Here is a 54,615-nt window from a genome sequence, read left to right on the forward strand (position 1 = left end):
GGATCGGCACCGACAATGTCGACAAGGACGCAGCCAGCAAGAAAGGCGTGATCGTGATGAACACGCCATTTGGCAACATGATCACCACTGCCGAGCATGCGATTGCGATGATGTTCGCCGTGGCGCGGCAAATCCCCGAGGCCAGCACCTCGACCCATGCGGGTAAATGGGAAAAGTCCAAGTTCATGGGGATTGAGCTGACCAACAAGACCCTTGGCGTGATCGGCGCGGGCAACATTGGCGGTATCGTGTGCGAACGGGCGCTGGGCCTGAAGATGAAGGTTGTCGCCTATGATCCCTATTTGGGCGAAGAGAAAGCCGCCAAGATGGGCGTGGAAAAGGTTGAGCTGGATGAGCTGTTGGCCCGCGCGGATTTCATCACCCTGCATGTCCCGCTGACCGATCAGACCCGCAATGTTCTGAGCCGTGAGAACCTGTCCAAGACCAAACCCGGCGTGCGTATCGTCAACTGTGCCCGTGGTGGTCTGGTTGACGAAGAGGCGCTGGCCGAGATGTTGCAATCCGGCCATGTCGCCGGGGCCGCTTTTGACGTGTTCAGCGAAGAACCGGCCAAGGAAAACGCGCTGTTCAACCTGCCCAACGTGGTCTGCACGCCTCACTTAGGTGCAGCCACGACCGAAGCGCAGGAAAACGTGGCGCTGCAGGTGGCCGAGCAGATCTCGAACTACCTGCTGACCGGGGCTGTTGAGAACGCGCTGAACATGCCGTCCGTCACCGCCGAAGAAGCCAAGGTCATGGGGCCGTGGATCAAACTGGCCGGACATCTGGGCAGCTTCATCGGTCAAATGACGGATGAGCCGATCAAGGCGATCAACATTCTCTATGACGGTGTCGCAGCTGAGATGAACCTTGCTGCGTTGAACTGTTCGGCCGTGGCCGGGATCATGAAAAAGTTCAACCCGGAGGTGAATATGGTTTCAGCCCCGGTTGTGGCCAAGGAACGCGGGATCAAAATCTCGACCACCAATCAGGACAAATCGGGTGCCTTCGAGGGGTACATCAAGGTCACTGTCGTGACCGAAAAGCGCGAGCGTTCCATCGGTGGCACGGTGTTCAGCGACGGCAAGCCGCGCTTCATCCAGATCAAAGGTATCAATATCGACGCCGAGGTCGGCGCGCATATGCTCTACACCACCAACGAGGATGTCCCGGGTATCATCGGTGCGTTGGGCCAGACCATGGGTGCAAGCGATGTGAACATCGCCAACTTTACCCTTGGCCGGTCCGAAGCGGGCGGCGAAGCGATTGCGCTGCTGTATGTCGACGAACCGGTGCCAGCCGAAGCGCGCGCCAAATTGGCCGAGACTGGCCTGTTCACGCAGATCAAACCGCTGGAATTCGACGTCGCCTGATAGTCAGGCGTAGAAATCGTGACCTGTTCGATGCCCGCGCTGTTAAATGCGCGGGCATCGTCTTTTGTCGGCGGCCCAATTGAGGCACAAGACCTGTAACCAATTTGAAAGGGCTCCGGTTTGACAACTTCGATCTATGCCGTTGGTGACATCCACGGGCAGCTGGGCATGCTGCAAAACGCGCTGTCCCGGATTGAGGCGGATGGCGGACCGGATGCGCGCGTCGTGTTTCTGGGGGATTATGTCGACCGGGGACCGGACAGCCGCGCCGTGCTGGACCTGCTGATCGCCGGGCAACAGGCGGGGCGAAACTGGGTGATGGTCAAGGGCAACCACGACCGGATGATGGCTCGCTTCGTGCAGGAGCGAGAGATCGCGGACAAGCAGTTGCCGATCACTCTAAACTGGCTGAATCCCCGGCTTGGAGGCCGGAACACGCTGGCGTCTTACGGCGTCGAGGTCACGGATAACGACCGAATCTATCAGGTGCATGAACGCGCCTGTGCCGCCGTTCCACCCGCGCATCTGGATTTTATCAATGCCCTGCCGGCTTATCATCAAGAGGGTGACCTGCTGTTCGTTCATGCGGGCATTCGGCCCGGTATCCCCTTGGCGCAGCAATCCGAGGACGATCTGGTTTGGATCCGGCAGGAATTTCTGGCCGAATCCGACCCGCATCCCTGGCTGATCGTGCATGGCCACACCCCTGTTGATGCGGCGGAACATTGCGGCAACCGGATCAATCTGGATGCGGGCGCGGGCTATGGCCGTCCCTTGGCCGCAGCTGTGTTCGAGGGCCGTCAGTGTTGGTTGCTGACCGAACGGGGACGGAAGCCGCTAAAGCCTATTTTTGCGTAAACAGGTCCTTGTAGCTGTCGCGCAGCACGTTTTTCTGCACCTTGCCCATGGTATTGCGCTGCAGCGCGTCCACCACGAACAGCTTGCGCGGATGTTTGAACCGGGCCAATTGGCTTTGCACGTTGGCCAGAATAACCTCGGGGTCGGGTGACTGGCCTGGTTCGGCCACCAGTATGCCCACAACCGCCTCACCGTAATCCGGGTGTGGCACGCCAATCACCGCGCTTTCCAACACACCGGGCTGGTCGTCCAGAACAAGCTCGATCTCTTTGGGATAGATGTTGTAGCCGCCCGAGATGATCAGATCCTTGCCGCGCCCGACGATGTGGACATAGCCATCTGCGTCCACGCGCCCCAGATCGCCGGTGATAAAGAACCCATCCTCGCGCAGTTCGGCGGCGGTTTTCTCGGGCATCTGCCAATAGCCGTCGAACACGTTGGGTCCGCGCACCTCGATGATGCCGATCTTGCCCTGCGGCAGGGTTTCGCCCGTGTCAGGGTCGGTGACTTTTAGTTCGACATCCGGCAGGGGGAACCCGACCGTCCCGGCGCGGCGTTCGCCATCATAGGGGTTCGAAGTGTTCATGTTGGTCTCGGTCATGCCATAGCGTTCCAGGATGCGGTGACCGGTGCGGCCCTGAAACCGTTCATGGGTTTCCGCCAGCAATGGGGCTGAGCCCGAGATAAACAGCCGCATATGCCGCGCCAGATCGCCAGTGAACCGATCATCGCCCAACAGGCGGGTGTAGAAGGTCGGAACCCCCATCATCGATGTCACCTGAGGCATCAACCGCAGAATGTCATCCAGATCGAACTTCGGCAGGAAGACCATCGATCCGCCCGAGGCCAGAATTACATTCGTGGCCACAAACAGACCGTGTGTGTGAAAGATCGGCAAGGCATGCAGCAGCACGTCGTCTTGTGTAAAGCGCCACTGCTGCACCAGAGTTTCGGCGTTCGACAGCAGGTTGTTCTGCGTCAGCATTGCGCCTTTTGACCGCCCCGTCGTGCCCGACGTGTAGAGGAACGCGGCCAGATCGCCCGACCCGCGCTGAACCGGCGCAAAGGCGGGCAACATTCCCAGCGCGCGGCGCATCAGGCTGCCCGATCCATCACCATTCAGCGTCTCTAACTGGGCATTGTTTGCCTGTGCAATAGGGGTCAGCCCGGCTTCTGTGGCGCAGTCGCAGACCACCAGCGCCGCGCCGCTGTTTTCAACGAAATAGCGAAGCTCGGCCGTGGTGTAGGCGGTGTTCAACGGCAGAAAGATCAGTCCGGTCTGCGCGCATGCAGCATACAGCGCCAGCGCCTCGGGCGATTTCTCGACCTGCACGGCCACACGGTCTCCGGGCTCCAGCTCATACCCGTTGAGCGCATTGGCGATCCGCGAAGCCATGTCCAGAAAGGCAGCGTGGGTCAGGGTTTGGCCGTTGGGCAGATGCAGAAACGGCGTGTCTTTGCCCGCGTGAATGCCAAACAAACGGTCATAAAGCGGATTGCCCATGTCGTCTTCCTTTTGCACCGGGTGGATTCAATGCGAATCTGTCTTGGATTGGAAAGAGGGTAAAGCCCCCGCGGTCAGAAATCAGGCCGCCAGTCAGAATTCCGTGGTCATGCGATACCCGGCCGCAAAGAACATCTTGGCAAAGGTCACGGGCTGTCCCTGCAACCAGGTGATCCGCTCGCCGGTGAAAACAGGATCACCAACGGGCATATCCAAAAACCCCGCAAGCGTCGCATCGGCACGGCTGGCCATGAAGCTCAGCTCAACATTGGTGAAAGGCACGGTCTGGATCAGCCATTCATTTGGTCCGATCTGCGAGAAATCAGCCTGTTCCACTTGCGGGACCGAGGCGGTGACAATCCAGCGATCCTCGTATTGGAACGGGGTATTGCCGTTGAAATGCATACACCGCACATGCATCATGCCTTGGTTCGGACTTAACGCCAGGCGCGCGTTCAACCACTCGGGCGCGGGTTCCGATCCGGCAGAGACCAACGCATAGCGATAGGTGCCGCCCAAGGCCTCAACCTCATCCCGGACCATGGGGATGGTGAACCGCGCTTGTCGCTGCGGCGCGCTTAGAACGCGGGTTCCGGCCTTGCGGCGGCGTTCCAGATAGCCCTCGTCCGCCAGTTCCCGCAGCGCACGATTGACCGTGGTGCGGGTGCAGGAGAACTCAACCGCAAGCGCCTCTTCGTTTGGAAGCAGCGAGTCCGGTTGCCATTGCCCCGACCGAATACGTTCAAGCACGGTGAGTTTGATGTCTTTATAACTGGTTGTGTCGCTGGTCTGGGCCATGGTGCCTTACCCTTAGACCGAGGCCAGCAGACCCGCAATCGCGGATCGGTATGCTGGGATGATCTGATCCCGCGCGATGTGGCGACCCTGTTGCACCGTATGGCGTCCGGCGCTCCACAGATCGGTCACCAACCGGTCAGGTGCGGCAAAACACAGCCCGTCCAGCAGTTGATCGTCGCGCAGCGCGCAAAGCGTAGGGTGAGAGCGGTCAATGGCCACCAGATCTGCCAGTTTTCCTGTGGCGATCTCACCCGAGTCGCGACCAAGGGCCTGCGCGCCGCCCCGCGCGGCCCCTGTATAAAGTGCATGACCAACCGAACCTTCGTCTTTGACCATGACCGCACGCTCATGATCCCGCAGCCGTTGCGAGTATTCCAGCGTGCGCAGCTCCTCGGGTAAGGAAATTCGCACATTAGAGTCGGATCCAATACCAAACCGACCCTCTTCGGCAATGTACCGCGCGCCGTTGAAGGTGCCGTCGCCTAGATTGGCCTCGGTGATCGGGCACAGCCCTGCCACGGCCCCCGACCGGGCCAGCCCGTGTGTTTCGTCATCTGTCATGTGCGTCGCGTGGATCAGGCACCACCGGGCGTCAACATCGGCGTTGTCCAGTAACCATGCCACCGGGCGCTGGCCCAACGTGGCCTGAACATCGTCAATCTCTTTCAGCTGTTCGGCGATATGGATGTGGACTGGTCCGTCAGGTTGCGCCTGCAGAACCCTGCGCAAATCGGCTGGGGACACCGCCCGTAGCGAATGCGGGGCGATGCCAATTTCAGAATCTGAGTGGGGCAGGCCAGCGCGGCATCCTTCGACCAGAGTCAGAAACCGGTCTACGTCATTACCAAACCGCAGCTGACCACCCGTAAGAGGGGCCTGTGTGACGTTGCCATATGTATAGAGCACTGGCAGATGAGTCAGGCCAATACCGGTGTGATCCGCCGCCGCAAAGATACGCTGGCTTAGTTCCGACAGCTGATCGTAAGGCGCGCCGCCGGGCTGATGATGGACATAGTGGAACTCTCCGACTGCGGCGTAACCGGCCTCCTGCATCTCCAAGAACACCAGCGCGGCAATGGCTTCGATCTGCTCGGGCGTGAGGCGATCCAGAAACCGGTACATCAGGTTGCGCCAGGTCCAAAAGCTCTCGCGCCCTGCCGCGCGCATTTCGGTCATGCCAGCCATGGCGCGCTGAAAGGCGTGGCTGTGCAGGTTTCCCAGCGCCGGCAGCAAAACACCCACCTGGGTGTCTTCAGGTGCAGCACGAACGTCCGTTTGCACGCCGACAATGCGCCCATCGCCGATTTCGACCCGAACATCGTTGAACCAGTCAGGACCTAACAAGGCAGATTTGGCATACACCGACATGATGTTTCCATTTTGTGTAGACTTTATAAAGTTACACGTATACGAAATGATTTGCCAAGAGGGGAGGTCAAAAAGAAACGCCATGACAGGAAAAACAGTCCTTACCAGTGCTCGGATCGCCACGATGACAAACAGCGCCACGCCTTATGGCCTGCTCCAGGATGCGGCCATCGCCTCGGACGGAACAGATATCGTCTGGGTTGGTGCGCGACAGGGCTTGCCCACGGAATACGCGGAATGGCCAGTTGAGGATTTTGGCGACCGGTTGATCACACCCGCCCTGATCGATGCGCACACCCATGTCGTCTTTGGCGGTAACCGCGCGCAAGAGTTTGAGATGCGCCTGAACGGTGCCTCTTATGAAGAGATCGCGCGCGCCGGGGGCGGTATCCTGTCCACCGTCAACGCCACACGGTCAGCCAGCGAAGAGACGTTGTTGTCAGATGCGCTGACGCGGGTGGATGCGTTGATCGCCGAAGGTGTCAGCACCATTGAAATCAAGTCCGGCTATGGGTTGGACGCCGAGACCGAGCTAAAGATGCTGCGCGTCGCCCGACGCATTGGTGACGCCCACCCGGTTCGGATCAGAACCAGCTTTTTGGGAGCGCATGCCGTGCCACCCGAATTTGCCGCCCAACCGGATGAATACATCCGCGAGGTTTGCATCCCCACGCTGCGCGAGGCCCATGCACAGGGTCTGGTGGATGCGGTAGACGGGTTTTGCGAAGGGATCGCGTTCACCCCCTCTCAGATCGCGCAGGTCTTTGATGTGGCGCAGGAACTTGGCCTGCCGGTTAAATTGCATGCAGAACAGCTGTCAAATCTTGGCGGCGCACAGTTGGCGGCCTCTTACGGGGCGCTGTCTGCGGACCATATCGAGTATCTGGAGGCTGATGGTGTGTTGGCGATGGCGCAAGCAGGGACTGCAGCCACGCTGTTGCCGGGCGCGTTCTACACGCTGCGCGAAACACAATTGCCACCGGTGGATCTGTTGCGTCAGCAAGGAGTCCCGATAGTCCTGGCGACAGATTGCAACCCCGGATCGTCGCCTTTGACCTCACTGTTGCTGACGATGAATATGGGCTGCACCCTGTTCCGGCTGACACCGGAGGAGGCGCTGTTGGGGGTCACCCGAAACGCTGCCCGCGCGCTGGGGTTGGCGGAACAGGGCACCGTCGCACCCGGGCAGCGCGCCGATCTGGCGGTATGGGATATCGAACACCCGGCCGAACTGGCGTATCGCGTCGGCTTCAACCCCCTATACAAACGTATCTTCGGAGGCCTGGCATGACGCCCCTGATGCTGGTGCCTGGGCAGGTTACCCTGTCGCAATTGGCGGAAATCTATTGGCAAGAGGCCACGGTATCACTGGATGTGAGCTGTAAACCTAAGGTCGAAGATGCGTCGCGGCGCATACAGATAGCCGCCGCTGGTAAAGAGCCTGTCTATGGGGTCAATACCGGCTTTGGAAAACTGGCTAGCCTGAAGATTGCCGCCAAAGACACCTCGACCCTTCAGCGCAATCTGATCCTTAGCCATTGCTGCGGTGTGGGCCCGGCTGTGTCACGGCGTGTGACCCGGCTGATGATGACGCTCAAACTATTGTCCTTTGGGCGCGGCGCCTCGGGTGTCCGATGGGAGCTGATTGAGCTGCTTCAGCAGATGCTGGCCCATGGGGTCACACCGGTTATCCCGGCGCAAGGTTCGGTTGGGGCCTCGGGCGATCTTGCCCCGCTGGCTCATATGACAGCCGTGATCATCGGCGCAGGTGAGGCTGAGGTGAACGGCGAAACCCTGCCTGGTGATCAAGCCCTGAGATCCGTTGGGTTAGAGCCTGTTGAACTGGGTCCCAAAGAGGGGCTGGCTTTCATTAACGGCACACAGTTTTCAACCGCTTTCGCCCTGGCTGGTCTGTATGAGGGCTGGCGGGCGGCACAGAGCGCCCTGGTTATTTCGGCCCTGTCCACCGATGCGATCATGGGGTCGACCGCACCGCTGCAGCCTGAAATCCACACGCTGCGCGGGCATCGTGGCCAGACCGAGGCCGCCAGTGCCATGCGGGCTGTGCTAGACGGGTCGGAGATCCGCGAAAGCCACCGCGATGGCGACACGCGTGTTCAAGACCCGTATTGCATCCGGTGCCAGCCGCAGGTCACGGGTGCTGCGATGGACGTGCTGCGGCAGGCCGCTGCCACGCTTGAGATCGAGGCCAATGCTGCCACCGATAATCCGCTGGTTCTGACCGAGGCGGGTACTATCGTTTCGGGCGGGAACTTTCATGCTGAACCCGTGGGATTTGCCGCCGATATGATCGCGCTGGCCGTGTCCGAGATCGGAGCGATCGCGCAGCGGCGGATCGCTTTGATGGTGGATCCGACTCTCAGCTTTGATCTACCGCCGTTTTTGACGCCGGAACCGGGGCTGAATTCCGGTCTGATGATCGCTGAAGTGACCACCGCCGCGTTGATGAGCGAAAACAAGCACCTCGCCAACCCCTGCGTAACCGACAGCACGCCAACCTCGGCCAATCAGGAGGATCACGTGTCCATGGCCGCCCACGGTGCACGGCGTCTGACCCGAATGGTCGAGAACCTAAGTTACATTCTAGGCGTCGAACTGCTCTGTGCCGCGCAAGGGGTGGAGTTTCGCGCACCCTTAGCCACCAGTACACCGTTGCAGCAAGTCATCACCCGGTTGCGCGTCGATATCCCACCGCTGGTCGAGGATCGCTATATGGCACCTGATCTGGAGAGCTCCAAAAAGCTGGTGGCGGACGGCGCAATCCTTCAGGCCGTCGGCACTGTCATGCCTGGGCTGGTGTGATGCAGGAGGTCAGCATACATAAGGGGCGGGGCCCAATAGTCTTGGGACAGCCTCATGGTGGAACCTTTGTTCCAGACGAGATCTTCGCGCGCCTGAACCAAACCGGGCAGGCGTTGGCAGACACGGATTGGCACATAAACAGGCTCTATCAAGGGATTATCGGTGATGCGACTGTGGTTCAGTCCCATGTTCACCGCTACGTAATCGACGCCAACCGTGATCCCGAAGGGGCTTCGCTGTATCCGGGTCAGAACACAACGACCCTTGTGCCGCTCACGGATTTTGAGGGGGATCCAATTTGGCAAGGCGGGCAGGAACCGTCAGCCGATGAGGTCGAGGATCGGCGACGAAGATACCACTTGCCCTACCACAGTGCGTTGCAACAGGAATTACAGCGCGTGCGCGACCAGAATGGGGTGGCGGTTTTGTTCGACTGTCATTCGATCCGCAGCCACATTCCCTTTCTATTCGAGGGTACTTTGCCGGACGTGAATATTGGAACTGACGGTGGCGTGACCTGTGCGTCGGAAATCGAGTCTATCACACATGAATTTGCGGCTTCGTCACCCTATAGCGCTGTCCTGAACGGGCGTTTCCGGGGCGGATGGACGACCCGGCACTACGGCCGTCCGGCTGACGGGGTACATGCCATTCAGATGGAACTGGCGCAGTCCACCTACCTGACCGCCGAAGCCGCCCCTTGGGACTATGACCCTGTCAAAGCCGATCGCCTGCGCCGATGGCTGCGCGACATCCTGGACGCCATCCAAGACACAGCATTGGAGCTTACGCCATGACCGATCCCCGCAAAAACACCCGCGACATTTATCCGCCAACCGGGCCCGAGCTGAATGCCAAAAGCTGGCTGACCGAGGCACCGCTGCGGATGCTGATGAACAACCTGCACCCGGATGTGGCCGAAAACCCGCATGAGTTGGTGGTCTATGGCGGCATTGGCCGCGCCGCCCGCACATGGAAGGATTTCGACACTATCGTGGCCGGTTTGAAGGATCTGGAAGAGGATGAGACGCTGATCGTCCAGTCCGGCAAGCCGGTGGCAATCATCCGTACTCATACGGACGCGCCGCGAGTGTTGATTGCCAATTCCAACTTGGTGCCGCATTGGGCGACTTGGGATCACTTCAATGAGCTCGATAAAAAGGGCCTGATGATGTACGGCCAGATGACCGCAGGTTCGTGGATCTATATCGGCACGCAAGGCATCGTTCAGGGCACCTATGAGACATTCGCAGAGGCCGGACGGCAGCATTACGACGGCGACCTGACAGGCAAGTGGATTCTGACCGGAGGCTTGGGCGGCATGGGCGGTGCGCAACCACTGGCTGCTGTCTTTGCCGGGGCCTGCTGTCTTGCGGTCGAGTGCAACCCGGACAGCATCGATTTCCGCCTGCGCACCAAATACCTCGACGACAAGGCCGAAACGCTGGACGAAGCGCTGGAGATGATCGACCGCTGGACCAAGGCGGGTGAGGCAAAATCCGTGGGCCTGCTGGGCAACGCGGCTGAAGTTTTTCCCGAAATCTTTCAGCGTATGGTCGCCGGTGGGATGCGCCCGGACATCGTCACGGACCAGACCAGCGCGCATGACCCGATCAATGGTTATCTGCCTTTGGGCTGGTCCATGGCGCAGTGGCGTGAAAAGCGGGAAACAGAGCCTAAAGCGGTGGAAAAGGCTGCGCGTGCCTCGATGAAGCAGCATGTTGCGGCGATGGTGGACTTCTGGAATGCGGGTGTGCCAACCTTGGACTATGGCAATAACATCCGACAGGTGGCGCAGGATGAGGGGCTAGAAAACGCCTTTGCCTTCCCCGGCTTTGTCCCCGCCTATATCCGCCCGCTGTTCTGCCGGGGCGTTGGCCCGTTCCGCTGGTGTGCCCTGTCAGGCGACCCCGAGGATATCTATAAGACCGATGCCAAGATGAAGGAGCTGTTCCCCGAGAATGACCACCTGCATCGGTGGTTGGATATGGTTCGGGACCGGATCGCCTTTCAGGGACTTCCGGCTCGCATCTGTTGGATAGGGTTGGGGGACCGCCACCGTGCCGGGCTGGCGTTCAACGAAATGGTGGCCAATGGCGAACTGAGCGCGCCGGTGGTCATCGGCCGCGACCATCTGGACAGCGGCTCGGTCGCCAGCCCTAATCGTGAGACTGAGGCGATGCTGGATGGTTCGGACGCCGTGTCCGACTGGCCTCTGCTGAATGCGCTGATCAATACGGCCAGCGGGGCAACCTGGGTGTCACTGCATCACGGCGGTGGTGTCGGTATGGGCTTTAGCCAGCACTCAGGGGTGGTGATCTGTGCTGACGGCACCGACGACGCCGCGCGGCGGTTGGAACGCGTGTTGTGGAACGATCCTGCCTCGGGCGTGTGGCGGCATGCGGATGCGGGCTATGACATTGCAAAAGACTGTGCCCGGGAACACGGGCTGCGTTTGCCTGGCATTTTGGGATAGCTCTGTGCGAACAGGCTCTGGCGAATTTGCGGCACCTGCGCTATGCGCATGTGACCTTTCCGGAGACTGACTATGTACGTTGCCACCCTGTTGACCAATCCAACCGCACCATCGCTTGAACAGGCACTGGTCGAGGCGCTGTGCAATGCCTGGGGTGGCAGCAATCCCGTATGGCTGAGCCCGGACGAGGCGGCGGAGTTCAAGTTTGCCGAGAAGCCCGAAAACCAATGGGACGTATGGGCCGAGCTGCAGCTGTTGGGCGTTGATCTGATCGCGCAGCCGGTGTTCAAACGGCGCAAGCTGATGTTGCTGGCCGATATGGACAGCACCATGATCCAGCAGGAATGTATTGACGAACTGGCCGACGAGGCCGGTGTCGGGGATCGGGTCAAAGATATCACAGCCCGTGCCATGAATGGTGAGTTGGATTTTGAGGGCGCGCTGATCGAGCGGGTCGGCCTATTGAAAGGTCTGGATGAGGCCGTGATCGGCAAGGTTCTGGCCGAACGCATCTCATTAATGCCAGGCGGTAGAGAACTGGTCGCAACCATGCGACTAAACGGCGGCTACGCGGCGCTTGTATCGGGGGGCTTTACGGCGTTCACGGCCAAGGTGGCTGATGAGCTGGGGTTTGACGAAAACCGCGCCAATACCTTACTGGCCGAAAATGGCAAGCTGACCGGCGACGTGCAGCGCCCCATTCTGGGGCGGCAGGCCAAGGTCGATGCGCTGGAACAGATCACAGCGCGGCTGCGCCTGTCGGAATCGGATGTCATTGCTGTGGGCGACGGGGCCAATGATCTGGGTATGCTGGAGCGCGCCGGCACGGGCGTAGCGCTGCATGCGAAGCCTTCGGTCGCAGCGCAATGTGATATCCGGATCAATCACGGGGATCTGACCGCCCTGCTTTACCTGCAGGGTTATGCGCGCACGGCGTTTTCGGACCTCTGACAAACTGGGGCTTCCCTTTATTTAGCGAAACCGTTAAATAAAGATCATGAACACGCTTCTGACCAGTTTTTCGGCGCTGTCCGACGCCACCCGGTTCTCGATCGTTGAGCAATTGATGCAGGACGGAGAATTGTCCGCAGGTGACCTGATCAATGGGCGCGGCATGTCCGGGGCGGCGATCTCGCGCCATTTGAAGGTTTTGCGCGAGGCCGGGCTGGTCCAGCAGCGCGTGCAGGGCACACAACGGATGTATTCGATCCAGCCAGATGGGCTGCGGGCGATTGCCGAGTGGACCATATCGAAACGACAATTCTGGGAGAGCAGCCTCGACCGTTTGAACGATTTGATTGAAAGGGAAGACTCATGGCCGACCTGAAACTGGAACGTGAGTTCCCAACCAGCCCCGAAACCCTGTTTGCCTGGATCAGCGATGGTGCGAAACTGTTGCAGTGGTGGGGGCCCGAGGGGATGCATGTGCCCGAGCATGATCTGGATTTTTCGCGCCTCGGGCCGTGGTACTCGGTCATGGTGAACGCGGACGGCCAGCGATACAAAGTGTCGGGTCAGGTCACACATACCAACCCGCCCAAGTCGGTGGGGTTCACCTGGGGCTGGCATGATGATCAGGACCAGCGCGGGGCGGAAAGCCACGTAACCCTCAGCGTCGAAGCAGCTGGCGACGGCGCGCGTCTTGTTCTGGATCACCGCGATCTGGGTGATGACGAGATCGCCGCAAACCACAATACCGGCTGGACCTCATCGCTGCGCAAGCTTGAGGCCCAATTGGGATAGATTTCATTTAGGGAGGAAAGAAATGCCACAGTATTTATTTGTCTATCACGGCGGTCACACCCCAACCGACCCTGCCAAGGTTGAGGCGACCATGGCCGCGTGGGGTGCATGGTTTCAGAACATAGGCGCCGCACTGGATATTCCCGGTAACCCGGTGGGCCAGTCCTGTACTGTCAGCGCCGATGGCGTTGCCGACAATGGCGGTGCCAACCCGGCCTCGGGCTTTACTGTCGTCAAGGCCGACAGCATGGATGCTGCGACCGAGATGGCCAAAGGCTGTCCAATGGTCGTGAACGGATCAGGCTCGGTCGAAGTGGCCGAGGTGCATGAAATTGAAATGTAAGGGCCTTAGCCGGGGAACCCCGGCGCAGGTCTGATCACGCCACATTCCAGCCCACGACGGCTGTATTGCGTGGCATTCATAAAGGTGCGGGTGGCCGGGTGATCGGCCTCTAGCACGCCGAGGCTGACCAGAATGGCGGCGATGGCGCATTCGCTGGCGCGGGTTGTGCCATCGGCGATTTTCAGCGCCACCCCCATACGTTTTTCCGGGATGATTGCGACAAACACCGCCTCGGCCCCTGTCTTGATCGCGGCACGACCCTGCATGGCACGCATCAGTTCCGTACAAGCCCGGTTTTCCCCGGCAACCAGTTCCGGATGTTTGATCATCGCAGCAGTAAGTTGTTGCGCGGCGTCGCTGGCCCTGTCCGACCGGTCAGCCGCTGATGCAAACCACGCCATCGACCGGGCCAGGCCCGTCAGCGATGTGGCAAAGTTCGGGGCAGAGCAGCCATCGATGCCATAGGCCGGGCTGGTTTCACCGGTGGTTTCTTCGAGGGCCGACAGGCAGGCCTGTTGCACCGGGTGGTCGATCTCAAGGTATTCCGGTCCGGCGGCCATGTGCTGTGTTACGGTCAGGAACCCGCAATGTTTGCCGGAACAGTTGTTGTGAATCTGGCACGGTGTGTCATCGGCCAGAATAAGCCCATCACGCGCCGCCATATCCTGCGGTTCCTGCGGGCCGCAGCGCAGATCGGGTTCGGCCAGGCCCAGATGATCCAGCCAGGCTGAAACGCGGTCGGTATGGATGGCCGCCCCGTTATGCGAGGCACAGGCCAACGCCAGATGTTCAGAGTTCAGCCCGTATTTCGCGGCCGCGCCTGACGTAACCAGCGGCAAACCCTGGATCATTTTGGCTGAGGACCGGGGATAAATGATCGCATTCGGGTCACCCCAACTGCGTACGATTTGGCCAGTGTCGTCGCAAATCACGGCGTGCCCCAGATGCAGGCTTTCCAGCAAAGGGCCGCGCCATAGTTCGGTCATTGGTATGGGGTGCGTCATCGGGACCATCCTCTTTATGCGCAAAATTCTGCCAATCGCTCTTTCGCCTGTGGCGAAACCTGCGTTAGTGTGTGTATGTCGGCAATCATCGGAAGACGCAACTTACAGACGAACTGGCAGGGTTCGCAGGCATTTCCGGTGGGTATGAGGTATAGGTCGAGCTAGGAGGCTGGACAAATGGGATCAAAACTCGTCCGCGTGATCGCGGGCCTGTGCGTGGCAGGGATGGCCACCACCGCAATCGCTCAGCAGGCGACAAGCACCAATCGGGTGGCAGCCAAAACTGATTGGAGCGTTTTCGTAGAAGATGATCCCACCGAATGCTGGAGCGTGTCTGCCCCCAAGGAAACCGTCAACACCCGCGGCGGGCGTGTGGTGTCGGTGCGCCGCAGCGATATCCTGTTATTCGTGTTCTACCGCCCCAACGCCGAGGTCAAAGGTCAGGTGACCTTTACCGGTGGTTATCCGTTTGCCCCCGGATCGACGGTCAACCTTGAGATCGACGGAACCGAATTCGAGCTGATCACCGAAGGCGAATGGGCGTGGCCCGCAACCGAGGGCGAAGACCTGAAGGTCGTCGCGGCCATGAAGCGCGGAACCGAGGCGGTTCTGACTGCCAGATCCGAGCGCGGCACGCAGACCAAGGATACGTTCTCGCTGTTGGGATTTACCGCGGCGATCGAAGACGCGGAAAAGCGCTGCACCAACTAGACGAACCTGTTATCGACACAAAGCCCCGTCTTTTGGCGGGGTTTTCTTTTGGGTGAAGTAAGCGCCGTCTTTACCCGGCGTCCCTTCCCGAACTTGATCCTTATCAATGTAAACGGCCTGCGGGTTTGCACTAATTGGTTCAGGATTTAGGAAGGAAATTGCAGATGTTGAACAAACCTTTTGCTGTGCTGATGATGGCTGCTGCCTTATTGTTGAGCGCGTGTGACAAGACCAGTGAAACCTATCCCGTCACCGGTGAGCAATGCGGGCCGGAAGACCCGGTGAAGACTCTGGACGCCACGGATTGTGACATTCTTCCTGCGGGCGTCTGACGACAGGATCCAGTTTTCCCGGAACTAGCACATGTTTTCGGCCGCATCGGGTTTGCCGCTGCGGCTGAACTTCAATTGGGGTCATGGGTGCCGGCGTGGTATAGAGGGGCCAAATGCAAAACCAGTCCGGGAACACATCATGCGCTACATTCTGCCCTTCCTGCTTTTTTCTTCGGCGGCCCTGGCTGACCCAAGTCTGGAATGCTCTGAGGCTAGCTCGCAGGTCGAAATCGGCACCTGTGTTCAGGCAATGGAGGACCAGGTGAACCGCGCTGTTGAGACAAGCTATGGCTTTGCCATGCAATCGGCCAAAGAGCTGGATGACGTGACCGGTCGGACCGTCGCTCAACCCGCGTTGGAGGCTGCCCAAACCGCTTGGACCACTTACCGGGATGCGCAGTGCGAGGCGATTGGTGCCTCATACGGGGGCGGCTCGGGCACGGGTATTGCCATCACCTCCTGCCGGGTCGATCTGGGCCGGGCGCGGGTGGATGCGTTGCTGAACTATGCAGAATGATCTGTACGATTCCTTTTGATCTTTGCGCAGCTTCCTATATAGAGGCGCATCCCAAGCCAGAATCCTTCGAGATATTCCCATGTCGCCCAAAGCGCCGATCACTCAAGACGTCCTGACCATCCCCCGCAACTTGCCCGAGGGGAAAGTGAACCTTGTCGGTCTGACCCGCGACCGCTTGCGCGAGGTTCTGATCGAACACGGCACGCCCGAGAAACAGGCCAAGATGCGCACTGGCCAGATCTGGCAGTGGATTTATCAATGGGGCGTGCGCGATTTTGCCGAGATGACCAATCTGGCCAAAGCCTATCGCGCGCAGTTGGCCGAGAATTTCGTCATCGAGATTCCTGAGGTTGTGACCCGTCAGGTGTCCGAGGACGGCACCCGCAAATATCTTGTCCGCATCGCGGGCGGGCATGAGGTAGAGGTTGTCTACATCCCCGAAGACGACCGCGGCACGCTTTGTATCTCGTCTCAGGTCGGGTGTACGCTGACCTGTTCGTTCTGCCACACCGGCACGCAGAAACTGGTGCGTAACCTGACGGCGGCGGAAATTGTCGGCCAGGTGATGATGGCGCGTGATGATTTGGATGAATGGCCGGTGCCCGGTGCGCCCAAGGACGAAACCCGCCTGCTGTCGAACATCGTTCTGATGGGCATGGGCGAGCCACTGTACAATTTCGACAACGTCCGCGACGCGATGAAAATCGCCATGGACCCCGAGGGGATTTCCCTGTCGCGCCGACGCATCACCCTGTCGACCTCGGGTGTGGTGCCTGAAATTGCACGTACCGCCGAAGAGATTGGCTGCCTGCTGGCGATCTCGTTCCACGCAACCACGGATGACATCCGCGATACGCTGGTGCCGATCAACAAGCGCTGGAACATCGAAGAGCTTTTGCAGGCGCTGGCCAGCTATCCCAAAGTTTCGAACTCCGAGCGGATCACGTTTGAATACGTGATGCTGGACGGCGTCAATGACAGTGACGCGGATGCGCACCGTCTGATCGACCACATCAAGCGCCACAATATTCCGGCCAAGATCAACTTGATCCCGTTCAACGAATGGCCCGGCGCGCCGTATAAGCGCAGCTCGAACAACCGCATCCGGGCATTTGCGAACATCATCTATCAAGCAGGTTACGCATCGCCGATCCGGAAAACCCGGGGCGAGGACATCATGGCCGCCTGCGGTCAGTTGAAATCCGCCACCGAACGCGCGCGCAAATCGCGCAAGCAGATCGAGGCCGAGGCCGGGCTGCAAAGCTGAACCTTCCCAGTCCTGCATGGCGGCCTGCGATAAATTAATCTTTGGGCTGCTGTTTATTGCATGCAGAATTTGATATGTTTGCACGGCCAAAACCGGGCAGGTGCATTTCACTCTTACGCACAAAGCGGTGAGAGTCGCGATCCGGGTGTGGCGTGTTTGTTCAAGGCCGCTATCATTTTTATCGTAACCAGCGGCGTGCGGGCGAACCTTAAAATCAGGTGGGCCATCCAAATGTTATTTCTATTTAATCGATTGAATTCAATCTCAGTTACAGCATTGATCATGTCGGTATTTGCCGCTACCGGTGCTATTGCACAATCAAACGGAGACGATGCGCATCTTGCAATCGAGAATCCGGCGGATCTGTCCAAGGAAGAGGCATTGCGTGTCTATGAGTCGCTGCAACGGCGCATGGGGCGGGGCTATGCCGCTGCACAAATGGATATTCTTCTGAATTATCAGAACTGGCCATTGTTCAATGACGCGCCCTATATTTCGGCCACGCATGGTCAGCGCTTTGTAAACAGTTTTGCCAATCGCATGGCGCACAATTACGGCACCCTGCAACCGGGCGAAAAGCTGCCCATGGGGTCGGTTCTGGCCAAAGACAGCGTGACGGTCACGGATGAGGGTAACATCCACCCGGGTGCTTTGTTCGTGATGGAGAAACTGGCCGATGGTGCCAATCCAGACACGGCAGACTGGCGGTACATCATGGTGATGCCGGACGGGTCGCTATTCGGTGACACGATGGGCGCACGCGCGCGGGCCGTGGCCTATTGCCATGACTGCCACGAGGCGGTGGCCGACCGGGACTATACTTTCTTCGTGCCGGAAGAGTACGTGGTGAAGAACTAAGTCACCTTTGTCTGAACCGGGCAGTTCCGATGACTTCGATCAGGGTCTGCCGCACCGGTTCGGGCTGCGCCTGCACCGCGTTCAGCACCTCGCGCAGTTCCGCGCGCAGGCCGTGCATTTGGTCGATCAGTGAGATCATCATCGACAGGGCATCGGGCTCCATCTCGTATTGCTCGTGCAGCTCGCAGGCAAGTTCCAGCCGCGCCACGTCGAGGCTGTGATAGACCAGCCCCTGCTCGGTCTGTTCAGGGATCACGATCTCGGCGGCCAGATATTCGGTCAGACGCGAGGATGTCAGGCGGGCGACAGTGGTGATCAGTTCGTCTTCGGTCAAAGTGCGGCTCATGACAGCATTCCTTTGCGCGGCTCATAGCGGTGGGTTTCGCGCCATGTCTCCATGAAACCCTTCAGCTCATCGTCGATCTGGTCCGGCATCGAAACGGTCAGTTCGATCAGTTGATCCCCCCGCTCGGTTGATCCGCGTTTCTTGACGCCCTTGCCGCGCAGGCGCAGGGTCTTGCCGCTGCTGGTGCCGGCCGGGACGCTGACATTGACGCCGCCGTCTATGGTGGGCGCGGGGATTTTACCGCCCAGGATCGCCTCATCAATCGTGATGGGCAGGGTGATGCGGATGTCATCGCCCAGGCGATCAAAGACCGGGTGCGGCGCGACGGACACCGTAACCAGAGCGTCCCCCGACGGTCCTTTACCAAATCCCGGATCCCCCTTGCCGCGCAGGCGAATGGTCTGGCCGTCGGTGACACCGGCAGGGATTTTGACCTCGATCCGGTTGCCATCGGGCAGGGTTAGTTTCTGACTGGCCCCAAACACCGCATCCAGAAAGCTGATCTGCAGGCTATAGCTGCGATTGTGCCCTGGGGCGTGAAACTCTTGTGTGCGCTGTCCGTACCCGCCGCGCCCGCGCATGAATTCGGCGAAGATGTCGGACATATCGTCTGGGTCCGCGGCCTGCCCGCGATAGGGGTTTCCGGCGGCCTCGGCATAGTCGCGATAATACTGCTGCTGTGGGCGTTCCTGACCCGAAGCGTCGATCTCGCCCTTGTCAAAGCGGGCGCGAGTGTCGGGATCTTTCAGCAGATCATAGGCGGCCGCGGCGGCTTTGAATTTCTCTTCGGCCTCGGCATCACCGGGTTTCAGGTCCGGGTGGCATTCCTTGGCGATGCGCCGATAGGCCTTTTTGATCTCGGCAGCGTTGGCGTCTTTGGTGACGCCTAGGGCGGAATAGGGATCGTCGCTCATCTCACCTCTCGTCAATCTCGGATGCAGGTCTGATCTTGATGAATGCGTTTTATCATGCGATTTCAACACCCCAAATGAAAGAGGCTTTTGGAACCGCTCGCAAAATCCCGCGGATCTGCTAACATATGCATGTTTCTAAGTATTTGCTGTCGGAGAACCCCATGACGCGCAGAATCAAATCCGTTCTGGCCCTGTTGGCTGGCAATGCCATCGGTTTGTTGCTTGCGGCAGTGCTGCTGTCAGGATTTGCGATCCGGCCGATCTCGTTCATCGTTGTGGTGATCGTCTTTACGCTGGTGCAGGTGGTGGCCGAGCCCCTGATCCTGAAGCTAGGAGAACAGAAGGCGCCGGCACTCAAGGGTGGGATCGCCCTGATCGTGACTTTTGTGGGCCTGTTGGTGACCGATCTGGTCACCGCCGGTCTGACGGTTGGGGGCATCTCTAACCTGCTGGCTGCGACGCTGCTGGTCTGGCTGGGCGCGCTGATCGCCAGCGTGGTGCTGCCGATCTATGTGTTCACCGAGTTGCGCGAACCCAAGAAGTGATCACAGCCGGTTCAGGCTGGCCTCGATTGATTGCCACAGTTCTTCCACGGGTTCGCACCCGACCGACAGGCGGATAAATCCGGGATCAACATCGTCGCCCCACCGGGCGCGGCGTTCGGCCGAACTGTGGACGCCGCCAAAGGATGTCGCAGGCCGGAGCAGAGGGCAGGTGTTGATGAACGCTTCGGCCTTGGCCTCACTCTCCAGCGTGATCGACAGCAGGAAGCCGAACCGTGTGGTCTGAACCCTGGCCAGGGCGTGTGACGGGTCATCCGGAAGGCCCGGATAACGGATGTGTTTGACCATCTGATGCCCCGCCAGCTGTTCGGCCAGAACCTGCGCCGAGCTGCACATGCGGTCGAACCGGACGTCCAGCGTTTCCAGCCCGCGATGCAGCAACCAGGCCTCATGCGGGCCGGGGATTGCGCCCGAGACCCGCCGCCATTCCGCGATCCGTTCCATGATCTGCGCGCTGCGGCTGGCGACATGGCCCATCAACAGATCGGAATGCCCACCCATGGCCTTGGTGTCCGAGGCTACGACAATGTCGATGCCCCTATCCAATGGGCGTTGGCCCAGCGGTGTCATTGTTGTGTTATCTGCGATCGTGATCCCACCTGCGGCACGAACAGCGGCGGCAATGGCGGGCAGGTCCATCATGTCCAAACCGGGGTTCGAGGGGCTTTCGACAAAGACCACATCGAACCCATCGAACCCGCCAGCGGTGAACGCAGTGGTCGGGCGTTCGGTGACCGAGACGCCCAGATTGGTCAAAAACCGCTCGGCCAGTACCCGCGTCACGTAATAGCCGTCGGATGGGATCAGGATGCGTGACCCGGATTTGACCGTCGCGAACAAGGCGGCCGAGATCGCCGCCATGCCTGACGGAAAGCTCAGACAGGGTGCGCCTTCCAGATGGGCCAGAACCTGTTCCAGATGTTCCCATGTCGGGTTGTTCACTCGGCCATAGAAATCCTGACCCTCCGGCGCGCCGGGCAGGTGGAACATGCTGCTTTGGGTCAGCGGCAACGCCACTGGTTCCCCTTTGTCCAGTGCATTGCCGCGCAGATGCAACATTTCGCCGGTCTTGGGAGGCTTCATGCCTTAACGCCCCGGGATTTCGTCGCGGGCGGGCGCGGGTTCCCAATTCTCGATGATATCAACTGCTTGCTGGGCCGTATCGACAAAGCGGAACAGGTCCAGATCTTCGTCCGAGATGGTGCCCGCATCTGCCAGCGCCTCCCAGTTGATGACCTTTTCCCAGAATTCGCGACCAAACAGCAGGAAGGGCACACGCTCCATCCGACCGGTCTGAATCAGCGTCAGGGATTCGAACAGCTCATCCATGGTGCCAAATCCGCCGGGGAAAATAGTGATGGCGCGGGCGCGCATCAGAAAGTGCATCTTGCGAATGGCGAAATAGTGGAAGTTAAAGCTGAGGTCGGGCGTCACATAGAGGTTCGGTGCCTGTTCATGTGGCAGCACGATGTTCAGCCCGATGGAACAGCCGCCTGCGTCCTGCGCACCGCGGTTTCCGGCCTCCATCACGCCGGGACCACCACCGGTGACGATCACGTTTTCGCGGCAACCGGTTTCGTTCGATTTCTCGGTCATCAGCCGGGCAAATTCGCGCGCCTCGTCGTAGTATACCGACAGGTTGGACAGGGTCTGTGTCCGTGCCGTGTGTTTTTGCGATGGCTCGGGGATGCGCGCCCCGCCGAACATGACAATGGTTGAGGTGATCTCACGCTCGGTCATGATCATCTCGGGTTTCAGCAGTTCCAGTTGCAGGCGCACCGGGCGCAATTCATCGCGACACAGGAAGTCATCATCGGCAAAGGCCAGGCGATACGCGGGTGAGCGCGTCTGCGGCGTGTCCGGTACCTCGCTCGCGGTCGAGCGGTCTGTCTGCGCGTCGCGAAACGGGCTGAGGCGGTCTTCTCTCATCGGTGATCTATCCCTGCTTGCGTGTTCTCAAAACAGCTATAGGGTTCACGGTCAGAGCGCCAGTCACGGAAAGACAAGAATGAATTGGAAGCACGAAATTTCAGCAGCTGCTGAACGGATTGACGGATATGCACAGGTGACGCCTGTGATGGAAAGCCGGGCGCTGGGGCTGGATTACCCGGTTGAAATGAAACTGGAGCATATGCAGCACACAGGCAGTTTCAAGGCGCGTGGGGCGTTCAACACGTTGCTCAGCCTGGATGTGCCCGAAGCGGGGGTTGTGGCCGCATCCGGTGGCAATCACGGCGCCGCAGCGGCCTATGCGGCGCAAACGCTGGGCCATCCGGCCAAAATCTTTGTTCCGGAACTGGCGGGGCCGTCCAAGATCGCTTTGATCGAACAAACAGGTGCGGATCTGAGCGTGGTCGCGGGCGAATACGCCAATGCGTTGACGCAGGCGCAGGTGTATGAGAACGCCACCGGAGCGATGCAGATCCATGCCTATGACGCGCCCGCAACGGTAGCCGGGCAGGGCACCTGTTTCGCAGAATGGGAAGCGCAGAGCTTGAAGGCCGATACGGTTTTGGTGGCGGTTGGCGGAGGTGGCCTGATCGCCGGGGCTCTGGGCTGGTTTCAGGGTGCGCGCAAGGTTGTGGCGGTCGAGCCTGAGACATCTTGTGCCTTGAACGCGGCCCTGCAGGCGGGTGAGCCGGTTGATGTCGCCGTGTCCGGTATTGCTGCCAACGCTCTGGGCGCGCGGCGGATCGGGTCGATCTGTTTCGATCTGGCACAGGGGATGACCTCGGTCCTTGTGCCAGACGCGGCCATTGCGCAGGCGCAGGAGAAATTGTGGCGCGCGCATCGCATCCTTGTCGAACCTGCGGGTGCAGCTGCGTTGGCTGCGTTGTTATCGGGGGCCTATCAGCCCGAACCGGGGGAAAAGGTGGCAGTTCTGATCTGTGGCGGAAACATCTCTCCGGACCCGCTACAGGGGTAATTATCGGCTTGTGGAAATGAGTTGCGGATTTTATCTATAATTTATGACCGCGACGATAGCCGACAGAATTTATGAGACCCTGAGCCAACAGATCATCACCGGAGAGCTTTCTGCCGGTGAAAAGCTGCGGCAGGATCATATCGCGCGCGCGTTTGAGGCAAGCCATGTTCCCGTGCGCGAGGCCTTGCTGCGGCTGCAGGCCCATGGTCTGGCCAAAAGCGAGCCCCGGCGCGGTATGCGCGTGACCGCGTTGGATCCGGCCGAGGTGCGGGAAGTCACTGAAATGCGGGTGGCGCTGGAAACTCTGGCGCTGCAGCATTCGGTGCAGAACATGACGCCGGTCGCGCTGAAGGCCGCTGATGACGCCCGGATCGCGTGCGATCAGGCCGAAACCATGCCGCAATGGGAGGCCCGGAACCGTGTGTTTCACCGGGCTGTCCTGACACCCTGCGGGCTGCCACGCCTGTTGCATACGATCGATGATCTGCATATCGCAAGCGCGCGCCATCTGTTCGCCCACTGGCGTCCGAAATGGGTGCAGCGTGTGGATACCGATCACGCCTCAATTGTTCAGGCGCTGAAAAATCGGGATGCTTCGGCTGCCACGGCGATTCTGTCCCGTCATATACGGCGTGCCAGTTAATCACGTAATTCATTGATATTTAACCACTTAATTCACGTGTTAATTTTTCGCTTGATTTTTAATAGATAAATATAATGCTGCTGTGCAGAATTGACTCAATTTTATCTATAAAAGAGGATCAAATGAAACCTGCACTCAACTCTACCTTGCCATCCGCAGGCGATCTGACGCCAATTGGCCAAATCCTCCGAGTAGTGGCGGGTGTCCTGTTGCTAACGGCGAGCGCCAAGATTCAGATCCCTTTCTGGCCGGTTCCAATGACCCTGCAGGTGGCTGCCGTCATGGCCATCGCTGCCGCTTATGGGATGCGGCTGGGGTCGGCGACGGTGATCGGGTACATGGTGGCCGGGGCTGCGGGTCTGCCGGTGTTTGCCGGAACCCCGGAAAAGGGTATTGGCGTTGCCTATATGATCGGCGGCACCGGCGGCTATCTGATGGGCTTTGTCATTGCGACGATCCTTGTTGGATGGGTGGCGGATCACCTGCGTAAACTGTTCCTTGTCCCGGCGATGCTGATGGGTTTGGCGGCAATCTACGTGTTTGGCCTTGGTTGGCTGATGCAGTTTGTTCCGGCGGACAAAGTGCTGGCCTATGGCTTTACCCCATTCATCGCCGGTGATTTGGTCAAGGTCGCCCTTGCCGCTGTACTGGTGATCGGCTTGCCTGTGGGATTGATGCAGAAATTCCGCGGGGCGCAGCCGGATGCTTGATAACGCCCGGAATATCCGCAGTGACTGGAGTGTAGATGAGGTGGAGGCGCTCCTGCGCCTTCCCCTTTTGGATCTTGTCGGCCGTGCAAACATGATCCACCGGGCGCATCACAACCCCGAAGACATCCAGAAAGCCAGCCTGCTGTCGATCAAGACCGGCGGCTGCCCCGAAGATTGCGCCTATTGCCCTCAATCCGCCCATCACCGCGAAGTCGAGCTGACCAAAGAAAAGCTAATGAACCCGCAACACGTGTTGTCCCTGGCCAAACGCGCAAAGCAGGCTGGGGCCGAGAGGTTCTGCATGGGGGCCGCCTGGCGTCAGGTTCGGGATGGGGACGAGTTCGACAACGTGCTTGAGATGGTCGCGGGCGTTCGCGCGTTGGGGATGGAGGCCTGCGTGACCCTTGGAATGCTCAAGCCGCATCAGGCCAGACGTTTGGCCCAGGCCGGGCTGACGGCCTATAACCACAACCTTGACACCTCGCCCGAGTTCTACGGTGAAATCATCGGCACCCGTACCTATCGCGACAGGCTGGAAACGCTCAGCTATTGTAGGGACGCGGGCATCGATCTGTGCTGTGGTGGGATTATCGGCATGGGCGAAAGCCTGCGGGACCGGGCCTCGATGTTGCAGGTGCTGGCGAATTTTGATCCGCATCCTGAAAGCGTGCCGATCAATGCGCTGATCCCGATCGAAGGCACGCCACTGGCACATCGAGAAACGGTTGGCATCTTTGATCTGTTGCGCATGGTCGCTACCGCCCGGATCACCATGCCAAAGACACGCGTGCGCCTGTCGGCCGGGCGCTCCGACTTCTCGGCGGCCGAGCAGGCCTTGTGCTTTTTGGCTGGGGCGAACTCGGTATTTTACGGCGATGTGCTGCTGACCGCGCCGAATGCGGGCACGGGCAGTGACCGGGATATGTTTGCCGCATTAGGGGCTTTAACCGAAGACTGACGTAAACGCGCCCGCCTGCGTCGCATTGCGCCATGGATTGCGCTTGCGTATAGGCAAGACCAACGTGAATAGATTCTGTACGGAGCACCCCCATGTCCAACGCGCAACTGGAAGCCGCCATCGAAGCCGCCTGGGAGGCGCGCGACACCATCACCCCCGCCACCACCGGCGAACAGCGTGAGGCGATCGAAGATACGCTGAATGCGCTCGACAGCGGGTCGTTGCGCGTGGCCGAAAAGCTGGACAGCGGCGATTGGCATGTGAACCAATGGGCCAAAAAGGCGGTCCTGTTGGGCTTTCGCATCAAGGATATGGAAATTCAGACCGGCGGTCCGCAGGCTGGCGGCTGGTGGGACAAGGTCGACAGCAAGTTCGCCGGTTGGGGTGAAAACCAGTGGCGCGCGGCCGGTTTCCGTGCCGTTCCGAACTGCGTGGTCCGTAAATCGGCCTATATCGCCCCGGGCGTGGTTCTGATGCCGTCATTCGTGAACCTCGGCGCTCATGTCGACGAGGGTACCATGGTTGACACCTGGGCCACCGTCGGGTCCTGCGCGCAGATCGGCAAGAATGTGCACCTGTCAGGCGGCGTTGGGATCGGTGGCGTTCTGGAGCCGATGCAGGCTGGCCCGACCATCATCGAGGACAACTGCTTTATCGGCGCGCGCTCCGAAGTGGTTGAGGGCTGTATCGTCCGCGAAGGTTCGGTTCTGGGGATGGGCGTCTTTATCGGCCAGTCCACCAAAATCGTGGACCGGGAAACCGGAGAGGTCATGTATGGCGAAGTGCCACCCTATTCGGTGGTCGTTGCCGGTTCGATGCCGTCCAAGAACAATGTCAGCCTGTATTGCGCGGTGATCGTGAAACGGGTGGACGAAAGAACCCGCTCGAAAACCGGGATCAACGAGCTGTTGCGCGATTGATGATTGATCAAAAAAAGAAGGGCCGGTGCCATCTGGCCCGGCCATTCAATTTGTTTGAATCTTCAGCGATGAGAACTCGCAATTATTGAGCTTCCATAGCTAAGGATTATTGGTTTTATAGAAGCCGATAATTTTTGAAATCAGCGGTTCTCTCCTGGCATCACATCGGTAGCCTGCTCACCGCCGCCGCTTTCGCCGCCACCGGACTCACCGCCGCCGCCTTCGCCGCCACCGGACTCACCGCCGCCGCTTTCGCCGCCACCGGACTCACCGCCGCCGCCTTCGCCGCCACCGGACTCACCGCCGCCGCTTTCGCCGCCACCGGACTCACCGCCGCCGCCTTCGCCGCCACCGGACTCACCGCCGCCGCCTTCGCTGCCACCGGACTCGCCGCCGCCGCCTTCGCTGCCACCGGACTCACCGCCGCCGCCTTCGGACTCACCGCCGCCGCCTTCGCCGCCTTCGGACTCACCGCCGCCTTCGCCGCCACCGGACTCGCCGCCGCCGCCTTCGCCGCCGCCTTCGCCGCCTTCGGACTCACCGCCGCCTTCGCCGCCACCGGACTCGCCGCCGCCGCCTTCACCGCCTTCGGACTCGCCGCCGCCACTTTCTTGTGCGTATGCAGCATTGGAAGAGAAGGTGATTGTGCTGACTGCCGCTGGAGTTAATGCCAGCAAGGACAGGCTCGCGGTAGTTGTTAAGAGTTTGGATAATTTACTCATCGAACTTTCCCTCTCAAAAATAATTTTAAAGTGCGGTCATTTTAAGAACCGTTCTTTTCAGCGTGTAACGGCTCGGGTCAGCGGTGTAGCGTTCAGCCAAAACCCGCGCACAGATGCGCGAAGTGTCGGCAAAAGGTTGCCATATTCAACCTTGCGGATTCTTGCCGAGATTCGTGTCAATCCCCCGGAGAGGAGATTGCGGCCAGATTGTGTCTTTTTCGCAAGGTATCAAGAATCGGTTCTGGGAAGGGGTATCTTTAACGGTCAGTCCACCAAGATCGTGGACCGGGAAACCGGAGAGGTCATGAATGGCGAAGAGCCACTCTGTTCGATGATCGTCGCCGGTTCGATGCCGTACAAGAACAATGTCAGCCTGTCTTGCGCGGTGATCGTGAAGCGAGTGGACGAAAGAACCCGCTCGAAAACCGGGATCAACGAGCTGTTGCGCGACTAACGCTCTCGCGAGAATTAAACAGGGCTGCAGCGAATACCGCCGCAGCCCTTTTTCGTTCGCGGCCTATCCCTTGATCGGATAGCGGTCGGGTTCTTCGAATACGTCAATCACACGCGACCCGGCTTTGATTTTGCCGCCATGTTCAACACCAGCCGGTATCGAGTAGCTGTCTCCGGGGCGATAGATGCGGGTGTCGTCGCCGATGGTCAGCTCTATCTCGCCTTCGATCACGGTGCCCCACTGCGCTTTGTGGGAATGCAGCGGCAGTTCGAAATCCTGGAGAAACGTGAAGAACGCCACCAGCCCGGCATCGGATCTGATGACCGCTGTCTGTACCACGTCCTCGGGAAACGGGACGTCAAGGCTTGGGAAACTGGAAATGAAATTTGGATAGGGCATAACGGCGTCCTTAAAAGGATTTGGGAAGGGTTACGTGGGCACTATGACCGGGCGGACCTGACCTTACAATTGGCGGGTGCTTGACCGCGCACAGGTGCGCCGCTATGGCCCCCTGCATGGAAAAGCAAAAGAAGCCCTCTCGTCAGCAAGTTTACACCCTGCTTGTGCAAATCGGCCGCAAAGACGGCGATGGCCTGCCCAAAGACGCGACTGGGGCGGCGCTGATATGTTTTGCCAGTGGCGTGGACGAGGCAGAGGCCGTGCGTGAAACCGTGGCGATCCTGAAACAGGCCGATACCGCACCGCTGGATGTCACTGGTTATGGCACATTGGCCGAACGTGAGGCACAAGGGCATGAGATCGATCCCGATGAGCGGGCGTTGATGCAGCGGGCGCTGGACGAAAACGCAGTGATCGTCGCGCAGATGACGCCGTTTTTCGGGGATGAAGAGACCGCCTAGTTCCGCGCGCCGAACCACTTGCGGTAAATCTCGTCATAGGTGCCGTCTTCGCGTAGTGCCAGCAGGGCCTGATTGACGTCCTCGACCAGAGGTGATCCGGTGGGGAACGCTATGCCATAGTTTTCGCGCAGGAACACGCCTCCGGTGACGGATGCGATCCGGCGCCCCTCATGCGCGGCATAGTAGGACAGGATTGGTGCGTCGAATACCACAGCGTCCAACTGCTCATCCTTGAAGGCGGTCAGCATCTGATCCAGATCTTCATAACTGGAAAACTCAATCTCGCGCCGGTTCAGGAAACTGGCAGCGGTTGAGTTAGAAATTGTCCCAACCTGCTTGCCGTACAGATCGTTGACAGAATTCACGTTACCGGTGATGGCGTCCACGGTCATGACCGAGGTGATCCGCGCAGTGAAGACCGAAACGATGAACAGCGAGGACACAACCAGAATGACGCCCAGCAATCGGCCAAAGGGAGTCCGGGGCATCCGTTCTTCGAACCCGCCATTGACCACCAGATTGAGGGCCCACCAGAAGGATGGAAACCACGCCTCGTTCAGTTTGCGGTCGAAATAGGGCTGCGCGCGGCGTTCGAACCCCCACATCAGCATCCCGCCGCCCAGCAAAATGGCAAAGGCCAGCCCGATGGCGATGAACAGCTCGACCGACAGCAGCGCCTGCAGCAGAGATGGACTGCGCGTGGCCGCGGACGGGATCATGATCTGTAGGCCGGCCTCAAAGATCGGTTGGGTAAAGTCCATCTGCGTCTCACGCGAGGCAGTGATCGAGATATTGGCGATGGCCAGATCAGCGGTGCCATCCTGAACGGCCCCCAGCATTTCGTTGAACCCTTCGACCCGGGTGACCGAGTAATCCCAGTTCAGCGCCTCGGCCAGAGCCTCTAACAGATCCATTGAGAATCCCGCCTGCGCCCCGTCTTCAACATAAGAAAACGGTGGGCGTGTCACTGTGGTGACCGTCAGTGTCTGAGCCTGGATTTGCTGCGCTAATGTGGCAACCGCCAGGCAGATCCATATGCAAAGGGCGCGAGTCATTGGTAATTTACCTGTTTCGCGGCCCTCTAACGCGATTTTGATTACTCCAGCAAGATGCGCGCAGGGTAAAGCGTCATGTTTTATTGACGTATCAAATCGGTACAAACGGAAAAAAGCGTCTGAAATCGGGACCACGGGGGTTGGCAATCCGCCCAATTCGTTGAATCTGTACGCGAACCTGCGTGCGAATGAACCAAAGGGCCACATCATGACAGATCCGGTACAGTTGACGGCAGACCTGATCCGTTGCCCATCGGTCACACCCGAAGAGGGCGGCGCTTTGGTGCTGCTTGAGGCGTTGTTGTCGGATGCGGGGTTTGACTGCACCCGTGTGGATCGCGGCGGTGTCAGCAATCTGTTTGCCCGGTGGGGCGAAAAGGGTCATGCGCGCAGCTTTGGATTCAACGGGCATACCGATGTTGTGCCAGTCGGGGACGAGGCCGCCTGGACCATGCCTCCTTTCGGGGCCGCGATACGCGATGGTGTGATGTACGGCCGTGGGACAACCGATATGAAGTCCGGGGTGGCGGCATTTGCTGCCGCAGCTGTGGATTTCGTACGCGACACGCCGCCGAACGGGGCGGTCATTCTGACGATCACCGGCGATGAGGAGGGCGATGCGCTGCACGGCACCACGGCCCTGCTGGACTACATGGACGGCGCCGATGAGCGGATGTCAGTTTGTCTGGTCGGTGAACCGACCTGCCCTAACACAATGGGTGAGATGATGAAGATCGGCCGGCGCGGGTCGATGACCGCCTGGTTCACCGTGACCGGGGTACAGGGCCATTCAGCCTATCCGCACCGGGCCAAAAACCCACTGCCCGCTATGGCGCGCCTGATGCACGACCTGGCCAGTCATGAACTGGATCAGGGCTCGGACCATTTCGATGCGTCGACCCTGGCGGTCGTCAATATCGACACCGGGAACACGGCTACCAATGTGATCCCTGCGCAGTGCCGCGGGACGGTAAACATCCGGTTCAACGATCTGCAGTCCGGGGCCGAACTCAGCACGTGGTTACGGGCCAAGGCGCAAAGCGTGGCCGATGCCTGCGATGTCGAGGTGGCGGTTCGTATCAAGATTTCGGGCGAAAGCTTTTTGACACCGCCGGGGCCATTGTCCGATCTCGTGGGCAAGGCGGTTGAGGATGAAACAGGAGTTGCGCCTGAAATGTCCACTACGGGGGGCACGTCTGACGCGCGGTTCGTCAAGTCCCATTGTCCGGTGGTCGAGTTTGGCCTTGTTGGCCGCACCATGCATCAGGTGGACGAATGCGTTGAGGTGGCGCAGATCGAACAGCTCAAGGCGATCTATACGCGCATCCTGCGGGATTACTTTGCCTGATCCATGCAGCGTACTTTGGTCATCATGGTCAAGGAACCACGACCGGGCCGGGTCAAGACTCGGCTGGGGCGGGATATCGGCATGGTTGGCGCGGCCTGGTGGTTCAGGCACCAGACCCGGTCGCTGATCCGGCGGCTGCGCGATCCGCGGTGGCAGATCGTGTTGGCGGTGTCACCGGATCGCGACGGTTTGACCAGCCGTATCTGGCCCGCAGACCTGCCCCGCGCGGCGCAGGGGCAGGGCGATCTGGGCGATCGGATGGGTCGGATGCTGCGCGCCATGCCGAACGGGCCGGTTTGCCTGATCGGTGCGGATATTCCCGGTATCACACGCGGTCATATCGCGCAGGCATTCAAAGGGCTGGGGTCAGCGCAGATGGTGTTTGGCCCGGCCCCGGACGGGGGTTACTGGCTCGTTGGTGCGCAGCGCTTTGGTGCTTTGCCACAAAGCCTGTTTCGGGATGTGCGATGGTCTACGAAACATGCTCTGGCAGATACGCTGGCTTCGGTTTCGGGGTGCCGCGTGGCCTTTCTGGATCATCTGCGCGACGTCGACACGGTGGACGATCTGAATTCCTGACCCGAGGGGGCGCTTTTTGGTCATGACGCCGTCGCACACCCGTGCTAGGCCAAAGGCATGACTCGCATCCCCACCAAGCAAGAGATCCTGGACTGGATCTCGGCGAACCCCACCCTGACCTCGAAACGCGATATCGCCAAAGCCTTTGGGATCAAGGGCGCTGACCGTATCGACCTGAAGCGTATCCTCAAAGAGCTTGAGGTCGAAGGTCATTTGGAAAAACGCAAGCGCAGCTACCGCGATCCCGACCGGTTGCCGCCTGTCAGCGTGTTACAGATCAAGGCCCCCAACGCGGATGGCGATTTGTTTGCGCGCCCGCTGGAATGGCATGGCGAGGGGGTCGAGCCCGTCGTGTTGATGATCACCCGCGCCAGCGATCCGGCGTTGGGCGAAGGTGACCGTATTCTGGCCCGGCTGACCGTGGTGCAGGAGGAAGACCACAATTACGAGGCTCGCCTGATCCGCCGTATCGGGTCCAACCCGCGCCGTATCGTGGGGATCTTCCGCAAAGGAGCCGAGGGCGGTCGGATCGTTCCTATCGACAAGGCCGGATCAACCGAATGGCTGGTCCATGACGGGGCGGTGCACGGGGCACAGGATGGTGAATTGGTCGAGGCCGAACAGGCCGGGCCGAAGAACCGCATGGGCTTGCCCCGCGCGCGCATTGTCGAACGGCTGGGCGATCCGTCGGCGCCTAAGGCTGTGTCGCTGATCTCGATCCATCAGCACGGGATTCCGGATGATTTCCCGGACAAAGTGATAGATGAGGCCGACAAGGCCAAGCCCGTTGGCCTGAAAGGGCGCGAAGATCTGCGGGACATGCCGCTGCTGACCATCGACCCTTCGGACGCGCGGGATCATGATGATGCTTGTTACGCCCATGCCGATGATGACGCCAAAAACCCGGGTGGGCATGTGATCTGGGTCGCTATCGCGGATGTCGCTGCCTATGTGCAGCCCGGCACCGCGTTGGACCGTGAGGCCCGCAAGCGCGGCAATTCAAGCTATTTCCCCGACCGCGTGGTGCCGATGCTGCCCGACCGGTTGTCGGGGGACCTGTGTTCACTGCACGAGGGCGTGCCACGCGCTTGTATCGCCGTGCGAATGCAGATCGACGCCGACGGAAACAAGATCGGTCACCGGTTCGTGCGGGGGCTGATGCGCTCGGCCGCGTCGCTGCACTATGCCGAGGTGCAGGATGCGATTGACGGCAATCCCAACGACCGGACCGGACCTTTGCTGGACCCGGTGCTGAACCCGCTTTATGCCGCCTATGCCGCGTTGAAAAAAGCACGGTCAGAGCGGCAACCGCTGGAGTTGGACCTGCCCGAGCGCAAGATCATCCTCAGCGATGCGGGTGAGGTCGAAAGCGTGGCTTTTCGGGATCGTCTGGATGCGCATAAACTGATCGAAGAGTTTATGATCCTCGCCAACGTGGCTGCCGCTGAAACGCTGATAGCGAAACGCAGACCTTTGCTGTTCCGTGTGCACGAGGAACCTGCGCAGGAGAAACTGGCAAGCCTGCGGGAAACGGCGCAGGCGGCAGGGCTGAACCTTGCCAAAGGGCAGGTGTTGCAGACCCGCCATCTGAACGCGCTGCTGAACGCCGCCGCCGGGACCGAGGATGCAGAGCTGATCAACCTCAGCACATTGCGGTCAATGGCGCAGGCTTATTACAACGCGGAAAACTTCGGCCATTTCGGGCTGGCGCTACGGAACTATGCGCATTTCACCTCGCCTATCCGCCGTTATGCCGACCTGATCGTGCACCGGGCGCTGATCTCGGCCCATGGCTGGGGCACCGATGGTCTGACAGAGGATGAAATCGACCGGCTGGACGAAACCGCCACCCATATCTCGGACACCGAGCGCCGTTCGATGATGGCCGAGCGCGATACGACCGACCGCTACTTGGCCGCCTATCTGAGCGAGCGGGTGGGCAATGAATTCTCAGGCCGGATCAGCGGCATTGCCCGGTTCGGGGCATTTGTGAAGATGGACGAAACCGGAGCGGACGGGCTGGTGCCAGTGCGATCATTGGGTCGCGAGTTCTTTCATTTCGACAGCGAGGCCGGCACGCTGATGGGGTCGGATACCGGCCTGACCATTGCGATTGGTCAACGGGTCACGGTGCGTCTGACCGCCGCCACCCCAGTGACCGGCGGGTTAGAGTTGGAACTGTTGTCAATCGATGATCAGGCCCTGCCGCGCGGACGCGGATCAAAGGGCCGACCAACCCGGCGCAAGGCGGTCAGCACCAAGCGCAAGAAAGACAAGATCAAACGTAAAGTGGAACGCAAGCGCCGTCAGAAGTGATAGGTCAGCGCCCGCGCAATCAACCAGCCGTGACGGGTGTTGTCGATCTGACCCGGGTCATCGAACAAGATGGCCCGGTTGCCGTCGATCCGATCCTCGCCCGGAAAGGCCGAGGTAAAATCACCCATCAACCGGCTTTGGCAATGGACGAACAGGGCAAAGGATGCAGCCTTGTGCCCGCCCAATCGGATCGTCGATCCCTTGGGCGCCAGATAGGCAGGTTGCCCCCAGCGCAGCGCCTCTTGCAAAGGTTGCGCCTTCGGTAGCGATCCGGCGGTTTCAAGCACCAGATCGCGCAATGCCAGAACACCCGTTCGGGTGCTCTGGGGGAAGGCGTTGAACGCGGCCTCGACTGCGGGGTCGTCAAAGGGGGTCATGACAACGGGATCGCCTGTTCCACTCGGTCTATGTAACTGTTCAACAGGTTATCCTGTTTGATCCGGCGGGTCAGGGGGGTATCTGCGGGTGTTGCGCGCATGGCGGCCAGAATTGGACCGACACTCATATCTGCAGCGGTGGGGTGGTCGCCCAACAAGAAGCTCGATTGCCAGAGATAGGCCGAGATCGCTTCGAGATCGCGTTCGACCCTGTCCAAACGCTCAGCCAATGAGAATCGTCCAATACCCTGCGTGACAATACCCTTGAGAACAGATTTGCGCACCGAGTTTGAAACGGGTCTGCGGATCAACGCTGGGATCCCGGTAAAAAACGTATCGTACAGTATCGGCCAGACGTCATCGTTGCCCCAACGATCCAGAACGATCTGGAAATACAGATGCTCTTCAGCCATGCGGATCAAAGCCCGCGACTGGGCCTTTTGTACATCGCTCAGGCCTGTGTCGAAATCAGCACCCTGCGCCTCAAGCCAGTCTCGGATCAGGTCACTGTCGGGCAACAGACGCTCGGGGGTGCGGAGAACTGGCAATTTCTGGTGGGGCATCTTGCGGGGGTCAAGCATGTCTGAACGCTGCCAGTTTTGCCCGGATTTTTGCAGCATGTACGCGGTTTTCACGCAGAAGGGGCTGGCACTGAACAGTCCAAATGCAGAAGGGTAGGTCAGAAGGGTCAACATCAGGGGCTCCGGTTTTGGGATGAGTGATGGGTACCTCTAGCTAATGACAGTTTCTGTCATTAGGGTTAGGGTAGTCTGCGATATGTCCCGCACCGCCCGCCTGTTCCAACTGATGCAAGCCCTGCGCTCGGGCTCGTCGCCGAAAACCTCGGTCCAATTGGCGCAGGATCTGGGCGTTTCACCCCGCACTGTTCACCGCGATATCGATGCGCTGCGTGGCCTGGGCGCCGTGATAGATGGCGAGGCGGGTTTTGGGTTCACCCTGATCGAAGACGCAACCCTGCCGCCGCTCGGGTTTACCGACGATGAGCTGGAAGCCCTTGTTCTGGGATTGCGCGAAGTTCAATCCATCGGGGATCCCGGCCTCGTCGAAGCGGCCAGCGCCGTATTGCGCAAACTGCAGGGCCGCCTGCCACAACGGCAGTCGCATCGCCTGAGCCACGCGGTCCTGGCCGCTACGCGTCTTAACCGCCCACCCCAGCCGACCATCAATGTGGCTGATCTGCGCCAGGCCACCTGGGATGAGCGGCCCATTGAATTTGCGTATACCGATGCGAAAGGTGACAACACCCGGCGAAGGGTCAGCCCGCTGAGCATCGTTTACATGGACCGTGCCAGCGTGTTGCTGAGTTGGTGCCATTTAAGGCAGGATTTTCGCGTCTTTCGGCTGGATCGCATGGGCGAAATGTCTGTGACAGATGAAAGCTTTAGACCCAATCGCATCCCGATGTTGCGTAAGGCGCTGGCCCGTATCCGAGCGGATCGTGAGGCCGCAGAAGGTGAATCCGCGTCTTGAGTGCTTTGAGAAATCGGTGTCTTGCGCTATCCTGTGATTGAGCAGTGATCAGGAAAATTCGGAATGCATAGATGCATAAGCGGCGCTATGACCGCAGCACTATGGGCATCCGTTGTACAGGCGGAATCCCTTGAAACCCCGGATGGGCTGGGGTCCATTCAACTGGCCTCGGCCGGTGTTGCGGTGTCTATCCGGCCGGTGGTGCGGCCGCAATTTAAGGAGTACCGGGTGTCTACCGAAGGAAACGCGCGGTTTCAGGCGTGGTTGGGGGCGTTTCGTGAAAGGGTCCGGGCGCAGGGCATTTCCACGTCCACTCTGGACCGGTCGCTGGCGGGACTGACCTATGACAAGAAGATCATCGCGCGGGATCGCAATCAGGCTGAATTCTCAAAACCGATCTGGGAGTATCTGGACACCGCTGTTTCGGATGCAAGGATTGCCAATGGTCGCGCCGGATTGGAACAGTATCAGACGACCCTGACCCGGATTGAGGCGCAGTATGGCGTTGAAAAAGAGGTGGTGGCTGCGATCTGGGGTCTTGAGACCTCGTTCGGAACTTTTCGAGGCAGCGATCAGACCATACAGTCACTGGCTACGTTGGCTTTTGATGCGCGCCGGGCACAGTTTTTTGAGACACAGCTGGTGGCCGCGTTGCAAATCGTTCAGGCTGGGGATGTTAGTCCCACCAACATGGTTGGCAGCTGGGCTGGCGCTATGGGACACACGCAGTTCATGCCGACCTCATATCTGGACCACGCGGTTGATTTCGACGGCGACGGGCGACGCGACATCTGGTCGGAGAACCCGACCGACGCGTTGGCATCGGCTGCCGCCTATCTGGCGCGACACGGCTGGACCAAAGGGCAGCCATGGGGTGTCGAAGTGCGCCTGCCCGAGGGGTTCGACTATGCCACGGCCAAACGGGACTACACGCTGACCCCATCAGAATGGGCCGCGCGCGGTGTGGTGACACCGGATGGCCGGTCTGTGCCCGACCACGGGCAGGCCGCGATCCTGTTGCCTGCAGGTGGTCAGGGCGTGGCATTGATGATCTTTGATAATTTCAGGGTGATTGAGGCATATAATGGCGCTGATGCCTATGTAATTGGTATCGGCCACCTGTCTGACCGTCTGGCCGGACATACCCCGTTTCAGGCCGACTGGCCGCGCGGCGACAGGGTGCTGAGCTTTACGGAACGCAAGGAACTGCAAACCCGCCTGACCCAAATCGGGTTCGACACGCAGAGCATTGATGGGCGTATTGGTCCAAACACGATCAACGCCGTGCGGGCGTATCAGTTGGCGCAGGGTTTGCTGCCTGACGGCTATGCCAGTCTGAACCTGTTGGAGCGGTTGCGGTAAGGCGTCTGGTTTCGCTGCGACTTTCTGTTTAGCGTGATGGCTATTCTGGGAGGTAAGCGATTGGAAAGACGTCTCGCCGCGATACTTGCTGCCGATGTCGTCGGCTACAGCCGCCTGATTCGCGACGACGAGACAGGCGTTCTGGCGACGGTCAAAGCCCATCGAGAACGGTTCTTCGAACCCGTTCTGACCGCTCGAAATGGACGCATCGTGAAACTGATGGGCGACGGCTTGCTGATCGAGTTCGCCAGCGCGGTCGAGGCCGTGCGCTGTGCCGTGACGATGCAGCACTATGTTGTGGCTGACAACGTGGACGTGCCGCAAGATGACCGGGTGCGATACCGAATCGGCCTCAATGTCGGCGACATCGTCGTGGATCAAGGCGATATTCACGGTGATGGCGTCAATGTCGCGGCGCGGATCGAAAGCCTGGCCGAGCCCGATGGCATCTTAATGTCAGCCAGTGTTTTTGAGCAGGTGAAGGCCAAGCTTGATCTGACCTTCAAAGACACAGGGATGCATAGGGTGAAAAACATCGCCGAGCCTGTGCACGTGTTCAGCCTGGTCATGGATGACAAGGCCACAGCCATCGTGTCCTCCATTGCGCCCATTGCGGAAAAGCCTGGCAAAGGTCGGCTAGTCATCGGGGCCAGCATTATTTTTGCTCTGATCTTGAGTATCGCCGCTTGGTGGCAACCTTGGTCTTCGACGCGATCTAGTGCCTCTGGGGAACTGGCTGCGCCGATCTCGGGCAAACCCTCTATCGCGGTCATGGCGTTTGACAATCTCAACAACGATTCCAGCCAAGATTACCTCAGCGACGGGCTGAGCGAAAACATCTTGACGGCGTTGTCCCGGTTCTCTGACTTTTTTGTTGTCGCACGCAATTCGACGTTTTCGTACAAGGACAATCCGGCAGACATCCAGCATGTGTCACAGGAACTGGGCGTCCGCTACATCGTTGAAGGCGGCGTACAGATTGGGGGGGATCGCCTGCGTGTGACGTCCCAGCTGATCGACGCGACAACTGGCCAGAATATTTGGGCCGACAGCTATGACCGCGACCTGCAGGGCATTTTTTCGGTCCAGGATGAGATTACGCGCACTGTGGCATCGCTTTTGTCGACGAATATCGACCTGGCTGAATATAACCGTTTGAAACATCAGCCAACCGAAAGCCTTGGCGCATATGAGTTGCGCAAACGCGCGCAGGAGGAATGGTTTACCTTTACCAAGGACGGCAATATCCGGGCCGAAGAGCTGAGCGCGAAGGCAATCGAGCTCGACCCTAACTATGCAGGCGCCTATGTGGAAAACGCCTGGGCGCATATAAATGGGTATCGCTGGGGGTGGACAAACACCCTGACGCGCGAGGCATCACTTGAACGCGCGTTTAAGATGGCCAGGAAAGCCATTGAACTGGAGCCGTTCAATTTCAAGGGCCATTGGGCTTTGGCCAACGCAACGACCCAAAGCGGCAACCTGGAGCGCGCAGCGGCCTTGTATGACAAAGCGATTTCTCTCAACCCGAACTCGGCGTCTGTGCTGGCGGATTCCATCGATCCCGTGGTCTATGGCGGCAACGCGCCCGAAGCTGTTGAGCGCATGAAACTGGCGATCCGCCTGAACCCGCATCATCAGGACTGGTATCTTTGGAACCTGGGCTGGGCGCAGTACTTCGCCGGGGATTACCAAGAGGCCAAATCGTCCATCGAACAGATGGCCGAAATCCCGGACGGGTTGAAGCGCACTTATGCGCCGGTCTTGTTGCGCCTTGGGCTCAGCGATGAGGCCCAAACAGTCATTGATGCGTTTTTGACGGCCAATCCCGATTTCACCATTCAGGAAGCTCAACAAGCGCCGTTCAAAAGCGAGGCATATCTGGCCCGATGGGTAGAAGACTTACGGGAATTGGGCGTGCCGGAGGTTAAGGAATGAACGCAATTCCGGTTTCGTAAAGTGAGTGCCCTAGCGGTGGGCAGACCGCTGCCGGATAAGTGTCAGGTCGAAGCGTTAGCGCGCAAAAAGGGGCTGCCTTTTCAAGCCGCCCCTGGGAAACTTGGTATCGGACACAGCCCTAGGATGCTGCCTTCATCAAACCCTGTTCGATGATATCAGCCTGCGCCTCATCCAGAGATTTGAGGATGCGCTCGAACATCTCATCAATGTCCGAAAGCGTCAGGACCAGCGGGGGTGAGATGATCAACCGGTCGCCCACATGGCGCATGATCAGGTTGTTGCCGAAACACCGATCACGGCAGATATAGCCGATTGTTCCCGGCTCGGACGCGAATTTGGCGCGGCTTGCCTTGTCCGGGGTCAGTGCAATCGAGGCCATCATACCGACGATCTTGGCCTCACCGACCAGAGGGTGATCAGCCAGCGCTTCCCACTTTTGTTTCAGGTAGGGCGCGGCCACATCGCGGACGTGTTCGACGATTTTTTCCTCTTCGAGAATGCGCAGGTTCTCAAGCGCCACCGCAGCCGCAACCGGGTGGCCGGAGTAGGTGTAGCCGTGGTTGAACTCGGTGCTGCCGATCACCTCGGCGATCTCGTCATTGACGATCGACCCACCGATGGGTGCATAGCCCGAGCTCAGGCCCTTGGCTATGGTCATGATATCCGGGCGGATGCCCACCGTTTGCGAACCGAACCAATTGCCGGTGCGGCCAAAGCCGCAGATCACTTCGTCCGCAATCAGCAGAATATCGTATTTGTCGCAAATTCGCTGAATCTCGGGCCAGTAGGTTTCGGGCGCGACAATCACACCGCCCGCGCCCTGCACCGGTTCTGCGATGAAGGCCGCGACCCGGTCTTCGCCCAGCTCTTGAATGGCCTCTTCCAGTTCACGCGCGCGGGCCAAGCCGAATTCTTCGGGGGTCATGTCGCCCCCCTCGGCCCACCAGTTCGGCTGGTTGATGTGATGGATATTCGGGATCGGAATGCCGCCCTGCGCATGCATGCCAACCATCCCCCCCAGTGAGGCGGACCCCACCGAGGACCCGTGATAGGCGTTTTTTCGGCTGATGATGATGTTCTTGTCGGCATGGCCCTTTTCGGCCCAATAGGTGCGCACAAGGCGGATATTGGTGTCGTTGGCCTCAGAGCCGCCAGCGGCAAAGAACACATGGTTCAGATCGCCCGGTGCCAGCTCGGCCAGTTTCGCGGCCAGAGCAATGGCGGGCACATGGGTCGTTTTGAAGAAAGTATTGTAATAGGGCAACTCACGCATCTGACGGGCAGCAGCGTCGGCCAGTTCATCGCGGCCGTACCCGATATTGACGCACCACAGGCCCGCCATGGCGTCCAGAATCTCTTCGCCCTCGCTGTCTGTCAGATACACGCCCTTGGCGCGGGTGATAACGCGTGCGCCTTCTTTCCCAAGTGGTCCATTGGCGGAGAACGGGTGCATGTGATGCGCCGCATCAAGCGCCTGCAATTCGGCTGTCGGCATGTGATTTGTGATGGTGGACATCGGAGAATCTCCTGCATGGGCGTTTGCCAATCACAATATGATCAAATTTTTCCCTGTCAATCGAATCGGGCGATTCTAACCGCTGACCAGCGCGTCCATCATCAGTTCCATCCCTTGCGCAATGTCCTGAGCGGTGGCTTTTGCCACCTTCTCGGCGTCCTGGGCGCGCAAAGCGGTGATAATGTCCTTGTGACGATCCGGCAGGCTTTGCGTGCCAAACCGGCCGCATACAACGCGCAACGACGGGCCGAACCTCAGCCACAGACGCTCGGCCAGATCGCTGAGAATCAGAGCATCCGCGTGGGAATACAGCATTTCATGAAACTTGTGGTTGAGATGCAGATAGCCGCCGACATCCCCTTCGGTGATCATTCGGTCCAGCCGCTGATCGATATGTTCAAGACGGTCGATATCCTCGGTGTTCATATTCGTCGCCGCGCGTCTGGAAAGTTCTGATTCTATTGAGATTCTAGCAAAAATCATCTGTTCGACATCCCTGCCGGACAATAGCGGAACGCTGACCCTGCGGTTTCCCTGAAACACCAGCGCGCCGTCGGATATCAGACGCCGGATTGCTTCGCGCACCGGGGTCATTCCGACACCCAGCGAATCAGTCAACCCTTGGATGGTAACGGGCTGTCCGGGCACCAGTTCCCCGTACATGATCTTTGATTTGAGAGTGTGATAGACCTGCTCGTGGGCGGGACGTTTTTCCGCCTCAGCCTTTGTGTCCAATGACTTATTTTTGATCAAATCCAATTGGTTTGCCCTGATTCCACTGTTGTTTCCTTGCCAGGTGCCTGACCCCGTGAAACCATACGAAAGATCGAGGGAAAACGCAAAACTTGATCAAATCCAAAAAAACGGGAAAATACCCGTACACTTGCAGGGAGAAAAAAATGACTATCAAAACGCTGACCATGACAGCGGTCATCGCACTAGGGGCGTCGGCAGCCTTTGCCGACGAAGTGCGCGTTTACAACTGGTCCGACTATATCGACGAAGACCTTTTGACCAAATTCGAAGAAGAAACCGGTCTGGAACTTATCTATGACGTGTTCGACAGCAACGAGGTGCTGGAGACCAAGATGCTCGCCGGCGGTTCGGGCTATGACGTTGTGGTGCCGTCCGGCACATTCCTTCAACGGCAGATTCAGGCCGGTGCGTTTCAGGAACTGGATGCGGCCAAACTGGCGAACAATGGCAATCTCTGGGATGTTATTCAGGAACGGACTGCGGGGTATGATCCCAACAATGCTTACTCGATCAACTACATGTGGGGCACCACTGGCATCGGTGTAAATGTCGCTAAGGTCAAAGAAGCCCTGGGTGATGATGTTACTCTGAACAGTATGGATTTGGTTCTGAAGCCCGAGAATATGGAAAAGCTGGCTGCTTGTGGCGTGCATTTTCTGGATGCACCGGCCGAAATCATCCCGATGGTGCTACAGTTTATGGGTGAGGACCCGGACAGCCACGACACGGACGTTATTGCCAAGACCGAAGAGGTTCTGGCCAGTGTCCGCCCGCATATCCAAAAGTTCCATAGCTCAGAGTACATCAACGCGCTGGCCAATGGAGACATCTGTGTGGCCGTCGGTTGGTCAGGTGACATCCTGCAGGCGCGCGACCGTGCGGCTGAGGCCGACAACGGTGTGGAAATCGAATACCACCCCTTTGCCGAAGGCTCATTGATGTGGTTCGATCAAATGGCGATTCCGGTGGATGCGCCGAACCCGGAAGGTGCGCATAAGTTCCTGAATTTCATCCTTGATGCCAGCAATATGGCGGCTGCGTCGAACTATGTGTACTACGCCAACGGCAACAAAGCCGCGCAAGAGTTCCTTGCAGAGGACGTGATCGGTGATCCGGCAATTTATCCGGACGATGCGACCATGCAGAACCTGTACATCACGACGCCCTATCCAGCGAAAACGCAGCGGACCGTGACCCGCCTGTGGACCAAGATCAAATCGGGCACCTGATCCGATGTATCTGCGCAAGGCGGCGTGCCCGCCTTGCCCCTTTTTCCAGTCCGTCGAACGGGGGCCGTTTTGAACTCTACCGTCTTTGCGCCGTGGGAAGATCCACAGGCGAAACCCTTGATCCAGTTCCAGAATGTCACCAAACGGTTTGGTGAGTTTACGGCCATCGACAATCTGTCCTTGGATATTTTCGAGCAGGAATTCTTTGCCTTGCTGGGGCCTTCGGGCTGCGGCAAGACGACCATGATGCGGATGCTGGCCGGGTTTGAAAAACCCAGCGAAGGGCATATTCTGCTGGGTGGTCAGGACATCGATCCGATCCCGCCGAACAAACGGGCGGTGAACATGATGTTCCAGTCCTACGCCCTGTTCCCTCACCTCAGCATCTGGGAAAACATCGCTTTCGGCCTGCGCCGGGACAACATGCCCAAACATGACCTTGAAGAGCGGGTCGAAGAGATGCTGCGCCTGACCCGGCTGGAGCAATTCGCCCGCCGCAAGCCGCATCAGATATCAGGCGGACAGCGACAGCGGGTTGCCCTGGCGCGATCCCTGGCCAAAGCGCCAAAGCTGCTGTTGCTAGATGAACCTTTGGGTGCTTTGGACAAAAAACTGCGGCAGGATACGCAGTTTGAACTGATGGATATCCAAGAGAAAACCGGCACCACCTTTGTGATCGTCACCCACGATCAGGAAGAGGCCATGACCGTCGCCAGCCGTGTTGCGGTCATGGATCAGGGCAAGCTGATGCAGGTGGCGACGCCAGACAAAATCTATGAGAACCCCAACTCAGTCTATGTGGCCGACTTTATCGGTGATGTGAATATTATCGCGGGCCGGGCGACGGCAAACGGCGATGAAACCTACCAGATCGATTGGGCCGAAGGGCAGACGCCATTGACGGCGTCTTCCGCAAGCGGGGTTTCGAATGGGCAATCCTGCCATCTGGCAATCCGTCCCGAAAAGGTGACGATTTCCGCCGAACGCCCGTCAGAGGCGATCAACGCTGTTCAGGGAAAGGTGCATGACATTGCCTATCTGGGCAATCTGTCGACCTATTATGTTGAACTGGCAAACGGCACGATCATGAAGGCGCAGACGGCCAATACCCGCCGTATCTCGCGCCGGTCGTTCACATGGGAAGACCCGGTCTGGCTGTCCTGGACAGCAACCGCCGCGGTTTTGCTGGCAGACTGATGCGCCGCGCTCTTCTGATTGCCATTCCCTATGTCTGGTTGTTGGCGCTGTTTCTGGTGCCGTTTTTCATTGTCCTGAAAATCTCGCTGTCGGATATCGAGCTGGCCATCCCACCCTATACGCCGACGCTGGATTTGTCGCAGGGCTGGGCCGGGATCCGAGACTTTTTCAGCCAGCTCGACTTTGAGAACTTTGTCTGGCTGACCGAGGACGACCTCTATTGGAAAGCCTACCTGTCCAGCGTCAAGATCGCGCTGATCTCTACCGTTCTGACGCTGATTGTCGGATACCCTATCGCCTATGGCATGGCGCGCGCGCCTACGGAATGGCGACCGACACTGATGATGCTGGTAATTCTGCCCTTCTGGACCTCGTTTCTGATCCGGGTTTATGCGTGGATGGGTATCCTGTCGAATGAAGGGTATCTGAACCAGATTCTGCTGTGGACGGGCATCATCTCGACCCCGCTGACCATTCTGAACACCAATACGGCGGTCTATATCGGAATCGTCTACACCTATCTGCCCTTCATGATCCTGCCGATCTATTCGGCGCTGGAGCGTATGGACGAATCCCTGATCGAAGCGGCCGAGGATCTGGGCTGCTCGCGGGTTCAGGCGTTCTGGCTGGTGACCATCCCGCTGTCACGCCCCGGCATCATTGCAGGGTGCTTTCTTGTGATGATCCCGGTTATTGGAGAGTTCGTGATCCCATCGCTTTTGGGCGGATCCGGTACGTTGATGATCGGCAAGGTGCTGTGGGAGGAGTTCTTCTCGAACCGCGACTGGCCGGTGGCCAGCGCCGTGGCGGTGGTTCTGCTGCTGATCCTTGTGGTCCCGATCGTGTTGTTCCAGCGCAATCAGCAAAAACAGGCGGAGGCCGAGCAATGAACAGGATGAGCTGGTTCAACACGGTTTCCCTGACACTGGGGTTTGCGTTTCTTTACATCCCGATGATCATTTTGATCATTTTCAGCTTTAACGAAAGCAAGCTGGTCACGGTCTGGGCCGGGTTCTCGACTAAATGGTATGGTGAGTTGCTGCAGAACCAGGCCTTTCTGGATGCGGCCTGGGTCACTGTTCGGGTTGCGGTGTTCTCGTCAACGCTGGCGACCATTCTCGGCACAGCGGCGGCGTATGTTCTGGTACGCGGGGGGCGGTTCTTTGGACGCACCCTGTTTTCCGGCATGATCTACGCGCCGCTGGTGATGCCCGAAGTGATCACCGGCCTGTCCTTGCTGCTGCTCTTTATCGGGATCGGTCTGGATCGGGGCATTTTGACCATCGTTCTGGCGCATACGACCTTTTCGATGTGCTTCGTCTCGGTTGTCGTATCCTCGCGGCTGATTACGTTTGATCAGTCCTTGGAAGAGGCCGCGCTAGATCTTGGATGCACGGCGGCACAGGCCTTTCGTCTGGTTACCCTGCCGATCATTGCGCCTGCGGTGATCTCGGGCTGGTTGTTAGCCTTTACCTTGTCACTGGACGATCTGGTGATTGCGTCGTTCACGTCGGGCCCCTCGGCTACGACCTTGCCAATCAAGATCTTTTCAGCGGTGCGTTTGGGGGTCAGCCCCGAGATCAATGCGCTGTCCACGCTTATGATTGCGGTTGTGACAGTGGGGGTCATTACCGCGTCACTGGTCACGAAACGTGCGATGGTGCGGCAAAAGCAGGACGAAATGGCCGCCGCGCGCGCTGAATGAAACGACTGTACCCGGATTATACCTATGGCCCCGGCCCACGCGACGGGTGCTGGTGGGACGAGACAATTGGCCGCCCGGTCTGGCCGGTTCATCAGGGCGATCAACGTGTTGACGTTGCAATTGTCGGTGGTGGATTCACCGGCCTGTCCGCCGCGTTGCATCTAGCTCGGGCCGGGGCTTCTGTCGCTGTGTTTGAGGCTGAAACACCGGGATGGGGGGCCTCTGGGCGCAATGGCGGATTCTGCTGCCTTGGCGGTTCAAAGCTGAGCCACAAGGCCATGACGCGCCGATACGGGGTCGTTGCCGCACAACGCTATGCCCAGGCCGAAGCGGACGCGGTTCATCTTGTCGCGGATATTCTCGCCACGCACCAAATCGATGCGGATGTACATTCGAAAGGCGAAACTCAGCTGGCTCACACGCCGCGCGCGATGGAAAAGTTGCGTCGGGACGCTGAAGTGTCGGGCATATTGCATGAAACAGGCGACCTACCGGGATTGGGTTTCAGTGGCGGGTTTCATGGCGGGTACACCAATCCCGTCGGCTTTGGTCTGAATCCCAGAAAATACCTGTTCGGGTTGGCGCAGGCCGCCCAATCCCATGGTGCACAGCTGTTTCAGAACAGTGCTGTTCAGGGGATCATACATGGTCAATCCGGGTATGCTGTTCAGACGGTGTCGGGCCGCGTTACAGCGGCTAACGTGCTGGTCTGCACCAATGGCTATTCCAGCGAGGATGTGCCGCCCTGGATGGCTGGCCGCTATATGCCCGTGCAATCCACAGTGCTGGTTACGCGCCCTTTGTCGCAGGCCGAGCTATTGGCCCAGGGTTGGACCACCGACCAGATGTCTTACGACACCCGCAACCTTCTGCATTATTTCCGTCTGATGCCTGACCGGCGGTTTTTGTTCGGTATGCGCGGCGGGCTGCGCTCGTCTTCGGGGGCCGAGGTTGCGATTCGTCGCAAGGTGCACAAAGACTTTGCGCGGATGTTTCCGGCTTGGGCAGATGTCGACGTGACCCATATGTGGTCCGGTATGGTGTGTCTGTCGCGGGGCCTTGTGCCATTTACCGGGCCCGTTGCGGGTCGGGCGGGCATTTATGCTGGCTTTGCTTATCACGGAAACGGGGTGGCGATGGGAACCTATTGCGGGCGGGCATTGGCCCGGTTGGCTCTGGGGAAGGATGCCGAACTTCCGGAACCGATTGCGCGCGCACCGGGCCGATTTCCACTTGGGCTCTGGCGGCGTGTGTTGATGCCACCGGCCTATGCAGTCATGGGGCTCTGGGATTTGTAGAGATTAAAGTGTGGCGATTTCCAGTTCCAAACCTGCGGCATAATCCGGGGCGCCGTTTTCGACCCGCCACAAGCAATACGCTGCCATTCGCCACGCATACCATCGGCGCAGCGCTTTGAAGCGTTCGACTGTATGGGCGTTGTCATAGGCGGCCAGAAACTGATCCTCTTCTTCCCGGCGCAAAGCCGCACCGCGATAGGCATGCTGCATGGCAGGGGACAAGAACAGCGCCAAGTCCTCTGTCGGATCGCCCTGCATCGGGCATTGCCAGTCAATCAGGGTTAGCCCCGACGGCGCGACCAGAATGTTACCGGCCACCGGGTCACCATGGATGAGGCAGGTATGGAGGGTTGGGGCAACCTGTTCAGTGGGGCGCAATTCCTCCAGATGCTGGCGCGCAGGGGATGTGCAGCCATCAAGAATACGCTGACCGTGTCGCTGCAGATCCGTGCTGCCGTTGCAGCCCTTTGGTGCCTCAATAGGCAGGTTGAGCCGATGGAAGGTTTGCAGCAGCACAGCGGCAAGGGCAGGCCCGTCCCGCCAGGGTGAACCCGGCGCATGGTCGTAAAACACCCATTGGCCCAATTTATGCCGGCCGGTGGCGCGCAGGCGGGGAACAAATCCGGTGTGGTCCAACGCCCTCAGGCACTGGGCTTCCAGTGTGGCATCGTTGCGAAACAACGGATTGCGGATCCCGGCGCGATATAGTTTCAGAACCTTGCCGCCATCTTCCCCGATCACTTTCCAGACCTGATTGGTGCGCCCACCATACAGGGTTTGAAACTGCGCCCTGGCTGCGACAAGGCCTTGGTCGCGCAGGTCGTCAACAAGATCCAAAGGTGGGGCGATGAAGTCAGGCAGAGGGGTCACCGGTAGAGCAATCGAGTTGCAGGTTGCACAGGTTTGGCCTGTCCCGCCCAGCAGATCAAGTTCCGGTTCGAACCGCCGCCACTGTTCCTGCCGGTACAATCTGACCACTGTCGAGTGTCAACAGCACCGCATCTTCTCCGACCTGAGCCTCGACAACCTGATGATAGGTAGCTGCCAGCTGTTCTGACAGCAGCTCGTCGCCGTCATAGCTTTCCAATGTGGCCGCGTAAGTGCCGTCTGGCAACGGGCTGCCATCACTTGCAGTGCCGGCCCAGGCAAACTCGGTTTCATTGGTGGGAACCGTGATCCGGTCGATCACCGTCCCGTCGTTGTCGCGGATCACCATAACGGCGCTTGTCGCTGCAGGCTCGGCCTGAGCGAACAATGTTACGGGAGCGCCATCAAATTGAAACGCGGCTGCAGCCCGCACATCCATGCCGACCCAGCTGGCCAGTTCCTCAAGATTCACACTGCCCAAAGACAGTGCCAGATCGGACAGTAGATCATTGGTCTGAACCTGCTGTTCTACCATCGAGAACTGCGCCAGTTGCGACGCATATTCCGAGGAATCCAGCGGTTCAAGCGGGTCCTGATTACGTGCTTGTGCCGACAGCATCAGCAGAAATGTCTCAAAGTCCGAAGCCAGGCCCGAAGTCTTTGACTGTGCAGCTGTTGCGGTCGGCGTATTGGTCTGGGTTGTTGATTGCGTTGGGGTAATCATACTCACATCCTTATATCGATACGCCCGTCAGCCCCCATGCGGGCCGGGGTCGGGCCGTCTTCGGCTCTGTTTTCCGGGGGTGGGGTGGAAAACGCTGTGCTGTCCTCGCCCGGTGATCCGTCTTGCCGGGCATCGGACGACGTGCCCAGATCAAAGGACAGGTCCCCCAGACCAAGATTGCGGAACTCGGCTTCAAGGACCGACAGGTGCCGCCGCATCATTTCAAGGGTTTCCGGACGCTCTGCCGCAATTGCCAGATGCAGCCCGTCGTCGCGCCCGTTCAGAACGATCGAAACACGCCCCAGCTCCTCTGGATTCAGCGCGATTTCGATGACGCCAGAGTGGGGACGCGCAGTGATGGACGTCGCCATTTGTCCCGCGATCGCACGCGCGACTTCCGCCCGGGCCGTTGCCGTCATGGCTTGTACGGTTGGCCCGGCGTCGCGGGTCGGCGAAAACAACTGCGAGTCGCGCATTGGTTGAACGTCTTCAACCTCGCGTAATGACGAGGCGTCTGTCTGGGATGCGGTCTTTTCCGTCGCCAGCAACTGCATCTGAACAAAGGTCGGTGCGCGATCCTGCGCGGTCGGCTGTTTTGGCGTGACACCAGCGGAGGTTTGGATCCGGAGCGAGTCGCGATCCGGGTCAAAGGAGGTGCCCAAATCGGGCACACCTTGCGGGCGCGTTTCAGGACTGATTGACACCGCAGATCCGTCTTTTGGTTGGGGTGCTGCGGACTGCATCGCTCTTGGATGCGCATGCCCCTGCCCAAGTATCTGAAAGGCGGAATGGACAGTTGGCTGCGGCTGGTTTGCCTGCCCGGCAGGCGCTTCGGCAGGTCGCTTGTGTGATTGTTCAACATCAGCCTGGGCTTTTTGAGGGGGCTGCGTCGCAACCAAGGCAGGCTCGACGCGTTTCTCAACGGTCTCATTCTGGGCGGGTGTTGCTAAAACCGGCACCTCTGGCAGCAGGGAATCCTCTGAAGCAACGGCGATTTCCGCCACGCCACCTTCTTCCGTGAGATCCGCTTCAGCCTCGGGTTCCGGGACCTGAACCGCTGACTGTTCTAACAATTCAGAAGGCTGTTTGGCCTCTTGCTCCATAACCGTTTGAAAAGAAGCCGCGGCTTGCGAATCGGGGCGTTCCTGCGTGTTCGCCTCGGATTTTGCGGCGGCATTGGGCGATGACAGCATCACTGAAAGAGGGTTGGGCATTCTGCTCCGGCTCCGATTGTGTGACCGGAAACCTGCCTGCAGGAAGTTACATTTATTTTAACTGCTTTCGCCTTTGATCAAGAAAGTTCGATGCAAATTTCGGAGAAAGCGATGAAGATTTCTGCGACCCCGCCCCCCGCGCAGGCCCCCACAACGGCTGAGCGAATGCAGTCCGCAGCCGTCGAGTTGGAGGCTGCGTTTTTGACAGTCATGCTCAAGTCCGCAGGGCTGGGCAAGGCGCGCCAGTCCTTGGGCGGAGGTGCGGGGGAAGACCAGTTTTCCTCGTTCCTTGTGCAGCAACAGGCGCAACAGCTGGCCAAATCCGGCGGTGTGGGCCTGTCCGAAATCCTGTTCCAGTCCTTGATGGAGAAAGCCGATGCCGACCAAACCCGAAACTGACCTGATCAGATCCCTCGAAGAAGTGCTGGATCTTGAACGTACCGCGCTGGTCGATGGTGACCTTGATCGGCTGAACCAAATGGCGCCCGAAAAAGAAAAGCTGATCGGTGCGGTCAATGACATGCAGGTTTTTGACAGCGACGATTTGATGCGTCTTCAGAAAAAGGTCACACGAAACCAGGCCTTGTTGAACAGCGCGGCCGAAGGGATTCGCGCCGTTGCCGGTCGTATGGCGGAACTTCGGCGTGTGCGGCAGGAGTTCAGCACCTATGGCGCGGACGGGCAACGCAGCGGGTTTTCGGTGCGTGGCAATAAGAAGCTGGAGAAACGGGCATAGCCACGGGTTTAAAACAAATCCGAATTTTCTGGCCGCGGCACCTTAGCACTCCGTTAGGAGATCGACGTCAAAGGTGGTCGGGCACCTGAACAGCAGGTGGCGCGAACAGCCCGACGGCGGGTCGCAGTGATCAGAAAGATGTCAAAGCCCGCAATTGGTGCGGGAAAGCATGGGCGCAAAGGGCCCGAACGGAAAAGGAAGAAAGCTATGTCCAGCATTCTGACCAATAATGGCGCAATGGTTGCGCTGCAGACCCTGAAATCAGTCAATAAGAACCTGGCGCAAACCCAGAGCGCGATCTCGACCGGTAAGGACGTTGCAACTGCCAAGGACAACTCAGCCGTCTGGGCGATCTCCAAAGTCATGGAGTCTGACGTCAAGGGCTTCAACGCGATCAAAGACAGCCTGGCACTGGGTGAGTCAACTGTTGCAGTGGCGCGAAACGCGTCGGAAACCGTGACGGACCTTCTGACCCAGATGAAGGAAAAGATCGTCGCGGCACAGGAAGACAACGTTGACCGCGATAAAATCCAGACGGATGTGACCGCTTTGCGGGAGCAGATCAACTCGGTTGTCGGTGCTGCTCAATTCAACGGGCTCAACCTGGTTAATGGAGGATCTGCGTCGATCCTGTCTTCGTTGGATCGTGACAACACCGGTGCTGTGACGGCGTCGTCGATTGCTGTTGCCGGACAAGACCTGTCCATTGGTGGTTACGTCGCCAAAGACGTTCTTGCGACTTCGGATGGTGTGACAACCGATGGCGATGTGGCTGGTTTCACCATGGACCGTACCGCGGGTACTGGTGATATCGTAATCGACAGCTCAGCGGCCAACTTTGTAGTTGGTGACAGTATTTCGATCAGAGTTGGCGATCAGGAAGTGTCCTATACAATTCAGGGCAGCGATCTTGATCCATCGGGAACCTATGACGCGAACTACACTGACGCACTTGTCGCCGTTGGCCTTAAGAACCAGGTGGATGCGCTTGGTATTACGGGTGTTGCTGTCGATTATGATTCTTCCGGTGCACCGAATACGCTGTCCTTTGCCACGGGTACTGCTGCGGCCGGTGCGGATGCAAATCAGGACGTTACGGTGTCGGCTCAGTTCACCAACGCGGGTTCTGGCGGACTTGGTGCCCTGTCATCGATTAACGTTTCAACAGGTGCCGGAGCAATTGCTGCGCTGGGGACCATCGAAGGCCTGATCGACACCGCCATCGACGCATCGGCGGCGTTTGGTTCGGCACAGGGCCGGATTGAAACCCAGCAAGAGTTCATCTCGAACCTGTCGGATTCGTTCAAGTCGGGTATTGGCTCGCTGGTTGATGCCGACATGGAAGAGACATCGGCCCGTCTGCAAGCCCTGCAGGTACAGCAGCAGCTGGCCACACAGTCTCTGTCGATCGCCAACCAGGCGCCACAGTCGATCCTGTCGCTGTTCCGTTAAGTTTCGAAACCTGACCGGGGCGCGGAAACGCGCCCCGATCCTGACCGCCAGAAGACGGACCATTGGAAGGATTTAAAGTGACACCGCAATCTCTTGCACATCGGGCCTACGCTCAGACCGCAGCCCCCGCGCGCACCCCGCGCGACACCGAGTACGAGGCTATTTCAAAAATCACGCACCGACTCAAAGCCGCGGCCACCCGGCAAAAGACCGATTTCGGAGGGTTCGTACAGGCACTGCATGAAAACCGCCGCCTATGGACCGTTCTGGCCAGCGGTGTCGCGGATTCAGACAACGCGTTGCCAAACGAATTGCGTGCACGGATTTTCTATCTGGCTGAATTCACCGAGCAGCACAGCAGCCAGATTTTGGGTAACAAGGCAACGGTGGAGCCCTTGCTTGAAATCAATATGGCTGTCCTGCGTGGCTTGCGACAGATGGGTGCAAGCTGATGGGGGGCCTGGTTCTGAAGCTGGCCCCGAAAGAGAGGGTATTGATCAATGGCGTGGTCGTGGAAAACGGGGACCGCCGCAGCCGGTTCTCGATCATGACGCCACAAGCGAACGTCCTGCGACTGCGCGACGCCATTCATCCTGACGAAGCTAATACGCCTGTGCGGCGTGTATGTTACGCTGCTCAGCTTGTGCTGTCAGGTGATATGGAGCCGGACCAGGCCCGTCAGCAACTGCTGCGGCGGGTCGAGGAACTAAGCCGGGTGTTCACCGACGCCGACAGTCACCGGGTGCTGTCCGAGGCCACCGAAGCTTTGTTGGCTGAACAGTATTACAAATGTCTGAAATCTCTGCGTGCCTTGTTGCCTCGAGAAGAGCGATTGATGGCCTATCAGCAATGACTTTCCAGCCTGTCATCCCCACAGGCGGCATTGTCGGCTGGCGCTTTCTGCAGCGTAGCTACGATACACAGCTCGACAGCTATGCGTCTTCGGCCGTCAACGAAAGGGAGACGCAGTATTTCCTGGAGAAGATCGCAAAGGTGCAATCGGCAGAGGATCTGGTGTCTGATCGTCGTTTGCTGCAAGTGGCATTGGGTGCGTTTGGGTTGGAAGATGACATAAACAACCGCTATTTCATTCAGAAGGTGCTGTCTGATGGCACTAACGCAGATGATGCGCTGTCCAACCGTCTGTCCGACAAAAGATACCGTGAGTTTTCTGCGGCGTTTGGGTTGGGACCGGGGGATGTGCGCAAGACGGGGTTGATCACCAATATGGAAGAGATCGCGCGTGACAATGTCGTCTCGCGGTTCGAAATTGCCGTTGGTGAATCAGATGAGAGGATGCGCATTTCCCTTTATGCGCAGCATGCCCTGTCTGATTTGGCCTCTCAAACTGGCAGCGCGGACACCAAGTGGTTTGATCTGATGGGCCTGCCGCCGCTGCGAAGTATGATGGAAACCGCGCTTGGACTTCCATCCAGTTTTGGGGGGCTGGATATCGATCGGCAGTTAGAGGTTTTCAAAGACCGGCTGTCAAGTGTGACGGGCTCTGATGATCTGGCGCAGTTTACGGATGAGGCCGCAGTTGCACAGCTGACAGATCGATTCCTTGCGCGCAGCCAGATTGCCCAATTGCAAAGCGCGATATCGCCCGCTCAAACCGCTTTGATCCTGCTGGGTGGGTAACAAGGCCCAAGGTTCCGGCGCATTTTGGAGTATAGGCTTTTTCTCGGTATGTATCGGGGTCCGAAGAACCCGCGGAATGAAACTGTCGAACGCGGTTAAGCAGGTATTGATGCGCACAACAGGTGCCGGGTTCAGGCGTCCAGCACTGCATCCGCCGATGTTCTGAGGGCAAAGGACGTCACTGGCTGCGACACGTTATGCAGTTTTACATCCCCCAGCGGTATAGCATTGGCGCATGCAGGCAGGATATCGGCAGACACGACAATACGATGGCTGACCGTTTTACCGTATTCCCCCAGCCGGGCGGCGATATTCGCGGCCTGCCCGATCACGGTAAAGTCCAACCTTTCGCGCGATCCGACATTACCATAGGTGACCCGCCCATAGGCCACGCCAATCGAACAATCGCAATGGATGTCTGACCCTGACGAACGCAGTTCGCCCAGCTTTTCTACAATTTCAGTCGCCGAGCGTTGCGCATTTTCGCGCGCGGCTATTGAATCCTCGCCAGCTGGAAAAACCGCCAATACCGCGTCGCCGATGAACTTCAGCACTTCACCGCCATTTTCATGCACGATACCGGACACGGTTTCAAAAAAGTCGTTCAGCACGCTGATATAAGCGGTTCGGCCAAGCTGTTCTTCGAGGCTGGTAGAGTTTCGCAGATCGCAGAACATGATGGCTGCGTCGATCTCATCCCCATCACCGCGCCGAATCTCGCCGCCCAAAACGCGGGCACCTGAACGTTTGCCCACATAGGTTTCAAGCAGGACCTGTGCATTTTCACGCTGCATAAAAACTTCGTAAAACCGAGCAATGACCGAGGAACACTCGAACACCAGCCCCAGATTTTCCGTGGTGAACCCGTCGGGGTGATCGCAAGTCAGTGTCAGAACATTGGTCCGCCCGTCCGAGAACGGCAGCGGCATGGCGACGTAATCGGTGGCGCCCTTTGCCCTGAGATCCTCCATGATCGGAAAGCTGTTTTGAGGAATTTCGTCATTCAGACGCTGGCGTACGCCGCCCAGCCCGTTCGACACATGCCGCAGCGGACTGTTGAGGTAAGCCGGATGGTCATGAATTTCATAGGTTGGGACATTGGTCGAGATTTCGGCCACACCCTTTTCCCAAATATAGTGCTTGCCTGCGATCAGTGGATGCAGCGACCAAGCCAGGATGCTCAGGCGTTGAATGGCGATGCCGTGTTCCAGCATTTTCTCGGCCAGTGCTTTGGTGAAGGCTTCGGGCGTGTCATTGTTGGATGCACCGCGCATCAGCCAATCGATCAGGGGGCCGCTGATATTGCCATCTTCGGGGTCGCGTAACGTGTTCTCACCCAGATCCAGCCGGGTATAGACGCCGGACATAAACCCGATATGACCCTGAATGGCGACGCTTTCGGGCAGGGCTTCTTCGTAGGCCCAGACGGAATTTGCAATTTGCGTGCCGTCAACACTGACGTCGTGATAGGTCGCGGTTCCTTTAAATGGGCAAAAGGTCTGCAACTCGGTTTCGTCGCTCAGATCGATGCAGACGTCTTTGCGCGGGATATAGATCGCCGGCGGCAACCGCGTTTCATACATGACCTTGGCATTGGTGCTTTCGGCCAGCAGGATCTCATCCCGGTAGATCGCAATCCGACCTTTCAACGGTTCAACTGAGATCCCATAGCCTTTGACTTTTGGTGTGGTGTGAACGTTCATCATCAACCTCCCTGGCGCGGGTCCCTATAGGATGGGCCTTTGACTGAAGTTTTCCAAGGGGGGGGAGCGTTATTTTATCACACAGACCCTGTGCGCTCA

Annotated in this window: 59 protein-coding genes and 1 pseudogene (2 of these 60 cut by a window edge); 40 read left to right on the top strand and 20 right to left on the bottom strand. The window is 58.9% G+C overall.

Annotation, left to right across the window (positions count from 1 at the left end; genetic code table 11):
- Both serA and SJY13_RS16485 read left to right on the top strand, forming a co-directional pair.
- Positions 1 to 1,373, top strand: partial view of a phosphoglycerate dehydrogenase gene (serA, locus tag SJY13_RS16480; protein WP_377192373.1) — the 3' portion only. It extends 223 nt beyond the left edge of the window; 1,373 of the gene's 1,596 nt are visible here — the last part of the coding sequence; its start codon lies beyond the left edge, outside the window; it ends in the stop codon at positions 1,371 to 1,373.
- A gap of 120 nt (positions 1,374 to 1,493) precedes the next feature.
- Entirely contained in the window at positions 1,494 to 2,231 is a 738-nt protein-coding gene (locus SJY13_RS16485; protein ID WP_377192375.1) for a metallophosphoesterase family protein, read from the top strand.
- Here the strand turns inward: SJY13_RS16485 and SJY13_RS16490 are convergent.
- The 3 genes from SJY13_RS16490 to SJY13_RS16500 form a co-directional block, all read right to left on the bottom strand.
- Complete coding sequence (locus SJY13_RS16490; protein WP_377192377.1) at positions 2,218 to 3,735, bottom strand: malonate--CoA ligase; 1,518 nt, start codon at positions 3,733 to 3,735, stop codon at positions 2,218 to 2,220. The genes SJY13_RS16485 and SJY13_RS16490 overlap by 14 nt on opposite strands.
- A gap of 93 nt (positions 3,736 to 3,828) precedes the next feature.
- On the bottom strand, positions 3,829 to 4,533 hold the full coding sequence (locus SJY13_RS16495; RefSeq protein WP_377192379.1) for a GntR family transcriptional regulator: 705 nt from the start codon (positions 4,531 to 4,533) through the stop codon (positions 3,829 to 3,831).
- A gap of 12 nt (positions 4,534 to 4,545) precedes the next feature.
- Positions 4,546 to 5,901 carry a formimidoylglutamate deiminase gene (locus SJY13_RS16500; protein WP_377192381.1) on the bottom strand — a complete coding sequence of 452 codons (1,356 nt, stop codon included), beginning with the start codon at positions 5,899 to 5,901 and terminating at the stop codon, positions 4,546 to 4,548.
- An 82-nt stretch (positions 5,902 to 5,983) separates the two neighbouring features.
- On the opposite strand from SJY13_RS16500, the gene hutI reads away from it, so the two are divergent.
- The 8 genes from hutI to SJY13_RS16540 all read left to right on the top strand — a co-directional run bounded on the left by hutI (position 5,984) and on the right by SJY13_RS16540 (position 13,286).
- The gene (hutI, locus tag SJY13_RS16505; protein ID WP_377192383.1) at positions 5,984 to 7,192 is read left to right on the top strand and encodes an imidazolonepropionase; all 1,209 of its coding nucleotides are present in this window, start codon (positions 5,984 to 5,986) and stop codon (positions 7,190 to 7,192) included.
- Positions 7,189 to 8,724, top strand: coding sequence for a histidine ammonia-lyase (gene hutH / locus SJY13_RS16510; RefSeq protein ID WP_377192385.1), 1,536 nt, complete (start codon positions 7,189 to 7,191; stop codon positions 8,722 to 8,724). Before hutI ends, hutH begins: the two co-directional genes overlap by 4 nt.
- Positions 8,724 to 9,521, top strand: coding sequence for an N-formylglutamate deformylase (hutG, locus tag SJY13_RS16515; protein ID WP_377192387.1), 798 nt, complete (start codon positions 8,724 to 8,726; stop codon positions 9,519 to 9,521). The genes hutH and hutG overlap by 1 nt, the downstream gene beginning before the upstream one ends.
- The gene (gene hutU / locus SJY13_RS16520; RefSeq protein ID WP_377192389.1) at positions 9,518 to 11,200 is read left to right on the top strand and encodes a urocanate hydratase; all 1,683 of its coding nucleotides are present in this window, start codon (positions 9,518 to 9,520) and stop codon (positions 11,198 to 11,200) included. The genes hutG and hutU overlap by 4 nt, the downstream gene beginning before the upstream one ends.
- A gap of 72 nt (positions 11,201 to 11,272) precedes the next feature.
- The gene (gene serB, locus SJY13_RS16525) at positions 11,273 to 12,151 is read left to right on the top strand and encodes a phosphoserine phosphatase SerB (RefSeq protein WP_377192391.1); all 879 of its coding nucleotides are present in this window, start codon (positions 11,273 to 11,275) and stop codon (positions 12,149 to 12,151) included.
- Between the two features lie 46 nt (positions 12,152 to 12,197).
- Complete coding sequence (locus tag SJY13_RS16530) at positions 12,198 to 12,527, top strand: ArsR/SmtB family transcription factor (RefSeq protein ID WP_377192393.1); 330 nt, start codon at positions 12,198 to 12,200, stop codon at positions 12,525 to 12,527.
- Positions 12,515 to 12,943: an SRPBCC family protein gene (locus SJY13_RS16535; protein WP_377192395.1), complete on the top strand. Its 429-nt coding sequence runs from the start codon at positions 12,515 to 12,517 to the stop codon at positions 12,941 to 12,943. Before SJY13_RS16530 ends, SJY13_RS16535 begins: the two co-directional genes overlap by 13 nt.
- Before the next feature lie 22 nt (positions 12,944 to 12,965).
- Positions 12,966 to 13,286 (top strand): YciI family protein, encoded by a 321-nt coding sequence (locus SJY13_RS16540; RefSeq protein WP_377192397.1) that lies wholly within the window; start codon positions 12,966 to 12,968, stop codon positions 13,284 to 13,286.
- A gap of 5 nt (positions 13,287 to 13,291) precedes the next feature.
- Here SJY13_RS16540 and SJY13_RS16545 read toward each other — a convergent pair whose 3' ends face one another.
- Positions 13,292 to 14,290, bottom strand: coding sequence for an asparaginase (locus tag SJY13_RS16545; protein ID WP_377192399.1), 999 nt, complete (start codon positions 14,288 to 14,290; stop codon positions 13,292 to 13,294).
- Positions 14,291 to 14,467: 177 nt separating this feature from the next.
- Here SJY13_RS16545 and SJY13_RS16550 point away from each other — a divergent pair, with 177 nt between their 5' ends.
- The 5 genes from SJY13_RS16550 to SJY13_RS16570 all read left to right on the top strand — a co-directional run bounded on the left by SJY13_RS16550 (position 14,468) and on the right by SJY13_RS16570 (position 17,975).
- The gene (locus SJY13_RS16550; RefSeq protein WP_377192401.1) at positions 14,468 to 15,001 is read left to right on the top strand and encodes an invasion associated locus B family protein; all 534 of its coding nucleotides are present in this window, start codon (positions 14,468 to 14,470) and stop codon (positions 14,999 to 15,001) included.
- Between the two features lie 164 nt (positions 15,002 to 15,165).
- Entirely contained in the window at positions 15,166 to 15,333 is a 168-nt protein-coding gene (locus tag SJY13_RS16555) for a hypothetical protein (protein ID WP_377192403.1), read from the top strand.
- Positions 15,334 to 15,472: 139 nt separating this feature from the next.
- Entirely contained in the window at positions 15,473 to 15,850 is a 378-nt protein-coding gene (locus tag SJY13_RS16560) for a lysozyme inhibitor LprI family protein (protein WP_377192405.1), read from the top strand.
- Positions 15,851 to 15,929: 79 nt separating this feature from the next.
- Positions 15,930 to 17,117, top strand: a complete 1,188-nt coding sequence (gene rlmN, locus SJY13_RS16565) for a 23S rRNA (adenine(2503)-C(2))-methyltransferase RlmN (protein ID WP_377192407.1) — start codon at positions 15,930 to 15,932, stop codon at positions 17,115 to 17,117.
- A 282-nt stretch (positions 17,118 to 17,399) separates the two neighbouring features.
- Complete coding sequence (locus SJY13_RS16570; protein ID WP_377192409.1) at positions 17,400 to 17,975, top strand: cytochrome P460 family protein; 576 nt, start codon at positions 17,400 to 17,402, stop codon at positions 17,973 to 17,975.
- A 1-nt stretch (position 17,976) separates the two neighbouring features.
- On the opposite strand, the gene SJY13_RS16575 is transcribed toward SJY13_RS16570, so the two are convergent.
- Complete coding sequence (locus tag SJY13_RS16575) at positions 17,977 to 18,321, bottom strand: hypothetical protein (RefSeq protein WP_085823452.1); 345 nt, start codon at positions 18,319 to 18,321, stop codon at positions 17,977 to 17,979.
- Positions 18,318 to 19,235, bottom strand: a complete 918-nt coding sequence (locus tag SJY13_RS16580; RefSeq protein WP_377192411.1) for a DnaJ C-terminal domain-containing protein — start codon at positions 19,233 to 19,235, stop codon at positions 18,318 to 18,320. Before SJY13_RS16580 ends, SJY13_RS16575 begins: the two co-directional genes overlap by 4 nt.
- Before the next feature lie 161 nt (positions 19,236 to 19,396).
- Between SJY13_RS16580 and SJY13_RS16585 the strand changes: the two genes are divergently transcribed.
- Positions 19,397 to 19,780 (top strand): hypothetical protein, encoded by a 384-nt coding sequence (locus SJY13_RS16585; protein ID WP_085823450.1) that lies wholly within the window; start codon positions 19,397 to 19,399, stop codon positions 19,778 to 19,780.
- Here the strand turns inward: SJY13_RS16585 and SJY13_RS16590 are convergent, their stop codons facing one another.
- A complete protein-coding gene (locus tag SJY13_RS16590; protein WP_377192413.1) occupies positions 19,781 to 20,881 on the bottom strand; it encodes a cystathionine gamma-lyase in 1,101 nt (366 codons plus the stop codon). It abuts the gene before it with no gap.
- 3 nt (positions 20,882 to 20,884) lie between these two features.
- Positions 20,885 to 21,727 carry an LOG family protein gene (locus SJY13_RS16595; RefSeq protein WP_085823448.1) on the bottom strand — a complete coding sequence of 281 codons (843 nt, stop codon included), beginning with the start codon at positions 21,725 to 21,727 and terminating at the stop codon, positions 20,885 to 20,887.
- A gap of 79 nt (positions 21,728 to 21,806) precedes the next feature.
- Between SJY13_RS16595 and SJY13_RS16600 the strand changes: the two genes are divergently transcribed.
- The 5 genes from SJY13_RS16600 to dapD all read left to right on the top strand — a co-directional run bounded on the left by SJY13_RS16600 (position 21,807) and on the right by dapD (position 25,955).
- Positions 21,807 to 22,724, top strand: coding sequence for a threonine/serine dehydratase (locus tag SJY13_RS16600; RefSeq protein ID WP_377192415.1), 918 nt, complete (start codon positions 21,807 to 21,809; stop codon positions 22,722 to 22,724).
- A 43-nt stretch (positions 22,725 to 22,767) separates the two neighbouring features.
- On the top strand, positions 22,768 to 23,367 hold the full coding sequence (locus SJY13_RS16605) for a GntR family transcriptional regulator (RefSeq protein ID WP_085823446.1): 600 nt from the start codon (positions 22,768 to 22,770) through the stop codon (positions 23,365 to 23,367).
- 122 nt (positions 23,368 to 23,489) lie between these two features.
- Positions 23,490 to 24,077, top strand: a complete 588-nt coding sequence (locus SJY13_RS16610; RefSeq protein WP_377192417.1) for a biotin transporter BioY — start codon at positions 23,490 to 23,492, stop codon at positions 24,075 to 24,077.
- A complete protein-coding gene (gene bioB, locus SJY13_RS16615; RefSeq protein ID WP_377192419.1) occupies positions 24,070 to 25,035 on the top strand; it encodes a biotin synthase BioB in 966 nt (321 codons plus the stop codon). Before SJY13_RS16610 ends, bioB begins: the two co-directional genes overlap by 8 nt.
- Positions 25,036 to 25,127: 92 nt before the next feature.
- Positions 25,128 to 25,955 carry a 2,3,4,5-tetrahydropyridine-2,6-dicarboxylate N-succinyltransferase gene (dapD, locus tag SJY13_RS16620; protein WP_377192421.1) on the top strand — a complete coding sequence of 276 codons (828 nt, stop codon included), beginning with the start codon at positions 25,128 to 25,130 and terminating at the stop codon, positions 25,953 to 25,955.
- 140 nt (positions 25,956 to 26,095) lie between these two features.
- Here the strand turns inward: dapD and SJY13_RS16625 are convergent, their stop codons facing one another.
- Positions 26,096 to 26,677 (bottom strand): hypothetical protein, encoded by a 582-nt coding sequence (locus tag SJY13_RS16625; protein ID WP_377192423.1) that lies wholly within the window; start codon positions 26,675 to 26,677, stop codon positions 26,096 to 26,098.
- 235 nt (positions 26,678 to 26,912) lie between these two features.
- Between SJY13_RS16625 and SJY13_RS16630 the strand changes: the two are divergent.
- Positions 26,913 to 27,131 (top strand): annotated as a pseudogene (locus SJY13_RS16630) (2,3,4,5-tetrahydropyridine-2,6-dicarboxylate N-succinyltransferase); the annotation flags it as partial.
- A 63-nt stretch (positions 27,132 to 27,194) separates the two neighbouring features.
- On the opposite strand, the gene SJY13_RS16635 reads toward SJY13_RS16630, so the two are convergent.
- On the bottom strand, positions 27,195 to 27,530 hold the full coding sequence (locus tag SJY13_RS16635; RefSeq protein ID WP_377192425.1) for a cupin domain-containing protein: 336 nt from the start codon (positions 27,528 to 27,530) through the stop codon (positions 27,195 to 27,197).
- 116 nt (positions 27,531 to 27,646) lie between these two features.
- Between SJY13_RS16635 and SJY13_RS16640 the strand changes: the two genes are divergently transcribed.
- Positions 27,647 to 27,991: a hypothetical protein gene (locus SJY13_RS16640; protein WP_377192427.1), complete on the top strand. Its 345-nt coding sequence runs from the start codon at positions 27,647 to 27,649 to the stop codon at positions 27,989 to 27,991.
- Here SJY13_RS16640 and SJY13_RS16645 read toward each other — a convergent pair.
- Positions 27,988 to 29,046, bottom strand: a complete 1,059-nt coding sequence (locus SJY13_RS16645; RefSeq protein WP_377192429.1) for a transporter substrate-binding domain-containing protein — start codon at positions 29,044 to 29,046, stop codon at positions 27,988 to 27,990. The two genes, SJY13_RS16640 and SJY13_RS16645, sit on opposite strands and share 4 nt — an antisense overlap.
- Before the next feature lie 208 nt (positions 29,047 to 29,254).
- On the opposite strand from SJY13_RS16645, the gene dapE reads away from it, so the two are divergent.
- From dapE to rnr, 3 genes are read left to right on the top strand one after another with little or no spacing between them, the layout of a single operon-like run.
- Positions 29,255 to 30,394, top strand: a complete 1,140-nt coding sequence (gene dapE / locus SJY13_RS16650; protein ID WP_377192431.1) for a succinyl-diaminopimelate desuccinylase — start codon at positions 29,255 to 29,257, stop codon at positions 30,392 to 30,394.
- A gap of 3 nt (positions 30,395 to 30,397) precedes the next feature.
- Complete coding sequence (locus tag SJY13_RS16655) at positions 30,398 to 30,973, top strand: TIGR04282 family arsenosugar biosynthesis glycosyltransferase (protein ID WP_377192433.1); 576 nt, start codon at positions 30,398 to 30,400, stop codon at positions 30,971 to 30,973.
- Positions 30,974 to 31,030: 57 nt separating this feature from the next.
- The gene (gene rnr / locus SJY13_RS16660) at positions 31,031 to 33,289 is read left to right on the top strand and encodes a ribonuclease R (protein WP_377192435.1); all 2,259 of its coding nucleotides are present in this window, start codon (positions 31,031 to 31,033) and stop codon (positions 33,287 to 33,289) included.
- On the opposite strand, the gene SJY13_RS16665 is transcribed toward rnr, so the two are convergent.
- Positions 33,280 to 33,666, bottom strand: a complete 387-nt coding sequence (locus tag SJY13_RS16665; protein WP_377192437.1) for a DUF1801 domain-containing protein — start codon at positions 33,664 to 33,666, stop codon at positions 33,280 to 33,282. The genes rnr and SJY13_RS16665 overlap by 10 nt on opposite strands.
- Positions 33,663 to 34,361 (bottom strand): glutathione S-transferase family protein, encoded by a 699-nt coding sequence (locus SJY13_RS16670; protein WP_377192439.1) that lies wholly within the window; start codon positions 34,359 to 34,361, stop codon positions 33,663 to 33,665. The genes SJY13_RS16665 and SJY13_RS16670 overlap by 4 nt, the downstream gene beginning before the upstream one ends.
- 82 nt (positions 34,362 to 34,443) lie before the next feature.
- Here SJY13_RS16670 and SJY13_RS16675 point away from each other — a divergent pair, with 82 nt between their 5' ends.
- The 3 genes from SJY13_RS16675 to SJY13_RS16685 all read left to right on the top strand — a co-directional run bounded on the left by SJY13_RS16675 (position 34,444) and on the right by SJY13_RS16685 (position 38,457).
- Complete coding sequence (locus SJY13_RS16675) at positions 34,444 to 35,157, top strand: helix-turn-helix transcriptional regulator (RefSeq protein WP_377192441.1); 714 nt, start codon at positions 34,444 to 34,446, stop codon at positions 35,155 to 35,157.
- 87 nt (positions 35,158 to 35,244) lie between these two features.
- Positions 35,245 to 36,519, top strand: a complete 1,275-nt coding sequence (locus SJY13_RS16680) for a lytic murein transglycosylase (protein WP_377192443.1) — start codon at positions 35,245 to 35,247, stop codon at positions 36,517 to 36,519.
- A 60-nt stretch (positions 36,520 to 36,579) separates the two neighbouring features.
- Entirely contained in the window at positions 36,580 to 38,457 is a 1,878-nt protein-coding gene (locus SJY13_RS16685; RefSeq protein ID WP_377192445.1) for an adenylate/guanylate cyclase domain-containing protein, read from the top strand.
- A gap of 139 nt (positions 38,458 to 38,596) precedes the next feature.
- On the opposite strand, the gene SJY13_RS16690 is transcribed toward SJY13_RS16685, so the two are convergent.
- Together SJY13_RS16690 and SJY13_RS16695 are read right to left on the bottom strand one after the other, a co-directional pair.
- Positions 38,597 to 39,994, bottom strand: a complete 1,398-nt coding sequence (locus SJY13_RS16690; protein WP_377192447.1) for an aspartate aminotransferase family protein — start codon at positions 39,992 to 39,994, stop codon at positions 38,597 to 38,599.
- Between the two features lie 75 nt (positions 39,995 to 40,069).
- Positions 40,070 to 40,753 carry a GntR family transcriptional regulator gene (locus SJY13_RS16695; RefSeq protein ID WP_377192449.1) on the bottom strand — a complete coding sequence of 228 codons (684 nt, stop codon included), beginning with the start codon at positions 40,751 to 40,753 and terminating at the stop codon, positions 40,070 to 40,072.
- Positions 40,754 to 40,893: 140 nt separating this feature from the next.
- Between SJY13_RS16695 and SJY13_RS16700 the strand changes: the two genes are divergently transcribed.
- The 5 genes from SJY13_RS16700 to SJY13_RS16720 all read left to right on the top strand — a co-directional run bounded on the left by SJY13_RS16700 (position 40,894) and on the right by SJY13_RS16720 (position 46,179).
- Positions 40,894 to 41,979, top strand: a complete 1,086-nt coding sequence (locus tag SJY13_RS16700; RefSeq protein ID WP_085823429.1) for a polyamine ABC transporter substrate-binding protein — start codon at positions 40,894 to 40,896, stop codon at positions 41,977 to 41,979.
- 69 nt (positions 41,980 to 42,048) lie between these two features.
- Complete coding sequence (locus SJY13_RS16705) at positions 42,049 to 43,176, top strand: ABC transporter ATP-binding protein (RefSeq protein WP_085823492.1); 1,128 nt, start codon at positions 42,049 to 42,051, stop codon at positions 43,174 to 43,176.
- Positions 43,176 to 44,066 (top strand): ABC transporter permease subunit, encoded by an 891-nt coding sequence (locus SJY13_RS16710; RefSeq protein ID WP_085823428.1) that lies wholly within the window; start codon positions 43,176 to 43,178, stop codon positions 44,064 to 44,066. The genes SJY13_RS16705 and SJY13_RS16710 overlap by 1 nt, the downstream gene beginning before the upstream one ends.
- A complete protein-coding gene (locus SJY13_RS16715; protein WP_085823427.1) occupies positions 44,063 to 44,881 on the top strand; it encodes an ABC transporter permease in 819 nt (272 codons plus the stop codon). The genes SJY13_RS16710 and SJY13_RS16715 overlap by 4 nt, the downstream gene beginning before the upstream one ends.
- Positions 44,878 to 46,179, top strand: coding sequence for an NAD(P)/FAD-dependent oxidoreductase (locus SJY13_RS16720; RefSeq protein ID WP_377192451.1), 1,302 nt, complete (start codon positions 44,878 to 44,880; stop codon positions 46,177 to 46,179). Before SJY13_RS16715 ends, SJY13_RS16720 begins: the two co-directional genes overlap by 4 nt.
- A gap of 3 nt (positions 46,180 to 46,182) precedes the next feature.
- Here SJY13_RS16720 and SJY13_RS16725 read toward each other — a convergent pair whose 3' ends face one another.
- Genes SJY13_RS16725 through SJY13_RS16735 form a run of 3 tightly spaced genes read right to left on the bottom strand, consistent with a single transcriptional unit; the run spans position 46,183 to position 48,984 of the window.
- Complete coding sequence (locus tag SJY13_RS16725) at positions 46,183 to 47,157, bottom strand: phosphotransferase (RefSeq protein WP_377192453.1); 975 nt, start codon at positions 47,155 to 47,157, stop codon at positions 46,183 to 46,185.
- Positions 47,105 to 47,770: a flagellar hook capping FlgD N-terminal domain-containing protein gene (locus tag SJY13_RS16730; RefSeq protein WP_377192455.1), complete on the bottom strand. Its 666-nt coding sequence runs from the start codon at positions 47,768 to 47,770 to the stop codon at positions 47,105 to 47,107. The genes SJY13_RS16725 and SJY13_RS16730 overlap by 53 nt, the downstream gene beginning before the upstream one ends.
- Positions 47,771 to 47,772: 2 nt before the next feature.
- Positions 47,773 to 48,984, bottom strand: a complete 1,212-nt coding sequence (locus SJY13_RS16735) for a flagellar hook-length control protein FliK (RefSeq protein ID WP_377192457.1) — start codon at positions 48,982 to 48,984, stop codon at positions 47,773 to 47,775.
- A gap of 111 nt (positions 48,985 to 49,095) precedes the next feature.
- Here SJY13_RS16735 and SJY13_RS16740 point away from each other — a divergent pair, with 111 nt between their 5' ends.
- From SJY13_RS16740 to SJY13_RS16765, 6 genes are all read left to right on the top strand, one after another.
- Positions 49,096 to 49,383, top strand: a complete 288-nt coding sequence (locus tag SJY13_RS16740; protein WP_377192459.1) for a rod-binding protein — start codon at positions 49,096 to 49,098, stop codon at positions 49,381 to 49,383.
- On the top strand, positions 49,361 to 49,720 hold the full coding sequence (locus tag SJY13_RS16745; RefSeq protein WP_377192461.1) for a flagellar biosynthesis protein FlgN: 360 nt from the start codon (positions 49,361 to 49,363) through the stop codon (positions 49,718 to 49,720). Before SJY13_RS16740 ends, SJY13_RS16745 begins: the two co-directional genes overlap by 23 nt.
- Positions 49,721 to 49,927: 207 nt before the next feature.
- Complete coding sequence (locus SJY13_RS16750) at positions 49,928 to 51,172, top strand: flagellin N-terminal helical domain-containing protein (RefSeq protein WP_377192463.1); 1,245 nt, start codon at positions 49,928 to 49,930, stop codon at positions 51,170 to 51,172.
- Between the two features lie 77 nt (positions 51,173 to 51,249).
- Complete coding sequence (flaF, locus tag SJY13_RS16755) at positions 51,250 to 51,624, top strand: flagellar biosynthesis regulator FlaF (protein WP_085823490.1); 375 nt, start codon at positions 51,250 to 51,252, stop codon at positions 51,622 to 51,624.
- A complete protein-coding gene (flbT, locus tag SJY13_RS16760) occupies positions 51,624 to 52,025 on the top strand; it encodes a flagellar biosynthesis repressor FlbT (RefSeq protein ID WP_377192465.1) in 402 nt (133 codons plus the stop codon). Before flaF ends, flbT begins: the two co-directional genes overlap by 1 nt.
- Positions 52,022 to 52,813, top strand: a complete 792-nt coding sequence (locus SJY13_RS16765) for a DUF1217 domain-containing protein (protein WP_377192467.1) — start codon at positions 52,022 to 52,024, stop codon at positions 52,811 to 52,813. The genes flbT and SJY13_RS16765 overlap by 4 nt, the downstream gene beginning before the upstream one ends.
- A 131-nt stretch (positions 52,814 to 52,944) precedes the next feature.
- Here the strand turns inward: SJY13_RS16765 and SJY13_RS16770 are convergent, their stop codons facing one another.
- Together SJY13_RS16770 and SJY13_RS16775 are read right to left on the bottom strand one after the other, a co-directional pair.
- A complete protein-coding gene (locus SJY13_RS16770; protein WP_377192469.1) occupies positions 52,945 to 54,516 on the bottom strand; it encodes a DUF427 domain-containing protein in 1,572 nt (523 codons plus the stop codon).
- Between the two features lie 96 nt (positions 54,517 to 54,612).
- A protein-coding gene (locus SJY13_RS16775; protein ID WP_085823417.1) for a winged helix-turn-helix domain-containing protein crosses the window boundary here: on the bottom strand, positions 54,613 to 54,615 show its 3' portion. Its footprint extends 699 nt past the window's final position; only the last 3 of its 702 coding nucleotides appear in the window; the start codon falls outside the window, past its right edge; the stop codon is at positions 54,613 to 54,615.

Source organism: Ruegeria meonggei (assembly GCF_042768335.1).
In the GTDB taxonomy this organism is placed as follows: domain Bacteria; phylum Pseudomonadota; class Alphaproteobacteria; order Rhodobacterales; family Rhodobacteraceae; genus Ruegeria; species Ruegeria meonggei.

What these genes read in the sequence shown, in the direction of transcription:
- SJY13_RS16490 (WP_377192377.1), bottom strand. Translation starts at nt 3,735, where the DNA reads ATGGGCAATCCGCTTTATGACCGTTTGTTTGGCATTCACGCGGGCAAA.
- SJY13_RS16495 (WP_377192379.1), bottom strand. Translation starts at nt 4,533, where the DNA reads ATGGCCCAGACCAGCGACACAACCAGTTATAAAGACATCAAACTCACC.
- SJY13_RS16500 (WP_377192381.1), bottom strand. Translation starts at nt 5,901, where the DNA reads ATGTCGGTGTATGCCAAATCTGCCTTGTTAGGTCCTGACTGGTTCAAC.
- hutI (WP_377192383.1), top strand. Translation starts at nt 5,984, where the DNA reads ATGACAGGAAAAACAGTCCTTACCAGTGCTCGGATCGCCACGATGACA.
- hutH (WP_377192385.1), top strand. Translation starts at nt 7,189, where the DNA reads ATGACGCCCCTGATGCTGGTGCCTGGGCAGGTTACCCTGTCGCAATTG.
- hutG (WP_377192387.1), top strand. Translation starts at nt 8,724, where the DNA reads ATGCAGGAGGTCAGCATACATAAGGGGCGGGGCCCAATAGTCTTGGGA.
- hutU (WP_377192389.1), top strand. Translation starts at nt 9,518, where the DNA reads ATGACCGATCCCCGCAAAAACACCCGCGACATTTATCCGCCAACCGGG.
- serB (WP_377192391.1), top strand. Translation starts at nt 11,273, where the DNA reads ATGTACGTTGCCACCCTGTTGACCAATCCAACCGCACCATCGCTTGAA.
- SJY13_RS16530 (WP_377192393.1), top strand. Translation starts at nt 12,198, where the DNA reads ATGAACACGCTTCTGACCAGTTTTTCGGCGCTGTCCGACGCCACCCGG.
- SJY13_RS16535 (WP_377192395.1), top strand. Translation starts at nt 12,515, where the DNA reads ATGGCCGACCTGAAACTGGAACGTGAGTTCCCAACCAGCCCCGAAACC.
- SJY13_RS16540 (WP_377192397.1), top strand. Translation starts at nt 12,966, where the DNA reads ATGCCACAGTATTTATTTGTCTATCACGGCGGTCACACCCCAACCGAC.
- SJY13_RS16545 (WP_377192399.1), bottom strand. Translation starts at nt 14,290, where the DNA reads ATGACGCACCCCATACCAATGACCGAACTATGGCGCGGCCCTTTGCTG.
- SJY13_RS16550 (WP_377192401.1), top strand. Translation starts at nt 14,468, where the DNA reads ATGGGATCAAAACTCGTCCGCGTGATCGCGGGCCTGTGCGTGGCAGGG.
- SJY13_RS16555 (WP_377192403.1), top strand. Translation starts at nt 15,166, where the DNA reads ATGTTGAACAAACCTTTTGCTGTGCTGATGATGGCTGCTGCCTTATTG.
- SJY13_RS16560 (WP_377192405.1), top strand. Translation starts at nt 15,473, where the DNA reads ATGCGCTACATTCTGCCCTTCCTGCTTTTTTCTTCGGCGGCCCTGGCT.
- rlmN (WP_377192407.1), top strand. Translation starts at nt 15,930, where the DNA reads ATGTCGCCCAAAGCGCCGATCACTCAAGACGTCCTGACCATCCCCCGC.
- SJY13_RS16570 (WP_377192409.1), top strand. Translation starts at nt 17,400, where the DNA reads ATGTCGGTATTTGCCGCTACCGGTGCTATTGCACAATCAAACGGAGAC.
- SJY13_RS16575 (WP_085823452.1), bottom strand. Translation starts at nt 18,321, where the DNA reads ATGAGCCGCACTTTGACCGAAGACGAACTGATCACCACTGTCGCCCGC.
- SJY13_RS16580 (WP_377192411.1), bottom strand. Translation starts at nt 19,235, where the DNA reads ATGAGCGACGATCCCTATTCCGCCCTAGGCGTCACCAAAGACGCCAAC.
- SJY13_RS16585 (WP_085823450.1), top strand. Translation starts at nt 19,397, where the DNA reads ATGACGCGCAGAATCAAATCCGTTCTGGCCCTGTTGGCTGGCAATGCC.
- SJY13_RS16590 (WP_377192413.1), bottom strand. Translation starts at nt 20,881, where the DNA reads ATGAAGCCTCCCAAGACCGGCGAAATGTTGCATCTGCGCGGCAATGCA.
- SJY13_RS16595 (WP_085823448.1), bottom strand. Translation starts at nt 21,727, where the DNA reads ATGAGAGAAGACCGCCTCAGCCCGTTTCGCGACGCGCAGACAGACCGC.
- SJY13_RS16600 (WP_377192415.1), top strand. Translation starts at nt 21,807, where the DNA reads ATGAATTGGAAGCACGAAATTTCAGCAGCTGCTGAACGGATTGACGGA.
- SJY13_RS16605 (WP_085823446.1), top strand. Translation starts at nt 22,768, where the DNA reads ATGACCGCGACGATAGCCGACAGAATTTATGAGACCCTGAGCCAACAG.
- SJY13_RS16610 (WP_377192417.1), top strand. Translation starts at nt 23,490, where the DNA reads ATGAAACCTGCACTCAACTCTACCTTGCCATCCGCAGGCGATCTGACG.
- bioB (WP_377192419.1), top strand. Translation starts at nt 24,070, where the DNA reads ATGCTTGATAACGCCCGGAATATCCGCAGTGACTGGAGTGTAGATGAG.
- dapD (WP_377192421.1), top strand. Translation starts at nt 25,128, where the DNA reads ATGTCCAACGCGCAACTGGAAGCCGCCATCGAAGCCGCCTGGGAGGCG.
- SJY13_RS16625 (WP_377192423.1), bottom strand. Translation starts at nt 26,677, where the DNA reads ATGAGTAAATTATCCAAACTCTTAACAACTACCGCGAGCCTGTCCTTG.
- SJY13_RS16635 (WP_377192425.1), bottom strand. Translation starts at nt 27,530, where the DNA reads ATGCCCTATCCAAATTTCATTTCCAGTTTCCCAAGCCTTGACGTCCCG.
- SJY13_RS16640 (WP_377192427.1), top strand. Translation starts at nt 27,647, where the DNA reads ATGGAAAAGCAAAAGAAGCCCTCTCGTCAGCAAGTTTACACCCTGCTT.
- SJY13_RS16645 (WP_377192429.1), bottom strand. Translation starts at nt 29,046, where the DNA reads ATGACTCGCGCCCTTTGCATATGGATCTGCCTGGCGGTTGCCACATTA.
- dapE (WP_377192431.1), top strand. Translation starts at nt 29,255, where the DNA reads ATGACAGATCCGGTACAGTTGACGGCAGACCTGATCCGTTGCCCATCG.
- SJY13_RS16655 (WP_377192433.1), top strand. Translation starts at nt 30,398, where the DNA reads ATGCAGCGTACTTTGGTCATCATGGTCAAGGAACCACGACCGGGCCGG.
- rnr (WP_377192435.1), top strand. Translation starts at nt 31,031, where the DNA reads ATGACTCGCATCCCCACCAAGCAAGAGATCCTGGACTGGATCTCGGCG.
- SJY13_RS16665 (WP_377192437.1), bottom strand. Translation starts at nt 33,666, where the DNA reads ATGACCCCCTTTGACGACCCCGCAGTCGAGGCCGCGTTCAACGCCTTC.
- SJY13_RS16670 (WP_377192439.1), bottom strand. Translation starts at nt 34,361, where the DNA reads ATGTTGACCCTTCTGACCTACCCTTCTGCATTTGGACTGTTCAGTGCC.
- SJY13_RS16675 (WP_377192441.1), top strand. Translation starts at nt 34,444, where the DNA reads ATGTCCCGCACCGCCCGCCTGTTCCAACTGATGCAAGCCCTGCGCTCG.
- SJY13_RS16680 (WP_377192443.1), top strand. Translation starts at nt 35,245, where the DNA reads ATGACCGCAGCACTATGGGCATCCGTTGTACAGGCGGAATCCCTTGAA.
- SJY13_RS16690 (WP_377192447.1), bottom strand. Translation starts at nt 39,994, where the DNA reads ATGTCCACCATCACAAATCACATGCCGACAGCCGAATTGCAGGCGCTT.
- SJY13_RS16700 (WP_085823429.1), top strand. Translation starts at nt 40,894, where the DNA reads ATGACTATCAAAACGCTGACCATGACAGCGGTCATCGCACTAGGGGCG.
- SJY13_RS16710 (WP_085823428.1), top strand. Translation starts at nt 43,176, where the DNA reads ATGCGCCGCGCTCTTCTGATTGCCATTCCCTATGTCTGGTTGTTGGCG.
- SJY13_RS16715 (WP_085823427.1), top strand. Translation starts at nt 44,063, where the DNA reads ATGAACAGGATGAGCTGGTTCAACACGGTTTCCCTGACACTGGGGTTT.
- SJY13_RS16720 (WP_377192451.1), top strand. Translation starts at nt 44,878, where the DNA reads ATGAAACGACTGTACCCGGATTATACCTATGGCCCCGGCCCACGCGAC.
- SJY13_RS16730 (WP_377192455.1), bottom strand. Translation starts at nt 47,770, where the DNA reads ATGATTACCCCAACGCAATCAACAACCCAGACCAATACGCCGACCGCA.
- SJY13_RS16735 (WP_377192457.1), bottom strand. Translation starts at nt 48,984, where the DNA reads ATGCCCAACCCTCTTTCAGTGATGCTGTCATCGCCCAATGCCGCCGCA.
- SJY13_RS16740 (WP_377192459.1), top strand. Translation starts at nt 49,096, where the DNA reads ATGAAGATTTCTGCGACCCCGCCCCCCGCGCAGGCCCCCACAACGGCT.
- SJY13_RS16745 (WP_377192461.1), top strand. Translation starts at nt 49,361, where the DNA reads ATGCCGACCAAACCCGAAACTGACCTGATCAGATCCCTCGAAGAAGTG.
- SJY13_RS16750 (WP_377192463.1), top strand. Translation starts at nt 49,928, where the DNA reads ATGTCCAGCATTCTGACCAATAATGGCGCAATGGTTGCGCTGCAGACC.
- flbT (WP_377192465.1), top strand. Translation starts at nt 51,624, where the DNA reads ATGGGGGGCCTGGTTCTGAAGCTGGCCCCGAAAGAGAGGGTATTGATC.
- SJY13_RS16765 (WP_377192467.1), top strand. Translation starts at nt 52,022, where the DNA reads ATGACTTTCCAGCCTGTCATCCCCACAGGCGGCATTGTCGGCTGGCGC.
- SJY13_RS16770 (WP_377192469.1), bottom strand. Translation starts at nt 54,516, where the DNA reads ATGAACGTTCACACCACACCAAAAGTCAAAGGCTATGGGATCTCAGTT.